47 protein-coding genes and 4 pseudogenes (2 of these 51 only partly in view) are annotated in these 57,671 nt (G+C 70.5%); 16 read left to right on the top strand and 35 right to left on the bottom strand.

Annotated features, from left to right (window positions below):
- The 5 genes from ACFY6U_RS05905 to ACFY6U_RS05885 all read left to right on the top strand — a co-directional run.
- A protein-coding gene (locus tag ACFY6U_RS05905; protein ID WP_390035299.1) for a hypothetical protein crosses the window boundary here: on the top strand, window positions 1-719 show its 3' portion. The gene continues 349 nt to the left of window position 1, outside the view; the window shows 719 of its 1,068 coding nt (coding positions 350-1,068); its start codon lies beyond the left edge, outside the window; the stop codon is at window positions 717-719.
- An 897-nt stretch (window positions 720-1,616) separates the two neighbouring features.
- Window positions 1,617-1,856: a hypothetical protein gene (locus ACFY6U_RS05900; protein ID WP_390035298.1), complete on the top strand. Its 240-nt coding sequence runs from the start codon at window positions 1,617-1,619 to the stop codon at window positions 1,854-1,856.
- A complete protein-coding gene (locus tag ACFY6U_RS05895) occupies window positions 1,856-2,233 on the top strand; it encodes a fic family toxin-antitoxin system, toxin component (protein ID WP_390035297.1) in 378 nt (125 codons plus the stop codon). Before ACFY6U_RS05900 ends, ACFY6U_RS05895 begins: the two co-directional genes overlap by 1 nt.
- Before the next feature lie 525 nt (window positions 2,234-2,758).
- Complete coding sequence (locus tag ACFY6U_RS05890) at window positions 2,759-3,769, top strand: cytochrome P450 (protein ID WP_390035296.1); 1,011 nt, start codon at window positions 2,759-2,761, stop codon at window positions 3,767-3,769.
- Window positions 3,770-3,963: 194 nt separating this feature from the next.
- Window positions 3,964-4,815, top strand: coding sequence for a MarR family transcriptional regulator (locus ACFY6U_RS05885; protein ID WP_390035295.1), 852 nt, complete (start codon window positions 3,964-3,966; stop codon window positions 4,813-4,815).
- Window positions 4,816-5,280: 465 nt separating this feature from the next.
- On the opposite strand, the gene ACFY6U_RS05880 is transcribed toward ACFY6U_RS05885, so the two are convergent.
- Window positions 5,281-5,889 carry a hypothetical protein gene (locus ACFY6U_RS05880; RefSeq protein WP_390035294.1) on the bottom strand — a complete coding sequence of 203 codons (609 nt, stop codon included), beginning with the start codon at window positions 5,887-5,889 and terminating at the stop codon, window positions 5,281-5,283.
- 482 nt (window positions 5,890-6,371) lie between these two features.
- On the opposite strand from ACFY6U_RS05880, the gene ACFY6U_RS05875 reads away from it, so the two are divergent.
- Complete coding sequence (locus tag ACFY6U_RS05875) at window positions 6,372-9,479, top strand: hypothetical protein (RefSeq protein ID WP_390035293.1); 3,108 nt, start codon at window positions 6,372-6,374, stop codon at window positions 9,477-9,479.
- A 704-nt stretch (window positions 9,480-10,183) separates the two neighbouring features.
- Here ACFY6U_RS05875 and ACFY6U_RS05870 read toward each other — a convergent pair.
- The 7 genes and pseudogenes from ACFY6U_RS05870 to ACFY6U_RS05840 all read right to left on the bottom strand — a co-directional run bounded on the left by ACFY6U_RS05870 (window position 10,184) and on the right by ACFY6U_RS05840 (window position 14,714).
- On the bottom strand, window positions 10,184-11,017 hold the full coding sequence (locus ACFY6U_RS05870) for a caspase family protein (RefSeq protein WP_390035292.1): 834 nt from the start codon (window positions 11,015-11,017) through the stop codon (window positions 10,184-10,186).
- Window positions 11,014-11,343 (bottom strand): annotated as a pseudogene (locus tag ACFY6U_RS05865) (hypothetical protein). The gene ACFY6U_RS05870 and the pseudogene ACFY6U_RS05865 overlap by 4 nt, the downstream one beginning before the upstream one ends.
- A gap of 158 nt (window positions 11,344-11,501) precedes the next feature.
- A complete protein-coding gene (locus ACFY6U_RS05860) occupies window positions 11,502-12,062 on the bottom strand; it encodes a SigE family RNA polymerase sigma factor (RefSeq protein WP_390035291.1) in 561 nt (186 codons plus the stop codon).
- Complete coding sequence (locus tag ACFY6U_RS05855; RefSeq protein ID WP_390035290.1) at window positions 12,037-13,023, bottom strand: hypothetical protein; 987 nt, start codon at window positions 13,021-13,023, stop codon at window positions 12,037-12,039. Before ACFY6U_RS05855 ends, ACFY6U_RS05860 begins: the two co-directional genes overlap by 26 nt.
- Before the next feature lie 86 nt (window positions 13,024-13,109).
- Window positions 13,110-13,514 carry a hypothetical protein gene (locus ACFY6U_RS05850; protein ID WP_390035289.1) on the bottom strand — a complete coding sequence of 135 codons (405 nt, stop codon included), beginning with the start codon at window positions 13,512-13,514 and terminating at the stop codon, window positions 13,110-13,112.
- Between the two features lie 43 nt (window positions 13,515-13,557).
- Window positions 13,558-14,559 carry a peptidoglycan-binding protein gene (locus ACFY6U_RS05845; RefSeq protein WP_390035288.1) on the bottom strand — a complete coding sequence of 334 codons (1,002 nt, stop codon included), beginning with the start codon at window positions 14,557-14,559 and terminating at the stop codon, window positions 13,558-13,560.
- 8 nt (window positions 14,560-14,567) lie between these two features.
- Complete coding sequence (locus tag ACFY6U_RS05840) at window positions 14,568-14,714, bottom strand: hypothetical protein (RefSeq protein ID WP_390035287.1); 147 nt, start codon at window positions 14,712-14,714, stop codon at window positions 14,568-14,570.
- Between the two features lie 320 nt (window positions 14,715-15,034).
- On the opposite strand from ACFY6U_RS05840, the gene ACFY6U_RS05835 reads away from it, so the two are divergent.
- A complete protein-coding gene (locus ACFY6U_RS05835; RefSeq protein WP_390035286.1) occupies window positions 15,035-18,832 on the top strand; it encodes a DNA-binding protein in 3,798 nt (1,265 codons plus the stop codon).
- A 409-nt stretch (window positions 18,833-19,241) separates the two neighbouring features.
- Here the strand turns inward: ACFY6U_RS05835 and ACFY6U_RS05830 are convergent, their stop codons facing one another.
- The 5 genes and pseudogenes from ACFY6U_RS05830 to ACFY6U_RS05810 all read right to left on the bottom strand — a co-directional run.
- A complete protein-coding gene (locus ACFY6U_RS05830; RefSeq protein ID WP_390035285.1) occupies window positions 19,242-20,471 on the bottom strand; it encodes an IS701 family transposase in 1,230 nt (409 codons plus the stop codon).
- Between the two features lie 360 nt (window positions 20,472-20,831).
- Window positions 20,832-21,851, bottom strand: a complete 1,020-nt coding sequence (locus ACFY6U_RS05825) for an NADPH:quinone reductase (RefSeq protein WP_390035284.1) — start codon at window positions 21,849-21,851, stop codon at window positions 20,832-20,834.
- 105 nt (window positions 21,852-21,956) lie between these two features.
- The gene (locus tag ACFY6U_RS05820; RefSeq protein WP_390035283.1) at window positions 21,957-22,850 is read right to left on the bottom strand and encodes an aldo/keto reductase; all 894 of its coding nucleotides are present in this window, start codon (window positions 22,848-22,850) and stop codon (window positions 21,957-21,959) included.
- Window positions 22,847-23,404, bottom strand: coding sequence for a TetR/AcrR family transcriptional regulator (locus ACFY6U_RS05815; RefSeq protein WP_390035282.1), 558 nt, complete (start codon window positions 23,402-23,404; stop codon window positions 22,847-22,849). Before ACFY6U_RS05815 ends, ACFY6U_RS05820 begins: the two co-directional genes overlap by 4 nt.
- A 343-nt stretch (window positions 23,405-23,747) precedes the next feature.
- Window positions 23,748-23,904: pseudogene (locus tag ACFY6U_RS05810) on the bottom strand (IS110 family transposase); the annotation flags it as partial.
- Between the two features lie 193 nt (window positions 23,905-24,097).
- On the opposite strand from ACFY6U_RS05810, the gene ACFY6U_RS05805 reads away from it, so the two are divergent.
- The 5 genes from ACFY6U_RS05805 (at window position 24,098) to ACFY6U_RS05785 (ending at window position 30,705) form a co-directional block, all read left to right on the top strand.
- Window positions 24,098-25,177 (top strand): PEP/pyruvate-binding domain-containing protein, encoded by a 1,080-nt coding sequence (locus tag ACFY6U_RS05805; RefSeq protein ID WP_390035281.1) that lies wholly within the window; start codon window positions 24,098-24,100, stop codon window positions 25,175-25,177.
- Window positions 25,178-25,270: 93 nt separating this feature from the next.
- Window positions 25,271-27,085, top strand: a complete 1,815-nt coding sequence (locus ACFY6U_RS05800; protein WP_390035280.1) for a PEP-utilizing enzyme — start codon at window positions 25,271-25,273, stop codon at window positions 27,083-27,085.
- Between the two features lie 25 nt (window positions 27,086-27,110).
- Window positions 27,111-27,824, top strand: coding sequence for an HD domain-containing protein (locus ACFY6U_RS05795; protein WP_390035279.1), 714 nt, complete (start codon window positions 27,111-27,113; stop codon window positions 27,822-27,824).
- 46 nt (window positions 27,825-27,870) lie between these two features.
- Window positions 27,871-30,336, top strand: coding sequence for a SpoIIE family protein phosphatase (locus tag ACFY6U_RS05790; RefSeq protein WP_390035278.1), 2,466 nt, complete (start codon window positions 27,871-27,873; stop codon window positions 30,334-30,336).
- Between the two features lie 126 nt (window positions 30,337-30,462).
- A complete protein-coding gene (locus ACFY6U_RS05785) occupies window positions 30,463-30,705 on the top strand; it encodes a hypothetical protein (protein ID WP_390036569.1) in 243 nt (80 codons plus the stop codon).
- 298 nt (window positions 30,706-31,003) lie between these two features.
- Here the strand turns inward: ACFY6U_RS05785 and ACFY6U_RS05780 are convergent.
- From ACFY6U_RS05780 to ACFY6U_RS05735, 10 genes and pseudogenes are all read right to left on the bottom strand, one after another.
- A pseudogene (locus tag ACFY6U_RS05780) lies at window positions 31,004-31,240 on the bottom strand (heterodisulfide reductase-related iron-sulfur binding cluster); the annotation flags it as partial.
- 35 nt (window positions 31,241-31,275) lie between these two features.
- Window positions 31,276-32,132: pseudogene (locus ACFY6U_RS05775) on the bottom strand (amidohydrolase family protein); the annotation flags it as partial.
- An 11-nt stretch (window positions 32,133-32,143) separates the two neighbouring features.
- The gene (locus tag ACFY6U_RS05770) at window positions 32,144-33,145 is read right to left on the bottom strand and encodes an aldo/keto reductase (protein ID WP_390035277.1); all 1,002 of its coding nucleotides are present in this window, start codon (window positions 33,143-33,145) and stop codon (window positions 32,144-32,146) included.
- On the bottom strand, window positions 33,142-33,900 hold the full coding sequence (locus ACFY6U_RS05765; protein WP_390035276.1) for an SDR family NAD(P)-dependent oxidoreductase: 759 nt from the start codon (window positions 33,898-33,900) through the stop codon (window positions 33,142-33,144). Before ACFY6U_RS05765 ends, ACFY6U_RS05770 begins: the two co-directional genes overlap by 4 nt.
- Window positions 33,901-33,929: 29 nt before the next feature.
- Window positions 33,930-34,781 (bottom strand): fumarylacetoacetate hydrolase family protein, encoded by an 852-nt coding sequence (locus ACFY6U_RS05760; protein ID WP_390035275.1) that lies wholly within the window; start codon window positions 34,779-34,781, stop codon window positions 33,930-33,932.
- Window positions 34,778-35,122: an L-rhamnose mutarotase gene (locus ACFY6U_RS05755; protein WP_367323270.1), complete on the bottom strand. Its 345-nt coding sequence runs from the start codon at window positions 35,120-35,122 to the stop codon at window positions 34,778-34,780. The genes ACFY6U_RS05760 and ACFY6U_RS05755 overlap by 4 nt, the downstream gene beginning before the upstream one ends.
- Window positions 35,123-35,129: 7 nt before the next feature.
- A complete protein-coding gene (locus ACFY6U_RS05750; RefSeq protein ID WP_390036510.1) occupies window positions 35,130-36,014 on the bottom strand; it encodes a carbohydrate ABC transporter permease in 885 nt (294 codons plus the stop codon).
- Between the two features lie 77 nt (window positions 36,015-36,091).
- Entirely contained in the window at window positions 36,092-37,012 is a 921-nt protein-coding gene (locus ACFY6U_RS05745; RefSeq protein WP_390035274.1) for a carbohydrate ABC transporter permease, read from the bottom strand.
- A 12-nt stretch (window positions 37,013-37,024) separates the two neighbouring features.
- Entirely contained in the window at window positions 37,025-38,392 is a 1,368-nt protein-coding gene (locus tag ACFY6U_RS05740; protein WP_390035273.1) for an ABC transporter substrate-binding protein, read from the bottom strand.
- Window positions 38,393-38,534: 142 nt separating this feature from the next.
- Window positions 38,535-39,650: an enolase C-terminal domain-like protein gene (locus ACFY6U_RS05735; RefSeq protein WP_390035272.1), complete on the bottom strand. Its 1,116-nt coding sequence runs from the start codon at window positions 39,648-39,650 to the stop codon at window positions 38,535-38,537.
- Between the two features lie 126 nt (window positions 39,651-39,776).
- Between ACFY6U_RS05735 and ACFY6U_RS05730 the strand changes: the two genes are divergently transcribed.
- The 3 genes from ACFY6U_RS05730 (at window position 39,777) to ACFY6U_RS05720 (ending at window position 44,996) form a co-directional block, all read left to right on the top strand.
- Window positions 39,777-40,544, top strand: a complete 768-nt coding sequence (locus ACFY6U_RS05730; protein WP_390035271.1) for a FadR/GntR family transcriptional regulator — start codon at window positions 39,777-39,779, stop codon at window positions 40,542-40,544.
- 228 nt (window positions 40,545-40,772) lie between these two features.
- Entirely contained in the window at window positions 40,773-43,931 is a 3,159-nt protein-coding gene (locus tag ACFY6U_RS05725) for a DUF1349 domain-containing protein (RefSeq protein WP_390035270.1), read from the top strand.
- Between the two features lie 624 nt (window positions 43,932-44,555).
- Window positions 44,556-44,996 carry a ricin-type beta-trefoil lectin domain protein gene (locus ACFY6U_RS05720; protein ID WP_390036508.1) on the top strand — a complete coding sequence of 147 codons (441 nt, stop codon included), beginning with the start codon at window positions 44,556-44,558 and terminating at the stop codon, window positions 44,994-44,996.
- A gap of 53 nt (window positions 44,997-45,049) precedes the next feature.
- On the opposite strand, the gene ACFY6U_RS05715 is transcribed toward ACFY6U_RS05720, so the two are convergent.
- Window positions 45,050-45,751 carry a FadR/GntR family transcriptional regulator gene (locus ACFY6U_RS05715; protein WP_093507491.1) on the bottom strand — a complete coding sequence of 234 codons (702 nt, stop codon included), beginning with the start codon at window positions 45,749-45,751 and terminating at the stop codon, window positions 45,050-45,052.
- Window positions 45,752-46,131: 380 nt separating this feature from the next.
- Between ACFY6U_RS05715 and ACFY6U_RS05710 the strand changes: the two genes are divergently transcribed.
- Window positions 46,132-48,363 carry an alpha-L-fucosidase gene (locus tag ACFY6U_RS05710; RefSeq protein ID WP_390035269.1) on the top strand — a complete coding sequence of 744 codons (2,232 nt, stop codon included), beginning with the start codon at window positions 46,132-46,134 and terminating at the stop codon, window positions 48,361-48,363.
- 96 nt (window positions 48,364-48,459) lie between these two features.
- Here the strand turns inward: ACFY6U_RS05710 and ACFY6U_RS05705 are convergent, their stop codons facing one another.
- The 11 genes from ACFY6U_RS05705 to ACFY6U_RS05655 all read right to left on the bottom strand — a co-directional run.
- Window positions 48,460-49,179 carry a FadR/GntR family transcriptional regulator gene (locus ACFY6U_RS05705; RefSeq protein ID WP_390035268.1) on the bottom strand — a complete coding sequence of 240 codons (720 nt, stop codon included), beginning with the start codon at window positions 49,177-49,179 and terminating at the stop codon, window positions 48,460-48,462.
- The gene (locus ACFY6U_RS05700) at window positions 49,170-50,180 is read right to left on the bottom strand and encodes an aldo/keto reductase (RefSeq protein ID WP_390035267.1); all 1,011 of its coding nucleotides are present in this window, start codon (window positions 50,178-50,180) and stop codon (window positions 49,170-49,172) included. The genes ACFY6U_RS05705 and ACFY6U_RS05700 overlap by 10 nt, the downstream gene beginning before the upstream one ends.
- Before the next feature lie 22 nt (window positions 50,181-50,202).
- Window positions 50,203-51,240, bottom strand: coding sequence for a PfkB family carbohydrate kinase (locus tag ACFY6U_RS05695; protein ID WP_390035266.1), 1,038 nt, complete (start codon window positions 51,238-51,240; stop codon window positions 50,203-50,205).
- Window positions 51,237-51,866, bottom strand: a complete 630-nt coding sequence (locus tag ACFY6U_RS05690) for a bifunctional 4-hydroxy-2-oxoglutarate aldolase/2-dehydro-3-deoxy-phosphogluconate aldolase (protein ID WP_390035265.1) — start codon at window positions 51,864-51,866, stop codon at window positions 51,237-51,239. Before ACFY6U_RS05690 ends, ACFY6U_RS05695 begins: the two co-directional genes overlap by 4 nt.
- Complete coding sequence (locus ACFY6U_RS05685; RefSeq protein WP_390035264.1) at window positions 51,863-52,624, bottom strand: SDR family oxidoreductase; 762 nt, start codon at window positions 52,622-52,624, stop codon at window positions 51,863-51,865. Before ACFY6U_RS05685 ends, ACFY6U_RS05690 begins: the two co-directional genes overlap by 4 nt.
- Entirely contained in the window at window positions 52,621-53,664 is a 1,044-nt protein-coding gene (locus ACFY6U_RS05680) for a zinc-binding dehydrogenase (RefSeq protein ID WP_390035263.1), read from the bottom strand. Before ACFY6U_RS05680 ends, ACFY6U_RS05685 begins: the two co-directional genes overlap by 4 nt.
- Complete coding sequence (locus ACFY6U_RS05675; RefSeq protein ID WP_390035262.1) at window positions 53,661-54,098, bottom strand: RbsD/FucU family protein; 438 nt, start codon at window positions 54,096-54,098, stop codon at window positions 53,661-53,663. The genes ACFY6U_RS05680 and ACFY6U_RS05675 overlap by 4 nt, the downstream gene beginning before the upstream one ends.
- Before the next feature lie 12 nt (window positions 54,099-54,110).
- Window positions 54,111-54,998, bottom strand: a complete 888-nt coding sequence (locus tag ACFY6U_RS05670; protein WP_390035261.1) for an amidohydrolase family protein — start codon at window positions 54,996-54,998, stop codon at window positions 54,111-54,113.
- Window positions 54,991-56,316 (bottom strand): L-fuconate dehydratase, encoded by a 1,326-nt coding sequence (locus ACFY6U_RS05665; RefSeq protein WP_390035260.1) that lies wholly within the window; start codon window positions 56,314-56,316, stop codon window positions 54,991-54,993. Before ACFY6U_RS05665 ends, ACFY6U_RS05670 begins: the two co-directional genes overlap by 8 nt.
- Window positions 56,317-56,408: 92 nt before the next feature.
- Complete coding sequence (locus tag ACFY6U_RS05660) at window positions 56,409-57,449, bottom strand: ABC transporter permease (protein ID WP_390035259.1); 1,041 nt, start codon at window positions 57,447-57,449, stop codon at window positions 56,409-56,411.
- On the bottom strand, window positions 57,442-57,671 hold the 3' end of the coding sequence (locus tag ACFY6U_RS05655) for a sugar ABC transporter ATP-binding protein (protein ID WP_390035258.1). Its footprint extends 1,336 nt past the window's final position; the window shows 230 of its 1,566 coding nt (coding positions 1,337-1,566); its start codon lies off the right edge, out of view; the stop codon is at window positions 57,442-57,444. The genes ACFY6U_RS05660 and ACFY6U_RS05655 overlap by 8 nt, the downstream gene beginning before the upstream one ends.

Here is a 57,671-nt window from a genome sequence, read left to right as displayed (position 1 = left end):
ACCTGGCGTGCGCGGGGTGCGGGCGGGCCGTGGCGACCCGCATGGACGACTGCGGGATGTGGCAGACGGTGTGGCTCGAGCCCGACGCGGTCGTACGCCGCCCCCTGGGAACCCCGGCCGGTCCGGCTCCCGGCTGGGACGATCTGGAACGCACCGAGTTCCGCGTACCACCCGTCGAACCCGACGGATCATGGAGCCGTCGCTGGGAGGCGGCGGTCGGGGTCGCACTGGCCCACCTCGTGGCGGTCACCGAGGACCGCCCGGTGAACCTCCCCGCCGGTCCCCTCACCGAGCTGCTCGGCCACGCCGTCGGCCGGTACCTCCCCGCCGGGCCCGGGGCGCGGTCCGTGGGGCTGGCCGGGCCGGGGGTCGGCCTGCCCCACCCCCGGCCCGACGTCCTCCTCGTTCCCCGCCACCCCCGCACCGGGGCGCCGTGGCACCGGCCGGGGTACGAGGAGGCCGTGGTGCCGCTGGACAGCGGGGTCTGGGCGTACCTCGCCCACCCGAGCGAGACCTCACCGATGCCCGCGACCGGCGTCCTCCCGGAGGGGGTCCTGCGCGACGACTACCCGCTGCCGCCGCGCCCCCGGGTCCCGCTGACGCCCCACCACCGTGCCTTCGAGGACACCTTGGTCAGACTGCCCGTCGTACGTGCCCCCCGGCTCCGCAGGTTCCGCGACGCGTGCCGGCAGGCCGTCGAGCCCGCGTCAGCGGGCTGACCGGCTGCCGCGGTCCGCGGCCGCCTCGGGACGGTGCCGTGGGTGTGGGGAAGGCCGACTCCGGTACTCCGCGTCGCCCGGTGGCCTCCGCCCGTTGGCGCGGGGTGATGTCCAGCATGCGCAGGAGAGCCGCCGTCTGCCGTCCGTCACCGGTCCATCTGTCTCTTTCCTCGGCTCTTTCGTACTGTGCTGTGTCCATTCCGATCGAGCGGGCCAGCCTGGCCGCACTGAACTGTCGTGCCAGACGGTGCTCCGTCAGCGTACGCGGGGCCTCGATCCCCATCAGGTCCTTGGTCCGGCACCAGAGCACGTCCGCGAGGACGAACAACTCGTGCTCCGTCGGGCGTTGCTCACCGGACTCCCACGCCTGGACCAGTGAGAGGGCTACGGGCACCCCGCATGCGTTCATCTGCCCGGTCACCTGCCGAGGCGACAGTCCCAGGCTCTGCCTGGCCGACACTGCGATGCGAGGAGAGAACGGCGGTCGATTCACTGGAGGGCCTTTCTTGTTGCGAGACGGACGGACGGACGGGCCCGGGACCGGCGCCTCGCACGATCGTGATCTTGGAAAGAGTTTCCCCGCCGGGCACCTCGGGCCGCGACACGTGCACCGCACTCCTGCGCGCTCGTTCCGCACACTTGCCCTGTCGGCCGGTTTGAACACCCGCCTGGACGGCCTCACGGGGCATGGGCGTCGTGTTCGGCGGGGCACCGGCACGGGATCGCATGTGTCTCGGACACCCCTGCTCGGCGGAAGGCTGCACACGGTGCCTCCCGGCACGCGACCGGGGACGCCCCTGGCACTGCGTGCCCATGATCGCGGCGTCGGCTCGGAGTCCGCGGCAGGTGCTCGCCGGGGCGTCCACATATCCGGTAACAGCTGTTACCATCAGGGTTATGGTGAAGACACAGCTGGGCGCACGCGTCGAGAGCAGGATCAAGGAACTGGCGGAAGCCCGGGCCAGGGACCGTGGTCTGAGCCTCGGCGACTACATCGCCGTCCTCGTGCAGGAAGACACCGAAGGACTGCGGCAGCGGGGCGTGGACGCCGCAGGGCGGTTCCTGGCCGAACACCAGGACGTGTTCGACGAAGCCGAAGAAGCCGACCGCCGTACCCCCGGGGCGCACGCCGCGTGATGGACCTGTACATCGACGTCCCGTGGATCCTTAAGGTCGCGGAAATCGCGGGAGCGGGGGATCCCGCTCCCGACGACTACGGAGTGCCGGTGGCCGCAGTCGCCGCACACCGGGCCGAGCTGCTGGACCAGCCCGTCTACGACGGCCCCTACGCCCGGGCCGCTGCCCTCGTGCACATCCTCGGCCGCTGCCGGTGGCTGGAACGCTCCAACATGGCTGTGGCCGCGGCCACGGGCGTCATGTATCTGGAGGCCTCGGGGATTTCGGTCAAGCCCGCCCGGGAGGATGCCGTCGCCCTCCGTGAACTGCTGAGGGATCCCGCCTGCACCACTGCGAGGATCGCCGCACAGCTGCGGGGCTGGCCGAAGACCACCTGAACCCCGGGCCGGGCACACCGGACCAAGGGCTCGCGCGGCAAACCGGCCGCCCATGGCCGACACCACAGCACGGCCCCGGACATCTGCGGCCCAACGCGGCAGACCTCTGCGAGGCGACCCGTGTACCGGGTCGCGCCCCCTCCTGAGGCCCGCGCGGCCGTAGCGCTCCACCCCTCGTACCTGGATGCTCAGGCCGAGGTCCGAGCCCGTGCCCGAAGCCCAGGTCGACTGACGAACTCGTTCTGTGCGATGGGCCGTTGAGGCGATCACTCACACGTGGCAGCCTCCTGTGGTGCTACCGTGCAACGTGCCCACTTCAGCAACACATGTGTCACTACTGTCCGCTCTGAGGCCCGAGAACCAGGATCGTCTCTACGACTTCTACCGGGACCTCAGAAGCGCCGACGACCTCTACTGGGACCGCCACCTGGATGCCTGGGGCGCCACCAGCCATGCCGTGGTCAGCAGCACGGCGAGTGATCCACGTTTCCCATCGGTTCGGATCTCGAGGAGGTCTCCGAGGAATTGCTGCCGCTGGCCCGGGTCCTGAGCCGGCAGATGCTCTACCGCGACGCTCCGGACCACGCCCGGCTGCGCTCCCTGCTCAGCAGGGCCTTCACCCCCCGGACGGTGATGACGCTTCGCGACCGCATCTCCGACGCGGTGGACCAGATCATCACTCGCGCAGCGCCGGCCGGCCGGATGGACATCGTCGCGGATCTCGCCCGTCCGCTGCCCCTGGCTGTCATCTGCGACCTCCTGGGCGTGCCGGAGGAGGACCGGTCCGCCCTGTCCGCGTGGTCCGATCCGGTCGCCGAGGCCATCGGCGATTCCAGGCTCGGCGCCGATGACAGCCGCGCCGCCTCCCAGAGCATGGGACGGATGCTCGCCTATCTCCGGGAACTGCTCACCCGTGAGGAAGGGCCGCCCGCGCCCCACACCCTGCGCGCGCTGCTGGCCACCGGGACCGAGAACCCCGACCAGGATTTCGACGAACTCCTCGCCAACTGCGCCCTGCTCCTGATCGCCGGCCATGAGACCACCACCCACTTCATCGGTAACGCCGCCCTCGCTCTGCTGAGCCATCCGCAGGCCGCCGAGGAACTTCGCAACCGGCCGGAGCTGATCCCGGCTGCCGTCGAGGAACTCCTGCGCTACGACAGCCCGGTGCAGTTGATGCTGCGTCGGGCCCGGCACGATCTGGACCTGGCGGGGCGCTCCGTCACCGCAGGGCGGGCGGTGCTCCTCGTGTGGGGCGCCGCCAACCGGGACCCGGCCGTCTTCCCGGAGCCCGACGCACTGGATTTCCAGCGACCCGGTGGGCGGCACGTCGCCTTCGGGTACGGGCCGCACTTCTGTCCCGGCGCAGCGCTGGCCCGGCTGGAGGGCGCCGTCGTGCTCGAGGCGCTGCTGACCCGGCTCCCCGACTGGAAGCCCGACGGCCCAACGCCGCGTCGGCAGCGCAGTCTCAACTTCCGCGGACTGATCGGTCTGGAGGTCACCTTCACCACTGCGACTCCCGGCGACCACGACTGACACCTCTGTGACCGGGTCCGTGTACTCCACAGACGTGCGAGCCCCGCGACAGAGCCCGGAAGTCGGGCCAGAACTCGCTCGGGCACGCACGGCCACACAGGCGTCGGCCCGTCTGCACCGCCTCCCGCCGGTCGCCGATGAGTTCCGGTGTGCGAGACGGTCCAAGTCGGCACACCTGACAAAGGGAGAACCCGATGGGCAAGACGCACTCGCATCCGATGACTCGCATCGCCCGTCGCATGTTCGAGCTCCTGGAGCCGATCTGCCTGGTCACGTTCTGCGCCGACGAGTGCAACGAGGAACTGGCCGCGCTCGGCCACCGGACCTACTGGGACGGCTACTTCGCCAGCCGCGCCGCGCCGCTGGGGCGGGTGCCGGCGCAGGTCGTGCACGCGGCGTTCTACAACTTCGCCGACGGGGAAGCCGCACGGCACATCCCGAGCGCCTGGGAGACCATCGCGCCCGAGGCCTCCGTCGCCGCGCGGGAAAGGGGCAGTGCGGCCTCCCTGCGGCGGATCCTCGGCGCCGGACTGGCCGGCTCCCCGGGCCTGGTGCGCGCCGCCGACCTGACCACCAAGGCCGCGACGAGCGCCCCCATGGAAGGCCGGATGATGTACGCGGGGATGCGCAGCCTTGCGGTGCCGAGCGACCCGGTCGCCCGGCTGTGGCATTCCGCCACCATGCTGCGCGAGCACCGCGGCGACGGGCACATCGCCGCCCTCGTCGGCGCGCGGATCGGCGGCACCGAGGCCCACGTGCTTGCCGCGCTGCAGCAGGGCATCCACCCGCCGGAGTCGTTCGGACGCATCCATCACCTGCCGAAAGAACGCCTGGCCGCGGTCATGGACGGCCTGCGCGAACGCGGACTCGTCGACACCGACGGCCACTTCACCGACGCCGGCCGCGAGACCAGACAACGCATCGAAACCCTCACCGACGAACTCGCCACCCCGCCCTACGACGCGCTGTCCCCTGCCGAGATCGACGATCTGATCACCGAGCTCGAACCCGTCACCGCGACCCTGGTGGCCACAGGCTCGAAGTGACCCGCAGAACTGGCTACAGATCTTCCTGGTCAGAGAAGGACCAGGACACCGACGTCCCCGCGGAGGACGCATGTGTCATCGCCTGGGACCGGGTCGTACGACGGATGGCGCGGCTCGAGCCACACCCGCCCGTCCTGCTGACCCACCTCTGCCGTGGCTTCGCGCTCCAGGGGCGCAGCGCCGATGTCGCCATGCGCACATCGCCGCATCGACCATGAAGTCGCCGACCACAACGGGAGCCGATCGCCGAGGCGACGGCCACGGGTTCGCCAGGGCACGAGGTCGCGATGCAGCCGCCCGAACTCGCGCGTACCGCCTGCTCGCGCCGGCCGCAGCGGCGCCGGGCACCCGAACACCGCGGTGAAGCACCGGGGCCGCCTGCAGGCGCGGGAAGCGGGCTACTGCAGCTGACCTTGCGTGCAGTGAACGGGCAGAAGGCGCGCCAGATCGGCGCCGGGACGGTGGTCAGGATGCCGCAAGGGCAGTACGTGCGGCGTCGAGGAAGCCGGTATGCGCGCTCTGGTAGTGGCCTGGCGAGGCGTTCGCGTCGAGGGAACGTTCCACGGCCTCGGCAGCGGCGCTGACCGGATCGGGGCCTTCGAGCTGGACACGTGTGAGCGTTTCGGTGACGGCGCTCAGGGCCGCACGGTAGCGGTCGCGGCAGCCGGCCGCCTCGGCGCTGCCCAGAGCCCGCTGCCATTCGAGGCGACGCTGATGGCCGGCGTCGGTGGCGGCGAGGAAGGCGGCGTAGGCGGCCCGGCGCACCTCACGCTGCGCGGCGAGAGACTGCGCGGTCAGCGTCTGCCGGGCCACGTCGAGTTGAGCATCGGCCTGCAACCGACCGGCCTCCCACGCGGCATCCGCCTGCCGGCGCCCCGCCTCCCAGGCCGCCTCCGCCTGACGCTGGCCGGCCGCCCAGGCGGCATCCGCCTGCCGGGCCGCCGCGTCGACCGTGCTCTGCGCCTGTCTCCGAGCGGCCGCCAGCGTGAACCACCCTGTGACCGCACCGCCCGCGAGCGCACCGGCCACCGCCGAACCTGCAGCGATCCACGCCGTCATCACCGCATCCGACACAGCCCCCCCTGCCGTCCAACCCTGCTCCACCAGTGCAGTGTGCCAGCCACCGAGGACGCCCGCAGCCCAAGCAGTAGCGCCGTCCGCAACGCCCGCGTCGGCGCCGCGGGTGCGCCCCCCGTCCTGTGGCAGGCACGCACGTCGTCGGCCAACCACCGGCAGACAGAGCCCTGTTGCCAGCTGCCGCTCTACTTCGTCGGGCAGCGGCATGATGGGTCGATGGCGCGCGCCGGGATGCTGGGCGGGCGGGGCCGTTGCGTGGGCGGGCGCCCTCGCAACGGGGCACGGCGGCACGCGCTGGACCGTCACCCACCTCGCGCACCGGCAACGGGCGCCGTGACCGGGGATGAAGGGGACTCCTCATGCCCGCTGCCGTGTCGGCACGGTACGTCAGCCGATAGTGGCGGTTGCCGATTCACCGGTAGGAGTATGGGCACCGGTGGAGGCTGGACGGCTCGGGGGGACGGGTGCCTGAAGAACACATGACGCGTGCTGCGGCCGGACGTGAGCTGCGCAGCAGGCTGAACGATCGTCTGGCTCTGAGCCGGTTGACCAAGTCACAGCTTGCCAGCCGGTCAGGGCTGGGGCGCGCCACCGTCTCGGAGGCCTTACGGCCCGATGGTCGGCTGCCGTCGGCCAAGACGGTGGCAGCGCTGGCACAGGCCTTGGGGATTTCGGCACACGCGCTTCTGGAGCTGCGGCGCACTGCAGCCGGCGAGGCAGGCGCAGCCGTGGACCATGGGCCGGTGCTGGGCAAGCGCGTCGAGGACTGGGAACCGCATTCCCTGGAGGTGCACCCGGCCGGGAGCACCGCGAACGGGCACGAGGCGGACGCGCTCGAAGATCGGATACTGCCCGGCTACGTACACCGTGAGCACGACCGCGTGCTGTCCGCAGCGGTGCAGGAGGCCGTGGAGGGCCACAGCCGCATGGTGGTGCTGGTCGGGAGCTCCTCCACGGGTAAGACCAGGGCGTGCTGGGAGGCGGTTCAGCCGCTCGCAGGCACAGGATGGCGGCTCTGGCATCCCTTCGATCCGACCCGGGCGCAGGCCGCACTTGAGGACTTGAGTCGGGTTCAGCCGAGGACCGTGGTGTGGCTGAACGAAGCTCAGCACTACCTCGACAGTCAGAGTTCGGGCGAGCGTATCGCTGCTGCCCTGCACCACCTGCTCACCCATCCGGCACGAGGGCCGGTGCTCATCCTCGGGACGCTGTGGCCCGAGTACGCCAGGCAGTACACCGCTCTGCCGGCCTCGCACAACTCGGACTCCCACAGCAGAGTGCGTGAATTGCTCGCGGGCCGTACCGTGTCCGTGCCCGAAGTCTTCGATGCCGCGGCTCTGGATCGCGCTGCAGTCCTGGCGGACAGCGGTGACCGGCTGTTGGCCGACGCACTCAACCGGGCCCGGGCGGATGGTCGCGTGACACAGGACCTCGCCGGCGCACCGCAGCTTCTGCACCGGTACGAGCAGGGCACACCGGCTGCCCGTGCTCTGCTCGAAGCGGCGATGGATGCCCGCCGGCTGGGTCTCGGGCTGCACCTTCCCCAGCCGTTTCTCACCGAGGCAGCCGCCGACTACCTCACCGCCGTCGACTACGACCAACTCACCGATGACTGGGCGGAAGCCGCCTTCGCCGAGCTTGCCCGCCTCGTCCACGGAAAACAGGCACCCTTGCGTCGGGTCAGTCCCCGCCCCGAACGCCGCCGGCCGCAAGCACCCTCGGCACCGTCGCCCACTCCTGCTGGGCCTGTCTTCCGTCTTGCCGACTATCTGGAGCAGCACGGCCGGACCGTCCGCCGGCTGCTGTGCCCGCCCGCAAGTTTCTGGCACGCCGGCTACACGCACCTCACCCGGGTCGACGACCTCAAGGCCCTGGCAACGGCGGCACAAGGGCGGCACCGACTGCAATGGGCGCACCACCTCACCTGCCGCGCGGCTGATGCCGGTGACGCTGACGCCCTGGTCTACCTTTCCCGCTTCCGGGAGCGATCCGGGCAACACGCAAAGGCCGAGGCCCTGGCTGGGCAGGCGGCGAGGGCCGGCGACACCCGGGCGCTGGCGCAGCTGGCCCGGGCCCGGGAGAAGGCGGGCGATGAAGAGCATGCCGAGGCGCTCGCCCGGCAGGCGGCCGGTGCCGGGGACGGTCGGGCTCTGCTCCGGCTCGCCCATGTCCGGGAACAGTCCGGGAACCGCGATGGTGCCGAGCGCCTCTACCGGGAGTCGGCTGCGGCGGGCAGCACCGACGCGATGATGCAGCTGATGCGGATCCGTCGAGAAGCCGGAGACGCTCGGGGGGCCGAAGAGGCTGGCCGGCAAGCCGTCAGGGCAGGCAGCGAGCAGGCGTTGGTCCAACTGGTCCGGTACTGGCAGGAGGACGGTCACGAGGAGAAGGCTGAGGCCCTGGCCCGACGTGCGGCCGAGGCCGGCCAACTGCGTGCACTGAAGGACTTGGCACTGAGGCGGGAGAAGTCGGGCGACCGGCAGGGAGCCGAAGCCCTGGCCCGGTACGCGCTCGAACTCGGCAGTACGGCCGCGCTGCTCGAGCTGGTGTGGGTCCGAGAGAAGGCCGGAGACCACGAGGCTGCGGAAGAGTTCGCCCGGCACGTGGCTGCGGCCGACAGTACACGTGCCTTGGTGTATCTCGTTCTGGAGCGGGAGAAGTCGGGCGACAAGAGGAGTGCTGAGGCCCTGGCCCGGCATCCGTTCGACCTGTCAGTCCGCCGCTCGTCAGGCGATCTGCCCGAGGGAGTGAGACAGACCAGGGACATGCGGGGTGTCGGTGCACCCGACCGGAGTTCTTCCCCGTCTGACGAGACGTACGCCCTGCTGGAGCTGGCCCGGTTCCGGGAGCGGGCCGGGGACGGTGACGGCGCCGAGGCCGTCTTCCAACAGGCTGCCGATGCGGGCGACATCGAAGCCCTTGCGTCGCTGGCCCGGCTGCGGGACAAGGCAGGGGACCATGCAAGGGCGGAAGCCCTGGCCCAGCGGGCGGCGGCCGCAGGCAATGCTCGTGCCCTGCTCCCTCTGGCACGATCCCGAGAACGTCAAGGCAAGTTGGCGGCGGCTGCGGCCCTGCTTCGACAGGCCGTCGACGCCGGTGACCGCACGGCGCTCGCGGACCTTGCCCGTGTGCTCGACAAGGCAGGCGACCGTACAGGCGCCGAGACTCTCGTGCTGGACGCGGCCCACAGGGGCGACGTCCGCCCGCTGTGGGAACTGGTCCGCATCTGGGAGAAAGCAGGGGACAACGCCGCGGCCGAGGCCCTCTCCGTCCGCGCAGGCGACGCAGGCAGCATCCACGCACTGCTCCATCTGGCCGTGGCCAGGGAACGGGCCGGGGACCACGCGGGAGCTCAGAACCTCCTGCGGCGCGCGGCCGACGCGGGCAGCGCCCAGGCCATGTTCGAACTCGCCCAGCAAAGAGTACGAGCCGGAGAGCATGCAGAGGCAGAAACCCTCGCCCGCCAGGCAGCCGATACGGGCAGTCTGGGAAGCGCGTCGAATTCCAATGCCTTCAGGACCTACGTGCGACGGCAATGGCCCTACGGACTGGACCCTGACGGTACGCCCACGCCGCCCTGGACATAGCCCTGCCTCCGGCGTCAACCGGGTCGCCGCACCGGCGAGACCCTGCCCAAGCACGATCGCCGTAAAGTGCGGATCGTGCCGTGGACCTGGTCGTCCGGCATCCTGCGACCGGGGCACGGCCGACGCCGCACGAGCTGTGACCAGCGCCCCGCCCCTCTCCCGCACCGGGCGGGTGCATGGCCGAAGGGGTGTCACGCGGCGCCGGGCCCTCGAGGGCAGACGTACTCAAGGGAGGTGGTCCCGCCTGCATGCACCGCCCGTCGACGGCAGGGCGTTTGAGCAACGGCACCTGGAAACCGGCGACCGTGGAAGGTCCCTGATCGCATAGCCTCTCCTGGCATGCGCACGACAAAAGGGGAGGATCATGCGAGGCAGAACGGTGCCGGGCGCTCGGTCGGGTGGCCCCGGCCGGCCGGTCGCCGTCTCGGGCACGCACCCGGAACTGCTGTCGCATCTCGCGGTCTGGTGCCGTCGGCAAGGCCGCACGGTCACAGCCGCACCCGCCGAGGAAGCACCTGTACGTGCCCATGTGCATCGGGGCGCCGCGGTGGGGGACCGCTGGGACGGTGCCGAAAGGTGGACATTTCTTCGAAGCAAGAGCAGGAGGAGGAGCAGACCGAGGAACACGGCTATAGCGGCAGCGACGATCAAGGTCACGCGCCACCCACCTAGGAGCTCTATCACCGCAAAGGGGACAGCCATCATCAGGACGGCCTGGACGATGTCACGGCGGCTCCTGGCCGGCGGGTCGGGCGGCGGCTTGCGGAAACGGATCTCCCCCTCGCTGGCGTCCCTGCGTGCGGCTGGACGGGGCCACGGACGAGGGCGAGGTCTCCGGCGGCGTTGACGGAGCGCCGCTGAGGCCGCGGCAGCCCCATTCCCTGCAGCACGGTGTCGATGTGCTGGTGGATGTCGTCCAGGGCGAGCGGCTGCGGCTGCTCCAGCGCATCCAGCAGGGCGGCGGTGAACGCGGTGTGCCGCTGCCCGGGCCGCGCGTGGGACGGGGCGGTGGCCGTGGTGGAGGTGAGGGTGTAGGTGCCGCTCAGGTCGGGTTGCGCCGTCAGCAGGCTGCCTGATTCGGTCATGGCGGCCACTGCGCGGCCGGAGAAGCAGCAGTCGGGCACCAGGACCCGCAGGCGTGCCCGGGCCCGGCCGAGGTGGCGTTTGACCAGGTCGGCTGGGACACCGGTGAAGCCCACGTGACCGGGATCCGTGGAGGACAGGGCGAGGTGGAGCAGCCCGTCCTCGTCCAGCAGGCCGTGTCCGGTGTAGTAGACGAGCAGCAGGTCCTCGGCCTCGCGTGCCGCTTGGGCGAGTGCCATGCCGACGCTGCGGTGATCGGCCGGATCGGCGAGCACCCGGCAGTGTTCCGGCGGCAGAATGCCGTGCGTCCGATGCGTGAGCGCGGAGTGAAGGTCGGTGAGGTTGGGCTTCACGGCGGGAATCGCGGGCAGATCGATGTCGTCGAAATCGCCGCACCCGATGAGGACCGCCCGGGAAGCGGCACCGTCGGGGAAGCGCGGGGCGCTCTGCCTCACTCCTGCTCGCCGTCCAACAACTGCCCGACCGCCCCGATCACCGCTTGCGGATCGCTGGTCCGGCGGACCTCCACGGTGACCTCCCGCCCGTCGTCGCGGCCCACGCGTACGGTGACGTCTGCGCGGCGTTGCACCAGCCAGGTCGACAGGGATCAGGCCGGCACGGCTCCCGCTCCGCCGGAGCCCAGTGCCACCGCCAGCACGTCCGGCGCGGCCCCCATCTGCCCCGGCTGCGGCGACCGGCCCAGCAGCTCCACCCGGCCGCGCAGCGCCTCTTCCGCGGCCAGCCAATCCCGCAGCGACACCAGATGCGTCTCTGCTTCCACGCTCGGCTCGGCCGACACCTGCACCCTTACAGTGCAGCCTGCAGACGGCGTTTGGCCGTCCTCGCATTTCTCCACGAGGCCATCGTGCCAACAGCGGCGGCTGAACACCCCAGATGCCTCACATCCGTGGGCGGCGGGGACGCGGTGCGTCCCGCGGATCATCGCGGCCCGCGGCCGGCTGCTGGGCGTCCGTGGCCGGCGGCTGCCGCCGAAGCGGGGTCGCGGCGCTGCAACTCCTCGCGGAGCCGGGCGAGGGAACGGTACAGAGTGCTCTTGACCGTTCCGGGCGCCATGCCGAGGGCGGAGGCCGTCTCTTCGGTGGACATCCGCTCCCAGTACCGCAGCACCACGACACTGCGCTGGTGCGGCGCCAGCACGCGCATGACGTCCAACAGCAGCGCGCGGTCGGCGTGCTGGGCGGCGGAGTCCTCCACGCATGCGTCCGGCAGTTGCGGGAAGGGGAGCTCCTGGAGTTTCCGGGCCCGCCACCACTCCGTGCGGGTGTTGATCATGACGCGGCGCAGATAGGCGTCCGCGAGCTGCTTGTCCGCTATGCGATCCCACCGGCGGTAGGTGCGTAACAGTGCGGTCTGCAGCAGATCCTGGGCCTCGAGCGGGTCGCCGACCAGGCGCCGGGCGCTGCGCAGCAGAGCGTCCTGCCGCGTACGGACGTACTCCTCGAAGTCGAGTACCTCACCTCGGTTTTTGTACGTGTTCATCGTGCTTCGCTCCGTCGTGAGTGGAAGGGCGAGCCGGGTCTCGGAAGAGCGCGGCTGTGTCAGCTGCCGACGTACTGGTGAGGACCTGCCGGGCCCGCGTCAGGTACTGGTTGCGGGCGGCGGCGATGGCGCGGAACTGGCGGGCGTGCCGGGCAATGGCTTCGTTCTGCAGCGCGGTCTCGGTCCGCCACCAGGTCCGGACCAGGCCGGTGAGCTGCTTGCACGCGACGTCGGCCCGGGCGGTGGCGATTTCGGCACGGCGCGCAAGTCTGGTGTTCCAGCGGGGATCGTCGGCTGCGGTTGCCGGGTCGGCGTAGTGGAAACCACGCCGGCGCATGCAGGTGCTCCAGCGACGGCCGGCGGTGGTGACTGCGGGCGACTGGCGTGCGAGGTCGTAGCTGGTGGTGGTGATCTGGTTGAGCAGGTCCCAGGGGACGTCCGGTACCCGTGCCAGCAGACGCGTGTGGGCCTGGGAGCGGCAACCCGGCCGGTGCGGGGTGCCGTAAGCGGCGGCTCGTTGGCGGGGGCTGAGCCCGGCGTCGCGTGCGGCGCTCTGTTGCTCGCGCCGGGACAGGTCGGGGTCGGGAAGCTCGTGATACCCGTATCGCGCGGCGACTTGGGGCTCGATGGGGCCGTACCGCAGTCTGTTCGGGGTGAACGGCGACGGGTGGCGTGTCAGCTGGGGCCACTTCAGGTGCAGGCGCGCCATGCACGCGGCGGTGAGCTGGTCCTCCGCGGACAGGATCAATGTCGTCTGCGGTGTGTCGAGGGTGTAGTCGTCGACGGGGAGGAGCAGGGATTTCGCCTCCTGGTCGGCTGCGGGCACGGCCGGGGAGAGCGGGCGGCGGCTGCCGGACACGGTGGGGAGCTGATGCAGGCAGGCCAGCGCGAGGACGGCGGCGGCAAGTATCGCGGCGAGAGCGGCGAGAGCGGCGAGAGCGGCGATGCGGCGGTGACGCACGGCTGGCCTCCTGGGGCGTCGAGGAGAGCGGCGCCCCGCCGCACGGTGACGGCGGGGCAACCGCGGGTCGCACAGGTGCGGAGGGCTCAGCACTCCTGCCTGAGCGAGCGGGCCGCGTCGTTTCCGACCGCGTCGTTGCTCAGGTTCGGGTCCTTGGTGTGCGGGTAGGAGCGCGTGCTCACGCCGTGGAAGTTCTTCTTGCGGAAGAGGCTCCAGTAGCAGCCGCCGGTGTTCTTCACCGAGGTGATCTGCTCGTCCACCTTCGACCCGTTGTCGAACTTGTTGTTGGACAGGTCCTTGTCGGAGGAGCAGAACCTCTTCCAGCCGCCCCGGTAGCCGGCGTCGCGGTAGGTGTGCAGCGGCCCGTTGCAGGAGGACGCGGAGAGGCTGCTGACCCGGCCGTGGACGGCGGGCGCGGGAGCTGCGGCGATGACGCCCCAACTGAGCGTGACTGTGGTGACCGCGATGGCGGCGTGCCTGGCAAGGCGCATGTGATCTCCCTGGACTGATGGATGTGGTGCCGTCTGGGCTCGGTCAGAAGGCGTTGGCGTTGAGGGCCTTCTGGAGCTGGGTGGTGGTGCTGGTGTCCCAGGTGTCCTGGGGGGTGAGGCCGAGGTGCTTGTTGAGGGCGGTGACGGTGTTGGGTCCGGTGACGCCGTCGGCGGTGACCTGCAGGTAGGTCTGCAGGGCCGTGACGGTCAGCGGACCGAAGGCGCCGTCGACGTCCAGCCCGGCCGCCGTCCTGCTGTTGAGGGCGCGTTGCAGGGCGGCGCAGGTGGCGGGCCCGAACTGGCCGTCCACGGCGAGCGGTGCGGGGGCGGCGACGAGGGCCTTGGGCTTGATGACGCCGCTGTGGCCGGCGAGGGCGGCCTTCATCATGGCGGCGGTGTGGGGCCCGTACTCACCGTCCACGGTCAGCTTGTGCTTCGACTGGAAGGTGCGCAGCGCCTGGTCGGTGGCGGGACCGAACTGGCCGTCGACGGTGAGGCCGGCCCTCTGCACGGTGTTCAGGTTCTTCTGCAGGGTCTTGACCGCCTGACCGGTGGAGCCCTTGCGGAGGATGCCGTCGTGGCTGGGCATGGGGGCGGCGCCGTCGTAGGCGGGGCGGCCGTAGCCGACCACGCAGGCGCGGCCGCGGACCCGGCGGCGGAAGGCGTCGGAGGTGTTGCCCTCCAGGGTGGTGATGGTGCCGTTGGAGTGGACGGCCTCCACCAGGCCGACGTGGTCGATGCCGCTGATGGAGCGGCCGCCGGAGAAGTCGAAGAAGACGACGTCGCCGGGGCGGATGCCGCCGAGGCCGTAGTGCCAGCGGCCGTGGCTCTGGAAGGCGCGGGCGTGGGCGGTGGTCAGGGCGAACTTGCCCATGACGGCCGTGAGGTTGTCGGAGTGGGCGGCCTCGTAGCTGATGGACATGTCGCACCACGGGCCGGAGAAGCCGTACCACGAGGTGATGAGGTTGTGGTTCGAGCCGGGCGGGTGCTCGGTGGTGCCCAGCAGCTTGCGGGCGGCGGCGATCATTGCGTTCGCGGTTCCCATGGCAGGTGTCAGAGCTCCATGTCGTCGGGGAGTGCGTCGAGGTCGGAGGTGACCTCGTGGGAGGGGTCCTGGCTGACGCCGGTCTGGTCGGGGTCGATGTCGAAGACACCCGCCCCGCCCTGCGGGTAAGGCGGCGTCTGCTCGTGCTCGCTCATGAACACTGGCTCCTTCATTGCTTCACTCGGTGGTGGGTCGCCTTGCCCCGTGCTTGTGCCGGAGTTCCGTCGAGCCGTCCGACAACTGATGCCGGGCCTTTGCGACCGCCGTGCAGCACCGAGTCCAGCGGGCCGGCCATTGAATGGGCAGCCGGTTCTGCCGCCCTGAACAATGGCCGCGCCGCAGGCCACGGCCAGGCGCTGCGGCAGTGGCCAAAGCAGACGCCCTCGGATTGCACTCCTGCCACGAGGTTGCGTACCTTGTCCGGCCTCGCGCCGCGTCCACGGGGGAAGCGGGCGGCTGGAGGGGGGAGCTGGCGATGGCGGGACGTCCTGAGAGCCCACTCGATCCCACCACTGGGCCGGTGGCGCGGTTCGCGGCCGAGTTACGCAAACTCCGGGCCGAGGCCGGGAGCCCGACCTACCGGGTGATGGCGCAGCGCGCGGGCCAAGGGACAAGCACCCTGTCGCAGGCCGCCGGCGGCGAGCGGCTGCCGACCCTGCCCGTCGTGCTGGCCTATGTCAGGGCGTGCAGCGGTGATCCGGAGGAGTGGGAGGAGCGTTGGCGGCAGGCGGCCGCTGAAGCAGCGGCGCAGCCCCGCGCCGAAGATGAGGACGTCGAGCCTCCGTACCGGGGTCTGGCCCGGTTCGAGCCGGGCGACACCAATCTGTTCTTCGGCCGCGACGAGCTCACCGACCGCCTGGCCGAGCTGACCCGCTCCCGTCGGTTCACCGCCGTGTTCGGCCCCTCAGGCAGCGGCAAGTCCTCCCTACTGCGTGCCGGCCTCATTCCCCGCCTCCGCAACCCTGACCCGGCCGCCCCACAGCCGGCCGCGCTGCGCGTCCTCACTCCTGGCGAGCACCCCCTGCGCACCCATGAGCCTCGGCTGGCCCCGAAGGACGGCACCGGGGACACGTGGCTGATCGTGGACCAGTTCGAAGAGCTCTACACCCTCTGCACCGACCCGGCCGAACGCGACCAGTTCATCGACCGCCTCCTGACCGCCACCGATCCCGGGAGCAGACTGCGCGTCGTCATCGCCGTACGCGCCGACTTCCTCGGCCGCTGCGCCGAACACCCTCGGTTGACCGCCGCCCTGCAGGACGGCACCGTGCTCGCCGGGCCGATGAGCAGCGACGAACTACGCCAGGCCATCGTCAAACCCGCACAGGCCACAGGGCTGATCGTGGAACGCGGACTGACGACGCACATTCTCAACGAGGTCGAAGGGGAACCCGGGGCCCTGCCGCTCATGTCGCATGCACTGCTGGAAACCTGGCGGCGCCGCAAGGGCCGAGCCCTCACTCTCGAGGCCTACGAGTCCCTCGGCGGCCTGCACGGTGCCATCACCCGCACCGCCGAAGACATCTACGACCGGCTCACGCCAGACCAGGCCGACCTCGCGCGTCGGATCCTGCTGCGCCTGGTCACCCCGGGAGACGGCGCACCCGACACCCGCAGACCCGTCCGCCGCGAGGAGTTCGGCTTCGGCGAGGCCACCGACACCACGACGGTCATCGAGCAGCTGGCCCGTGCCCGACTGCTCACTCTCGACGGCGAGCAGGTCGACCTGGCTCACGAGGCACTCATCAGTGCCTGGCCTCGTCTTCGGAGTTGGATCGATACCGATCGTGAGCGGCTGCGTGCCCATCGACGGCTGACGGAGGCCGCCGCTGCCTGGGACGCGCTGGACCGCGATCCCGGTGCTCTGTACCGGGGCACGCTCCTGGCCGCCACGGAAGAGGCGATCCCCGCCCAGGATCGGGAAGCGGTCCTGACGGCCCCGGAGGGCGCGTTCCTCTCCGCAAGCCTGCAGGCCCGGCGCCGCGAGCGCGCTCGCCCGCGCATCCTGGCCACCGTGGTGTCCGTCCTGGTCGCGCTGGCCCTGACGGCAGGAGTGATCGCCTGGCAGCAGAACCAGACCAGCACCGTGCAGCGCACCCAGGCAACCGCCCGCAGGGTCGCCGCCCTCGCGGACAGCCTGCGTTACACCGACCCGGTCACGGCCATGCGGCTCAGCGTCGCCGCCTGGCGGATCGCCGACACGCTCGAGACGCGCTCGGGCCTCATCGGTGCCCTGGCCCAGAAGGAACAGGACACTTTCGCGCCCTCCGGCGACGACGTCAGCCAGTACTTCATGACCCCCGACACCCGCACCCTGGTCGCCACCAGTGGCGACCGCGTGGTGCGCTGGGACGTCAGGACGCACCGCAGGACCGGCACTTTCCGCGGCCTGGGGGAGGACGACATGTACGACGTTCAGGACGTGAGCCCCGACGGGCGCTACCTCCTGATGCTGGGCACGGACGCTCGCGTATGGGACATCGTCGCGGGCCGGTACGCCGGGGCCGCCATCCCCCTGCACACCGTCAGCTCCGGGGGGTTCGACCCCGGCGGGCACACGTTCGACGTCACCGACAGCTCCGGCGACATCAACCGCGTCCAGGTATGGGACTGGCGACGGCACCGGCTGCTGTTCGAGCGGCAGGGCCGGCAAGTCCAGGGCGTGACCATCAGCCCCGACCACCGCTTGGCCACTGTATGTGAGACGGGTCGGCCGATGCAGGTGTGGGATCTGGTTCGGCACCGTACCCTGCCCACGCCCGGCGGACCCAAGGGCACCGACATGGGGTGCTCCGCCCTCTTCAGCCCCGACAGCCACCAGATCGTCGCGGCCATGCCCGAGGGAGGACTACGTCTGTGGAACCTCCGGCCTGACGCCTCCGGCCCGCACAAGGGCTACGACATCCCCACCAGCTTCGGTGACGACGCCGGCGCCGGCTACACCGACATCGCGGACATGTCCTTCAGCCGGGACGGCCGTTTCCTTGCGACCGCCAATGACCAGGAGATCCGGCTGTGGCGGCTGTCGGCAGACGCATCCGGCCCCGTCTTCCGCTACTCGCTGCCGTCCGGCGGCGACAAACGTCTGGGTCTCCTGGGGCCTCTCGGCGTGGATCCGGACGGCCACACGATCCGCTACATGACACAGTCCGGAGAGGACTCCGTCACGGGAACCACGGTGCGCACTCTGTCGGTGCGTGACGCCACCGCCCCTGTGTGGCGTGACGAACAACGGCAACGGGCCCAGTTCAGCCCGGACGGCCGGACGCTGGCCACCACGTGGCGCAGCGGACACATGAGCCGCTTCCGCCTGACGGACGCCCGCACCGGCCGCACCCAGGTGGACCTGCCGGGCATACCGTGCCCCGTAAACCCGGACGAGCCGGGAGACGGTCCTCAGGACTGCGGAGAGCTGATGGCCTTCAGCTCCGACGGCAGCACCTTCGCCTACACGGCCAGCACCGGCGAGGACTCCGGCACCACACAGCGCGCCGGCGTGTGGGACGTACGCGCCCGCCGCGCCCGCGCGACCGTCGACCTGGGCCGCCCCACCAACGCCCGGGGCGTCGTCAGCGCCATCGCTCTCGGCCCGGATGGCCGAACCCTGCTGATCTCCCGGCTGACGGACGACTACCACATCGAGTCCTGGGACATCGGACACGGTGTCAGAACCGGAAGGCCGCTCACCGGCGGAGGAGAGGTACTCGCCGTCCGCCCCGACGGCACGTCCGTCGCCACCTCGGACGGACACATCGGCGATCTGGCATCGCGGCGCCTCACCAGCCGACGCCTCGCACCGGACACGACCGCGGCGCTCGCCTTCAGCCCGGACAGCCGCTACCTGGCCGCCGGCGACCAGTCCGGCCGGGTGACCCTCTGGGACGGCGAAGCCACGCATCGGCTCGCGGTACTGGCGGGCAGTTTCACCGACGCCCGGCAGGACTCCGGCGCAACCGTTCGGTCCCTGGCCTTCTCTTCCGACAGCCGCACCCTCGCCGTAGGAGGCGACGACGGCACCCTCCAGCTGTGGGACGTCCCTTCCGGCCAACGGCTGGGCTCAGCGCTGCCCACGGCCGACGAACCGATCCTCTCCGTGGGATTCGACGAGGACGGCAGAACGTTGCGTACGTCAGGCTTGTACGTGCCGCTGTACGCCTATCCCACCGACCTGCCCTCCCTCGCGGCGCGAATCTGCCGCCGTGCCGGGCACGGATTCACTCACACCGAGTGGAATGGCTACGTCCCGGAACTGCCCTACCGCAACATCTGCTGACGGGGCGCCAGAAGTCAGTCACGTCCGGTGCGAGCGGACCGCTGCGACACCATGGACGGCCAACGCCATGTGACCTGCAGGAAGCGCATCCAACGGTAGGCACCCAGCCCTGATCGGGCCCGAGCTCATCAGTTGACGGCGCATGGGCTTGGGCTTGTGCAGCCGGCTGCCGTGACAAATCATTACGCAGCTCCTCACTTGCCGGAGGGAAGAGGGGCGAGCCCGTGGCATGGGCGGGAACCGCTCCGGACGATGACTGACCTGCCGGACGGCGGACGCGATGTAGGGCGCCTGGTAGTGCTTCGTCAGGTTCTGGTTCTGCTGGTCTGCAGGGGTCGGCCGCAGGTGGTGCAGGTGCCGGTCCAGCACCTCAGCAGGTCCTGAGGGACGTCGAGGACCTGGTGGAGGCTCAGGCCGGCATCCGGGCTTTTGGGTCGAGCCGCCGCAGGGTGAGGAAGGCCTGGGCGGCGGTGACGAGGGTGACGTCGTGGTGCCGGCCGCGCCAGGTGCTGCCCTCGAAGTGGTCCAGGCCCAGGCCGTGTTTGAGTTCGCGGTAGTCGTGCTCGATCCGCCGGCGCATCTTCGCCCACCGCACCAGGTCAGCGACCGGGGTGGTGGCAGGCAGGTCGGTCATCCAGTAGCCGGTCGGCTCCTCGGCATCTTCGGGCTGCTCGACCAGCAGCGTCTTCAACGGCAGCACCCCGTCCCACCGGCTGCGTCCGCCGGCCTGTTCCTGGGCGGTGCGGCAGGCTTCCTTGCCCGACGGCCTCACCTGAAGCACGGCAAAGCGCGAGGTCACCACACCCTTGCTGCCCTGCCGCCAGGTGACTTCCTCGAACGCGGCGGCCTCTCCAACGAGGTCTGGCAGCGGGCGAGGCGCCTGGCGGTATCGGGGCAGTGTCGGAGGGCCGAGCCCGCCGTAAGAGGGTTGATACGGCTCTGCGTCGGCGGGCCGCGCGATCTCTTTGGGCTCGCCGGCCATGACGTAGGACCAGCCGCGTTCCTCCAGAGCAAGCCGGAAGCAGACACTGCGGCCGTAGCCTGCATCGGCCACGACCAGCGGCACGGCCAGGCCTTGTTCGGCGAGCCGGTCCAGCAGTCCCAGCGCCAGACGGGTCCTGGAGGCATGCCCGACCTCCTCAGGTATCCCGGCACGCCGGCGCCTGTGATGGTCGCCGGCCCGTTCGTCAGGCAGGAACAGTTCCCACTCCAGCGGGCAGGAGGCCGTGTCGGTGGCCGCGTGCACGCTTACCGCGACCTGGCAGCTCGCCCGCTTGCCCAACGCCCCGCTGTACTGGCGGGCCACCCCGACCGAGGCGGTGCCGCACTTGGGAGACGACACATCGTCGACCACCCACACCTCAGGACGAATTGCCTCGCACAACCGCTCGGCGATCCGCCGCCGCACCGGCAGCGGATCCCACGGCGACTGGTTCACGAACTGCTGCAGGGCCTGCATGTTCCCGTCCGGCAGCCGCTCGGCCATCGGCTGGATCGACTTCCGCCGGCCGTTCAGCGTCAGACCCCGCGGATAACACTCACCCCACCGCCGCTGATGCCGCCGCGGCAACGACCCGAACACATCCGCAACGAACTCCGCCAACTCGCCCCGGAGCTGTTCCACATCCCCCAACCTCACACCACGAAGATGCCCACCACCAGCCGAGATCACTCGAAGTAACGAAGCACTACCAGTCGCCGGAGGATGCCCCCGAGGGGGGCGCGCTGTCCGCGCCGAGGCGCTCCAGCTCGACCTGGAGGCCCTCGACGATTGTCATCAGCTATCGGGTGTCAGGTTCGTGCCAGAACGCTTTTCGGGCTTCGTCCGTGGTGCAAGCGTCCCGAGTGGCTCGAGCCCTCCGGGCCGTGGCGTCCAACCCGGCGGCGACCGCCTCCGCCGCTCGTCGTCGGAGTGCTGATGCCGGGTCCACGGGACGGACGCGGCTTGTCGACGGCGGGGCGACTATGGCGCCGTGTTCCCACGGCGGTCGGCTGGGTGTCATGACGTGACGTCCACCAGGACCTTGCCGACGGCTCCGTTCTCCACCGCCCGGTGCGCGTCGGCGGTGCGGTCGAGCGGGAAGCGGAGCAGCGGCAGGCCGTACTCCTCGCCGACCGGCAGCGCGCCGTCGCGGGCTGCGGCGGCTACGTCGTCGACTGCCGCGGCGTGTGCTTCCGGACCGGCTGTGTAGAGCACCAGGAACTGCAGGCGTGCGTTCAGCACCATGCTCTGCCGCACGTCCAATTCGACCGGCTTGCCGCCGTCGTTGGCGTAGGCCGAGATCGTGCCGCGTGTCCGCAGCACGGCCAGGTCCAGAGCGAGGTTGGTGCCGAGCGCCACCTCGGCGACGATGTCGACGCCGTCCGGGGCGATCTTGCGGATCTCTGCGGCCGGGTCACCCTCGCGATAGTTGAGCACGTGGTGGGCCCTCGCGGCGGTGGCCAGCCGGGCCTTCTCCGGGCTGCTGACCGTGCTGATCACGGTGGCGCCGGCCCACCGGGCGAGCTGGATCACCGCATGCCCGACCGCTCCGGCACCGCCTGCGGCGAGCACCACCCTGCCGTCGAGCGCCCCGGGCCGCAGACGGCGCGGCCCGTCCTCGGCGACGGTGAGCGCGCGGTGCGCGGTCAGCGCGGGGACGCCGAGTGAGGCGCCGACGTCGAAGCCGACCTCGTCGGGCAGCGGCACGGCCCGCTCGGCGGGCACGACGGTGAACTCGGCGGCGGTGCCGGTGGGCCGCCCCGCGGCGGCCAAGAACAGCCAGACCCGCTGACCGACCCGGCTCCGGTCGATCCCCTCACCGACGGCGTCGATCGTGCCGGCGCCGTCGAGGTGCGGGGTGACCTCGGAGAAGGGCCGGGGGTGGGCAGCGCGGGAGCGGGTCTGCCAGTCGGTCGGGTTGACCCCGGACACGGCGACCCGGACGCGTACCTCGCCGGGGCCGGGCGCGGGCAGGTCGCGGTCGACGAGCCGAAGAACGTCGGGGCCGCCGGCGTCGCGGTACATGATGGCCTTCATGATTCGTCCTCAGAACCTGGTGAAGAAGGGGTTCCCGGTGCGGCCGGGAGTTTCGTCGGGGTGTCCGGTGGCGTGTGGTCGCGCCCAGAGCCCCGTGGGCTCCGGTCAGCCGATGGGGACCTCGTTGGAACGGGACTCGACGGCATCGAGTGCGGCGCGGGCCGCGGCGTCGAGGGTGACCTCACCGGCGCCCATGTTGGCTTCCAGGTGGGCGGGGTCGGCGGTGCCGGGGATGAGCAGCACGTTCGGGGCGTGGTGCAGCAACCAGGCGAGGCCGACCTGAGTGGTTGTGACGCCCAGGGACTCGGCCACCGCGTGCACCGCCGGCTCGGCGGTCGCCTTGGGCAGGCCCGGGAAGGCCCCTCCGAGCGGGAAGTACGGCACCCAGGCGATGCCCTCGGCCACGCTCAGTTCCAGCATGTCCTCGTCGTCGCGGGAGACGAGACTGTAGGCGTTCTGCACGCAGACGATGCCCGCCGGCAGGGCGCGGCGCAGGACGTCGAGAGTGACGCTGCTCAGGCCGATCGCACCGATCTTGCCCTCGTCGCGCAGAGCGGTCATCACCGCGAGCTGGTCGTCGAGGTCGACCACCTGGTCGCCCTCGGGACGCAGCCCGGGGCCGGAGTCGAGGCGGCGGAGGTTGACCACCTGGAGTCGGTCGACGCCGAGGCTGCGCAGGTTGTCCTCGACGCTGGCGCGGAGCTGCTCGGGCCGCTGCGCGAGACGCAGCGGCGGGTGACCGCCGGGGTTGGGGTCGGCGCCGACCTTTGTGACGACCAGGACGTCGTCCTCGGGGCGCAGTGCCTCGCGGATCACGTCGTTGGCGAAACCGAAGCCGTAGAACTCGGCGGTGTCCATATGGTCGACGCCCAGCTCGACCGCCTGTCGCAGCAGCGCGACGGCTTCGCCGCGGCGGTCGCGCAGGCGCTCCAGCTGCAGCGCACCGTAGCCGATCCGGGAAACGGTGCGGCCGGCGAACGAAGCGGTGGGAGTGGTCATGGCGCTGTCTCCTCGGGCAGTGACCGCAAGGCGGTGTACAGCAGTTCGGCCTGATAGAGCGCCATCACCCGGTGGGCGATCGGGGTGGCGCTCTCCCGGGCCTCGGCCGGCTCGTGGTGCTCGACCTTGACCAGCCACGCAGTGACGCAGTCGTGCAGCATCGCGCGCATCCGGTCGGTCATGTCGACGACGATGTCGCGGATGGCCGGGTTGGTGGTCGCCTCGCCCCAGGTCTGTACGGCGAGCCGGGCCCTGACGGGGTCGATCGCCGCGACGAGGCGGGCGAGCAGTTCGTCGGGGTCCGGCGGGGCGTCGCTCGCGGCGTGCTCGCCGAGGACCTTGGCGCGATCGGCGAGATCTCCGCGGGCGACTGCCTGGACCAGGTCGGCCTTGTTGCGGTAGTGCGCGTAGATCGAGCCGGCCGAGAGGCCGGACTCGGCGATGATGTCGGCGATCGACGTCCGCTCCAGGCCGTTGCGACCGAAGCAGCGGACAGCGGCCTCGGCGATCTGGGCGCGCCGGAGTTCCTTGCGCGCGTCGGTGAGTCGCGGCACCACACCCTCCTCACAAAAAGAATCTCTGTTCTGCTTGTGGGGAGACACTAGCAGAATGGCTGTTTCTTTTGTGATGGAGCGGGTCGCGCACGAACAGTCCGGTCCTGACGACGGAGCCGGTTCGCGACGGTTTGCCAGGCGGACCGTGGCGGGTCAGTGCGCTGTTTCGGAGTGGCCACTGATCAGGTGACGCGGGCGGTGTGCGCACCGCACGAGACTCCCGTGCCGTTGGGGGTGGTGTTCGAAGTCTCAGCCCACAAGCACAGGAGCCGCGGTGGTTCCGTATGCAGCCGCCCTCGACCTGCCCCACGGCCTGGTCGAGTGAGTCTCCATGATGGTGCCAAGCCGATTGGGTGGCTGGCGGGGTGGGCGTGAAGTGCCTCTTGTCACGGGAGCATGGCCCAGAGGACGTCGACTCGGCGGCGTGCTAGGGCGAGCAGTGCCTGGGTGTGGGTCAGTCCGTCGGCGCGCTTTTCGAGGTAGTAGTCCCGGGACGCAGGATGTCGCAGCGCCGCCCGCAGTTCCGACGCCGTCCGCACCGCGGCACCCGCCGGGCGCCATGACCCGCTGCGGGAGGGCACTGGGCGTCATAGGCTGACGTTCAGGGGGCTGGCTGTGCCTTCGTGGAACGGGGCACGGCCGGAATGGCCTGGCGGCCCTGCGGTGACGTCCGTGGCAGGGAGTGAGAGGCCCGTGAACTCTCCGTACACCCTCGCGTTCGACAACTCTGCCGAGGCCGGGACGAGCAGGCTCGGCGGCAAGTGCGCCGCGCTCATCGTGATGACCCGGGCCGGTGCTCCGGTGCCGCCCGGGTTCGTGGTGACCATGGATGCCTTCGAGGCGCTGCTCGACCGCGGCGGGTTGCGCCGGGCCGTCGACGCAGCCCTTGCCGGGCTCGTCGCCGATCCGGGTGCTGTGGCGGCGCGCGCCGCCGAGATCCGCTGCATGGTGATTGACCAGCCCGTGCCCTCACCGGTCGCGTCGGCGGTGACGGCGGCGTACGAGGAGCTCTGCCGGGCCGTCGGCTGCCCGGATGTCGCGGTGGCCGTCCGGTCGAGCGCCGAACTGGAGGACCTGACCGAGGCGAGCTGCGCCGGGCAGTACGACACGTTCCTGTGGATCCGGGGTGCCGATGCCGTGCTCGGGGCCGTTCGGCGTTGCTGGGCGAGCCTGTGGACCGACCGCGCAATCATCTACCGCGTGGCTTGGGGGCTGCCGCAGCGGGGGCTGCGCATGGCGGTCGCAGTGCAGCAGATGGTCGATGCCCGTACCTCCGGCGTCGCCGTGACCGTCAACCCGGCTGACGGCGACCCTTCGAAGATACGGGTGGAGGCGATCTGGGGACTGGGGCAGCTCATGGTGTCCGGCGAGGTGACCCCGGACGCCTACCTGGTGGACAAGGTACTGCTCAGCACGGTGCGGACGACGGTGTCGCCGAAGCACCAGGAACTGGTTCCCGCCCCCGACGGGCAGGGGCTCGCACGGCGGGTGGTCGAGGAGGGCCGTCAGCAGGTCCCCTGCCTGGCCCAGGGGGAGGTCGTGGAGATCGCCCGCCTGGCCAAGACCGCCGAGCGGCAATACGGCTGCCCGCAGGACATCGAGTGGGCCGTCGACAAGCACCCGAAGGGCTCCACGGATACGGGCGCCACCGTGAGACTGCTCCAGACACGGCCCGAGACGGTCTGGAGCAGTCGGCCGAGGACACCTGCCCGGGCCGGCCACGGAGCCGGCGTCTCCAGCATCCTCGACACCCTCCTTCGCCGTGGGAGGTAGCCGACATGCCCCCTCGGCTCGGCCGCCGTCGAAAGACTCGTCCACGCCGAGTCGGCATCGCCCTCCTGCGAGCCCTGTAAGGAGCACGTCAAGATGACGGTCTCGCGCACAGCCTTCCCGAGCCCCTACGAGATGACCTCCCCCGCGGCCGCGGAGGGGTGGGAACGGCTGTACCCGTACTACACGCTCTTCCAGCCCTGGCGGCGCTCGGCCGAGGAGGAACGCTTCTGGTTCCGCGACAGCCAGCACTGGCCCACCGTGGTCAAGCCGTTCGAGGCGGTCATCCCCGAGCTCGCGTTCAAGAGCCTGGGTCAGTTCAACACCCGGCACTTCGTCGTACCGCCGGCGTACGGCGTCATGTTCCGCATCCACCAGGGCTACCTCTACCTGAGCCCGGTGGCCGCGCCGGAAAGCCGGATCCCTGCCCGAGCACAGCAGTTCCTGGACCGCGCCGGGTACTACTACGCGAACTGGGACAGGCTGCTGGAGAACTGGAAGGGCAAGGTCCTCGGCACCATCCGTGAACTGGAGTCGATCAGCTTCAGCGAACTGCCGGAGGTCCAGCCGTACGAGGACGTCGAAGCGGGTTCCGGCCTGGGCGCCGCCGACGACCTGCTCGGCGGGTACGACAGGCTCCTCGCCCTTTGCCACCGCGCCTGGCAGTACCACTTCGAGTTCCTGAACCTCGGCTACGCGGCCTACCTGGACTTCTTCCACTTCTGCAAGCAACGGTTCCCAAACATCCCGGACCAGGGCATCGCGGCGATGGTCACGGGCGTGGACATGGAGCTGTTCCGTCCGGATGACGAGCTCAGGAAACTGGCAAGGCTCGCTGTCGAACTGGGCGTCGACAGGGCACTGACCGTGCCCGACCCCGGCGAGCACGCCCTGACCGCCCTCAGCCGCGAGCCGCGGGGCCGCGACTGGCTCGACGCCTGGAACGCCGCCCGCGATCCCTGGTTCAACTTCACCTCGGGCAACGGCCTCTACAGCGACGACCGGTACTGGAGGGACACTCCCTCGCTTCCCCTGGGGTATGTCCGCGACTACATCCTGCGCCTGCGGCGGGGTGAGGCCATCGACCGGCGCCTCGCCGAACTCGCCGCCGAGCGCGAGCGGATCACCTGCGAGTACGCCGCGCTGCTCGACGCCCTGGCACGTGCCGACTTCGAGGCGAAGCTGGGCCTCGCGCGCCAGGTCTACCCGTATGTGGAGAACCACAACTTCTACATCGAGCACTGGACGATGGGTGTCTTCTGGCGCAAGGCCAGGGAGCTGTCCGCCCTGCTGCACCGGGCGGGGTTCTGGCCCGGCACGAACGACATGTTCTACCTCACGCGCGACGAAGTCCGGGCCGCGCTGTTCGACCACGTGTCCGGCTGGGCGATCGGCGTCGAGCCGGCCGGCCCCGGTCACTGGCCGGCGGAGGTGGCACGGCGACGCCGGATCGTGGCCGCGCTCGCACGGCAGCGTCCGGAACCGGCGCTGAACGAACCGCCGCGAGCCATCACCGAGCCGTTCAGCGTCATGCTGTGGGGCATCACCAGCGAGCGCATCCGGTCGTGGCTGGCAGCCCCGGGCGACCTGGGCGACCTCACCGGCATGGCCGCCTCGCCGGGCGTCGCCGAAGGCACGGCCCGGGTGATCCGCAGCCCCGACGAGCTGGACCTCCTCCAGGAGGGCGACATCCTGGTCGCCCCGGTCACCGCACCCAGCTGGACGCCGGCCTTCGGAAAGGTCCGCGCGACCGTCACCGACATCGGGGGAGTCATGTCCCACGCCGCCATCGTCTGCCGTGAGTACTACCTGCCCGCCGTCACCGGGACGGGTTCGGCGTCCACCCGCATCACGTCCGGCCGTCGGATCCGTGTGGACGGCACGGCCGGCACGGTCACCCTTCTCGACTGACCGGCCCCGTACGACAGGAGACGCCATGACGTCCGACCGGGCGGCCCGCGAGCCGCTGCCGACGCTTCCCCTCGTGGCCTCGGAGATACCCCTGAGCGACCCCCTTCCCCGGCCCGTTCCGTTGACCGGCGTCCGGCGGGAGATATGGGACCGCGCCCTTCCCTACCTGGACGTGCGTGACAACGACGCCCATTCGCTGTACGCCTTCGCGCTGGCGGCCGCGCTGCTGCACGCCCTGCCAGGGGCACGGGCGGACGTCGTGCTGCCCGCCGTCCTCCTGCACGACACCGGCTGGAAGACGATCGACCCTGCGGACATCCTGCCTGCCATCGCCGGGCGGTCCGGACCTGCCGGGCAGGAGACGATACGCAGGCATGAGACCGAGGGCGCCGCCATCGCTGCCCGCATCCTCGCCGAAGTCGGCTACCCCGCGCGGGACACCGAGCGGATCGTCACCATCATCGACGGGCACGACACCCGCAGGGATGCCCTGGACCTGGACGACGCCGTGGTGAAAGACGCCGACAAGCTGTGGCGGCTGACCCCGCACGGCCTGCGGACCGTCGGTGCGTGGTTCGCCCTGGACCCTGACCGGACACTGCGGTACCTGGTGGCACGTACCTACGACCGGCTGCTCACCGAACCCGCCCGTGCCGTCGGTGCCGCATTCACCGTGCTGACCCGCACCGATCTCAGCGTGCGGCGAAGCGGCCTGAACGCACCCTCACATCAAGAATGACTTTTTTCGGTTGATTATGGATATTTACGGCGCAAGTCTTGACTGCATGGACGCCTATCCGACACTCGGAGTGGTCGTGACCGACCGGCAGGGCCTGGTCGTCGGTTGGACGCCCGGAGTGGAACGCCTGCTCGGTTACACCAGCGCCGAGGCCCGCGGCCGGTCCGTGGCGGAGCTGCTGGATGCCCCCGTACTCCCGAGCGGGGAGCCTGCTCGAGGTGAAGGGGCTGCCGAGCACGGTGAGCGGCATCCGGACGTGAGCGTACGCCACAAGGACGGGCACCGGCTGGCCGTGGCCGTCTCCCGCTACCGCATCGCCCCGGGGGCGGACAGCGCCGGAGGAGGACCCGGCACCGTCCTGCTCATCGCCCCGCCGTCCGGGCCGGCGGCGGAACGACTGCGGCAGTCGCTGTCCGGCTGGGTTCTGCAGGACTCGCCCCTGGCCCTGGCGGTGTACGACACCGACCTGCGCAGCGTGTGGCAGAGCGCCGCGATGCACCGCCTCAGCGGCCTGCCGGACGGGGAGCGATGCGGACGCCGGCTGCCGGAGATCTTCGCCGGCCCCGACGCGGTGGAGTGGGAGGAGGCGATGCGGCTGGCCATGGCCACGGGCGAAGAGCAGGTCAGCGAGCTCAAGGGCACCGGCCTGGCCGGCCTCGGATCCCGTGTCTTCAGTGTCTCGGCGACGCCGCTGCGGGACGCGGAGGCCCGTACGCTCGGAGTCTGTGCTCTCGTGGGTGATGTGACCGAGAGGCGCCGTGCCCGCGAGCGGCTCTCTCTGCTGAACGACGCGAGCCTGCACATCGGCAGCACCCTCGACATGGTGCAGACCGCACGGGAGCTCACCGAGGTGGCCGTACCCAGGTTCACCGACTTCGCCCGCGTGGACCTGCTGGACGTCATCCTCCAGGGCGACGAACCCGCTCCTGGGCCGCCGGCCGGTCCCGTGCGGCTGCGGCGCATCGCGGAACTGTTCCTGTGCGAGGGGGTCACCACGGCACAGCGGACCGCCGGCGAGGCGGACGTCTACCTCGCGAACTCGCCGGCCGCCCTGTGCCTGGCCACCGGCCGGCCGACGCTGTACCGGGACAACACCGCCCCGCCGATCCGCACCTACTACGAGACCGACGCGACCCCCGAGCGGCGGGCGAGGGTCCGGCGGATGGGCCCGCACTCATGGATCATCGTGCCGGTGACAGCCAGGGGCACGACCCTCGGCGTGGTGTGGTTCACCCGCATGCGGGAGACTCCGGAGAGCTTCGACGAGGACGACCTTCCCCTCGCCGAGGACCTGGTGGCAAGGGCGGCGGTCTGCCTGGACAACGCCCGGCGCTTCACCCGCGAACGCGCCGCGGCTCTCACTCTGCAGCGCAGCCTGCTGCCGCAGCGGATGCCGGAGCAGTCGGCGGTGGAAGCCGCCTTCCGCTACCTCCCCGCCGAACAGCGTTCCGGGGTGGGCGGCGACTGGTTCGACGTGATCCCGCTCTCCGGAGCCAGGGTCGCGCTGGTGGTCGGCGACGTGGTCGGGCACGGCATCCACGCGGCCGCCACGATGGGCCGGCTGCGCGCCGCCGTACAGACCCTCGCCGATGTCGACCTCGCTCCCGACGAACTGCTCACCCACCTCGACGACCTGGTCCTCCGGCTGTCGCCGGAGTCCGGGGCCGACACGGAGCCGCCGGGGGCGGAGGCCGCCGGGGACATCGGGGCCACCTGCCTGTACGCGGTGTACGACCCGGTCTCCAGGCGCTGCTCCATGGCGCTTGCCGGCCACCCGCCGCCCGCCGTCGTCGGTCCGGACGGTACCGCCGAGTTCCTGGACGTCCCCGTGGGACCGCCACTCGGACTGGGCGGACTGCCGTTCGAATCGATGGAGGTCACCCTCCAGGAAGGCAGCCTGCTCGCCCTTTACACCGACGGCTTGATCCATTCCGGCCACCGCGACTTCGGGGAGGGGCTTGAGGCCCTGCGCGAGGCGCTGGCCGTGCCGACGGGCACGCTGGACTCCCTGTGCGACCACGTCGTACACAAGCTGCTACCCGAGGGCCCCGCCGATGACGCGGCCCTGCTCCTGGTGCGGCCCCGGGCCCTGGACGCGCGCAGGGTCGCCGTGTGGGACGTGGAGGCCGACTTCGCCGCGGTGGCGCGGATACGGTCGGACGCCGTCCGTGCCCTTGACGAGTGGGGACTGGAAGAGGCCGCGTTCGTCACCGAACTGGTGGTCAGTGAACTGGTCACGAACGCCATCCGGTACGGCGACCCGCCGATCCAGTTGCGGCTCATCCACGACCGCGGGCTGATCTGCGAGGTCTCCGACTCCAGCAACACCGCACCGCATCTACGGCGGGCCCGGGTGTTCGACGAGGGCGGTCGGGGGCTGTTGCTGGTCGCGCAGCTCACGGAGCGCTGGGGCACCCGGCAGACGCCGGCCGGCAAGACGATCTGGTGTGAGCAAACCCTGGCCGCGGCCGGCGGCCCGGTCCTCTCCCTGGAGGGAACTGCCGCCATATGACCGCGCCGTACGCGGCGCGCGACGACGACACAGAGGGCCTCGCCCAGATCGCCGAGTTGCTGGAAAAGGTGGCCGACGACGGCGAGTGGCTGGACGTGTGGCTGGCGGGCAAGAAGGGGCGGCAGAGTGCGGATCGGTCACCTGCGGCTCGACCGCCTCCGGGTCGCCCACCTGCCGGAGATGTTCGAGGCCATCGCCGAGGCCAACGTCGAGATCGCCGAGGGCAACGCGGCTCGCCACAAGGCGTTCAAGGGTCTCGCTCGGATCCCTCGGAAGAGTCGGGAGCATCGTGCCCGTCGCAAGGTGATGAAGGCGGCCGTCGCGGAGTCGTGGGTCCGGCCACGCGCCAGCGCGTCCGCTCCACGCTGAGGGCCGCGCTGAACGCTGCGATCGCCCAGCACAGGAGCGCATCTTCCACTGGAAGCGCACCGGCGAGAAGCCGTCGTCGGTGATGGTCACGACGCCGGAGCACACTGGCCTCTTCCTCGACCATGTCGCGGAGGACCGCCTGTACGCGCTGTTCCACATGATCGCGTTCCGCGGACTGCGACGGGGCGAGGCATGCGGGCAGAAGTGGACCGACACCAACCTGGGCGCCGGTCTCATCACCGTCGCGCTGGACTCCGACACGGTCCAGGCTCTCAAGCGGCACCGCGCTCCTGCCCGCGCAGGAGCCGGAAGGGGTGACCACGGCGTCGTAACCCGCGAAGACCTCCGCGAAACGGCGCACCATGGGCAGGGTCTGTGGGCGGTAGCCGGTGTTGAAGTGCATCTGGCCACAGCAGGTCTGGCCCTGCGGGAACTCCACGGTGTGGCCGAGCCGTTCCAGCAGTTCGGTCACGGCGCGGCCGGTGCGGGGGAACATCGTGTCGTTGAAGCAGATGATGAGGAGAGCTGGGCGCATGGTGCTTCCTGAGCGGCCGGGGAGCCGATGACGGGCAGGCCGTAGGTCCGCAGTGCGGTTCCGGTGAAGACCTCACGGCGTTCGGTGAGGTGGAGTGTGGCCGTCAACTCCTTTGCTGTGGTGACTACTTCGGCGTAAGTGGCGGCCAGTCGACAGACGGGCCAGTCGGAGCCGAACATCAGCCGCCGCGGGCCGAAGGCGTCCAGCACCGTGTCCGCGTACGGCCGGAGGTCCTCGACGCTCCACCGGTCCCAGTCGGCCTCGGTCACCATGCCGGAGAGCTTGCAGACGGTGTGGGGCAGTGCGGCCAGCGGCGCACCGCGTCCGCCCACGGCCGCAGCTCGCCCGAGGCGATGGGGGGCTTGCCCGCGTGATCGAGTACGAACGTGAGGCCGGGAAGCAGGCGGGCGGTCTCATACGCGGCCGCGAGCTGGCGGGGCCTGACGACCAGGTCGTACGCGAGCCCCGCCTCGGCCACCGCGGCGAGCCCACGCAGCACGTCCGGCCGCATCAGCCAGCGAGGACCGGATTCGCCCTGTACCTGGTGGCGGATGCCCACCAGGTACTCACCTCCCGGCCCCTCCCGCAGCGCCGCGAGCGCGCGGGCGACATCCGGGGAGGTCAGGTCGGTCCAGCCCACGACGCCGGCCACCAGGTCGCTGCCCTGGGCCAACGCCAGGAACTCGGGTGTCTCTTCCGGCACGTCGATCGTCTGGACCAGGACGGTCGCCGTGACGCCGGCGGCCCGGGCCTCGGACTCCAGATCGGCGAGCAGGAAGTCGCGGCGCAGCAGGGCGAGTTCCTGTCCGGTGATCCAGTCCTGGTCGCGGACAGAGAGGTCCCACACGTGGTGGTGTGCGTCGATGACGCCCTCAGCGGTGCTCGTCTCCATGGCGGTCACCCTCACGACTGAGGTGCGGCGGCGGGGACGGGGACGTGCGGGGGCAGCAGCTCCTCGGCACGTAGTTCGTCCCAGAGCGCGGCCGGTACCGTTCGCCGCATCTGGTCCACCGTGTCCCGGACCTCCTCGGCGGAACGCGCGCCGGACAGCACGCTCGCGACCGCCGGATGGCCGAGCGGGAAGCGCAGAGCGGCTGCACGCAGCGGTACGCCGTGGTGGTCGGCGACCGCTTTCATGCGCAGCGCCCGGTCCAGTACCTGTGGCGGGGTGGGCGCGTAGTCGTACATGGCCCCGGGTTTGGGGTCGGTGAGCAGACCCGAGTTGAACACCCCGCCGACGATGACACTCCTGCCACGGGAGGCGGCCTCCGGCAGTACCTCCGCTAGCCCCTCCTGCTCCAGCAGGGTGTAGCGGCCGGCGAGCAGCACGACGTCGATGTCGGTCTCGCGCAGGAAGCGGGCGGGGAGCGCGCACTGGTTCACCCCGATGCCGATCGCCTTGACGACGCCTTCACCGCGCAGCCGATCCAGCGCCGGGTACGCCTCCGTGAGGGCCTGCTCGGCGTAGTGGTCCGGGTCGTGCAGCAGGGCGATGTCCACACGGTCCAGGCCGAGGCGATCCAGGCTCGCTTCCAGGGAGCGCAGGACGCCGTCGGAGCTGAAGTCCCAGACGCGGCGGTGAGTGTCGGGCACGGCGAAGCCCTGGGCGAGATCGTCGCCACGGCCACCCTCCGGGTGGGGTTCGAGCAGCCGCCCGACCTTGGTGGAGACGGTGTACGCGTCGCGGTCCCGGCCGCGCAGCGCGGCACCCAGGCGGCGCTCGGACAACCCGAGTCCGTAGTGCGGGGCGGTGTCGAAGGTGCGTACGCCCGCTTCCCAGGCCGCCTCCACCGCGGCGGACGCGGCCTCGTCGGACACCGGGCGGAAGAGGTTGCCGATGCCGGCGGCCCCGAACGACAGCTCGGTGACCCTGACGTCGGTGGTGCCCAGCGTGGTCGTTCTCATGAGCCGGCCACCGGGCGCAGCCGGAGTCCCTGCACGCCACCGTCGACGGCGAGGGCGATGCCGGTGACGGAGGCCGCGGCGGGGCTCGCCAGGTAGACCACGGCCGCCGCCACCTCGTCCGCGGTGACCAGGCGGCCGAGGGGCTGGCGTGCGTCGAGGGCTGCGCGTTCCGCCTCCGGGTCGTCGGCGGCGTCCAGGAGCCGGGTCACCCAAGGGGTGTCGGCGGTGCCGGGGTTGACGCAGTTGACGCGGATGCCCTCAGGGACGTGGTCGGCGGCCATCGCCAGGGTCAGCGACAGCACCGCGCCCTTGCTGGCGGAGTACAGGGCGCGCTGGGGGAGGCCCGCGGTGGCCGCGATGGAGCAGATGTTGACGACCGCCGCGTGCGACGAGCGCCGCAGATACGGCAGGGCGGCCCGGGTGGTGCGCACCGTCCCGAGGACGTTGACGTCGAGGACGCGGTGCCACTCCTCGTCGGGGTTGTCCTCGACGCTGCCGATGGCGCCGATGCCCGCGTTGTTGACCAGGATGTCCAGGCCACCGAGCCGCTCGGCGGCCTCCGCCACGGCCGGGCGCACCGAGGCGTCGTTGCCGAGGTCGGCCCTGATGGCGATCAGCGGCTCGGGGGCGCCGGAGGGGTCGAGATCGAGGACGGCCACCCTGGCGCCGTGCTCGGCCAGGATCCGGGACGTGGCCAGCCCGATGCCGGACGCGCCGCCGGTGACGACGGCCTTCAGCCCTGACAGGCCGCTCAAGCTCCTCAAGCTGCTCAAAGGGGTGCCTTTCACGCTTGGCCGAAGGTCTGGCGCTGGGCGCCGAGGCCGTCGACGGAGAGCTCGACGCTGTCGCCGGGACGGAGACAGGGGGTGCCCGGGAGGCCGAGGGCCACGCCCGCCGGAGTACCGGTGTTGATCACGTCACCCGGCTCCAGGACCATGTACTGGCTCAGGTACGACACGATGTGGTCGACCGGGAAGATCATGTCGCTGGTGTGGCCCTCCTGCCGCTTCACGCCGTTGACGCTCAGGTGCAGACCGAGGTCCTGCGGATCGCTCACCTCGTCGACGGTCACCAGCCACGGTCCGAGCGGGTTGAACGTCTCGCAGGACTTGCCCAGGTCCCACTGCGACGAGTACTCCAGCTGGAACTCCCGCTCCGAGACGTCATGGCTGATCGCGTACCCCGCGATCACGGCCCGCGCGGCTTCCGGGCCGTCGAGGTAGCGGGCCCGTCGTCCGATGACGACCGCCAGTTCGACCTCCCAGTCGGTCTTCAAGGAGCCCCGGGGGATCAGCACTTCGTCGTACGGGCCGATCACCGTGCCGGGGTCCTTCATGAACACCACGGGCCGCGGGGGGATCGCCGCGCCGGTCTCGGCGGCGTGGTCGCGGTAGTTCAGGCCGACGCAGACGATCTTGCCAGGGCGGGCGAGAGGGGCACCGATCCGCAGACCGTCCGGGTCCAGCTCGGGCAGACTTCCCGCCGCGACCTCCGTCCGGGCCCGGTCGACGCCGTCCGAGGCGAGGAAGGCGCCGTCGATGCCGGAGGTCACGGGGGACAGGTCGAGCAGCCGGCCGTCCTCCGTGCGGACTGCGGGACGCTCCTCGCCGGGCGCGCCGACTCGTAGAAGTTTCACCGGGCGTCTCCCTGCGACGGGTGCAGATGCCAGATCTCGGTCAGGTCGGACCAGCTGCCCCCGGTGCCGGTATCGGCCCAGGCCTCCTGGCAGGGGTCGGTGAGCTTCCACCAGGCCTGGGTGGTCGCGTCGGTGCCGATCGCGGCCATGTCGGCCTCGAAGTCGTCGCCGTGGTACTCGAAGTAGGCGAACAGCGTGTCCTCGCGCAGGAAGATGCTGTAGTTGCGGATGTTCGCGGCCCGCAGCGCGGCCTCGACGCCCGGCCAGACCGCGGAGTGCAGCCGCAGATACAGCTCACGGTGTTCGGGCCGCAGGCGGATCGTCTGGGCAATCCGTTTCATCTGTGCCTCACTCCTTGGTCGCGCCGGCGAGCATGCCGGCCACGAGGGCGCGCTGGGAGAAGAGGAAGACGATCAGCACGGGGACGATGGTGACCAGGGTGGCCAGGGCCAGTTCGGGCCGCATGATCTGGTTGCCGGTGCCGCTGGAGGTGTTGAACAGCGGCGAGGCGGCGAGCAGGTTGTTCAGCCCCACCTGCGCCGGATACTGCGAGCTGTCGGGGAGCATCACGAACGGCAGGAAGAAGTTGTTCCAGTTGCCGACGAAGTTGAAGAACCCGACCAGGGCGATCACCGGCTTGGCCAGCGGCATCGCGACGAGACGGAAGACCTGCCACTCCGAGCAGCCGTCGATCCGCGCGGCGGACAGCAGGTCGGCGGGGACGTTGGAGGAGAAGTAGATGTAGGTGAGGTAGACCCCGAACGGGAAGAAGGAGAAGGGCAGGATCACCGACCAGATCGTGCCGTCCAGGTGCACTGCGTTCATCCCGAGGTACAGGGGAAGCACCATTGCGGCCGTCGGCATGAGCATCACGAGCATGGTGATGGTCAACAGCATCCGGCGCCCGATGAACTGGGTGAGAGCCAGCGCGTACCCGGCGGGGATCGAGGTCACGAGGGTGAGGACCAGCGCACCGAATGTGTAGACCGCCGAGTTCTGCAGCCAGGTCAGGATGGCACCGTCCTGGAAGGCGTAGAGGTGGTGCCAGGCGTCGGCGATCGAACCGGGAGAGCCGAAGGAGAACGGGTTGTCCCGCACGATCTGGCTGTCGGTCTTGGTCGGGGCCAGCAGGAGCCACACCACCGGCACGCAGAAGAACAGCAGGAACAGGCCCATGACGATGAGCCAGGCCAGCCGGGCGGCCAGCGAGCCGGGGCGGCGGATCCGGCGCATGGGCTTCCCCGGGTTGGTACGGGCGCCGGCGGTGTGGGGCGGCTGAGTGTGGCGGACGGTGTTCGTGGGAGCTGTGGTCATCGTTCGTCCCTGTCGAACAGACCGGTACGGAAGACGACGAGGGCCGCGCAGGCCAGGCCCAGGATGAGGAGGTCGACGGAGAGCGCCGCCGCGCCGTTGAAGTCGCCCGCCTGGAAGGCGTACTGGTAGGACAGCTGGTTCGGTGACCAGCTGTCGGGGATCATGCCCCAGCTGGCCACGGAGACCAGCTGCGGTTCGACGAAGAGCTGGGTGCCGGCCGCGAAGGCCAGGATCAGCATGTACGCGATCCACTTGGTGATCATGGGGATCTGGATGCGCAGGGCGATCTGGAGCGTGCTGGCGCCGTCGATGCGGGCGGCCTCCAGGATTTCGTCCGGGATGCTGTTGAGCGCGCCGTACATGACCACGATCCAGCCGCCCGCCCCGGTCCAGAAGGCGATGACGGTGAACAGAACCGGCAGGTGGCCGGGGGCGTTCACCTGGGCGAGCGTGTTCCAGCCGAAGCCCTTGAGCAGCCAGCCGACGGGGCTGGCGGCCGGGTCGAGGAGGATCAGGAAGAGCAGGACGCTCGCCACCCCGGCGAGGGCGCCCGGCAGGTAGAACAGGAACCTCAGGGTGGTGGAGGCCCTGCGCATGCGGCCGTGCAGCATCAGGGAGAGCAGCACCACCAGGATCATCAGGCTGGCCAGCCAGATCACCAGGTACAGGCCGATGTGGAGGAAGGCCGGTCCGAAGCGGTAGTCGGCGAACGTCCGGGTGAAGTTACCGATCCCGACGAGCTGGTGGCGGGAGTTGGACAGTGCCAGCCACACCGCGTAACCGGTGGGCAGGACGCCGAAGGCGAGCAGGAGGAGGACGTAGCCGGAGACGAAGACGTAACCGGCGCGTCCGACCGGGTTGCGGGCCGAGCGGCCGCCGCGGCGGCCGCTCCGCTCCGTTGCGAGGTGGGTGGTCATCGGTCCGCTTCGCTAGTTGACGGTGTATCCGAGGGACTTGGCCTTGTCGGTGATGGCCGTCTGCCAGGTGCCCAGGGTGTCGGTGAGGGTCTTGCCCGAGTTCAGGGCCGGGACCACGGTGGAGGAGTAGATCGCTTCCTGGCTGTACTGGGTGGCGGACCAGCCGGGCCAGATGAGTTCCGCCGCCTCCTGGAAGACCGGGCCGACGTCCTGGGCGAAGTAGCCGGTCTTCTTCTGGCCGGCGAGCCAGGCGACGGCTGCCTCCTTGTACGCGGGGTAGGTGCCCGCGGTGGCCTGGTACTCGTTGGAGGTCGTCATCCAGGTGACCAGGTCGGCGGACGCCTTGAGGTTCTTGCTGTGGGAGGAGACGAACCACAGCCCGCCGCCGACATTGCCGGTGTAGTTCTTGGCGTCGCCCTCGAACTTCAGCGGCGAGGCGGCGGCGATCTGCCCCTTGGGGATCTTGAAGGTGGAGTTGAAGAGCACCTGGCCGTACCAGGAAGGGCCGGGGAGCAGGAGGACCTTGCTCGCCTCCTTCTTGATGAAGCCGGCGCTGAAGACGGTGTCCTTGGACACCGAGCCCTTGGCGATCAGCCCGTCGAGCAACTTCGCCATCCGGGTACACTTGGCGTCCTGCAGGTCGACCTTGACCTTATTGGCGTCGGTCACTGAGCTGGCAGGGCACTGGCTCGCCCAGAAGTACACCTCGGGGCTCCAGGCGTCCCCGGCGGTTCCGACCAGGTAGCCGGGGTGTTCCTCGGCGACCTTCTTGCCGAGTGCCTCGTACTCCTCCCAGGTGGTCGGGACGGAGTAGCCGAACTTGTCCAGGAGCTTCTTGTTGTACCAGAGCACGTTCTGGGCCAGGTCGTTGCGCAGGCAGTAGGTGGTGCCGTTGACCTTGCAGGGGTTCAGCGCGCCGTCCGCGAAGCCGTTCAGGGCGGACTGGGGGATCAGGCCCTTGTCGACCGGGGCGGCAAAGGGGGTTTTGCCCTGAGTGGTCCAACTGCCGTCGTTGACGTTGGCGCTGAAGGCGACGTCCGGCCAGCCGCTGCCGCTCCGGTCGAACAGCCGGACCTTTGTCTGCAGGTCATTGGCGCCGTTGGCGTCCCCGCTGTACGTGACGATCTTGATCTTCACGTCCGGGTGAGCCTTCTGATAGGCCTGCACGCCGGGGACTCGGGCGGCGTCCGCCCAGACCGTGATCTGGCTGCCCTCCTCCTGCTTCACAGGCTTGAAGGTCGCGGGGGAGGAGGACGCCCCGGAGGCTGCGGGATCCGCGCTGCCGCAGGCAGCGAGTGCGAGAAGGGAGACGGCGCCCAGGGCCGCGCCGGCAACGCGTCTGACCTGGCGGCGGGAGGTGACGGGAACGTCGCTGTTCATGACTGACCTCATGTCTGCGTTCTGCGGAGATCCGCGGGATGTCGGCGCAAGCACCGGAGAGGGGAGGTGTGGAGGGACCAGGTACCGAAGGCGTGGCGGGTCGGGTACGGGGCGATCGTGAGAGTGCAATGGACTGGGCGGATCAGGCCTTCGGCGGCGTCAAAGTCCCCTTGTCGACAAACCGCTGAAGGGCGGGAGGGTAGTCCAGGCCGGCGGGCAGTGCCACGCCGGGCCCGGTGGGGGCGTGGACGAGTCCCTGGGCGTCGATGCCGCTCTCGCGGCTGATGGGATTGCCCATGACCAGGGACTCGTAGTAGGTGGTGTTCGAGATGGCCATGCACAGGTGCCGGTTGGGGATCTCCGGCCCGTGCACCTCGGCGCGCAGCCGGTAGGCGTCGGCGAGGTGGGCGGTGCGCATGGCGCCGGTGAAGCCGCCGCGCAGTTGGGTGGAGGCGCGGACGCCGAAGGTGGCGGCGCCGGCCTGGATGAAGTCGGCGGAGTTCATGTGGGCCCCGTCGGAGGTCTCGGCGACCAGGAGGGGCACTGCCACCGCGTCGGAGAGGCGCTTGTACGCGGTGATGCTGAACTCCCGGATCGGCTCCTCGTACCAGAGATAACCGGCGTCGGACAGGGCATGCCCGAGGTAGATCGCGTCGGGGAGGTCGAATCCGGCGGACCCGTCGAACATCAGGGGGATCGCGCCCCCCACGTGTTCCCGCAGGGCCACCGACAGCCGGGCGTCGCGGCGTGCGTCGCCCCAGGCGTGGAGCTTGATGGCGGGATACCCGAGTTCCAGGGCCTGGTCGGCGATGTCCAGGTACTCCTCGACCGAGGAGTAGGTGACGGTGGAGGCATAGGCGGGTATCGCGGTGCGGAAACCGCCCAGCATCTGCCAGGTCGGCCGGTCGGCAAGCCTGCCCGCCAGGTCCCACAGTGCGATGTCGACGAGGCCGAGAAGGTAGAGGGGCAGTTCCTCGGTACGGTCCAGCTCCCACATGCGGTGCCACAGCCACTCCCGCTGCAGCGGGTCCTGGCCCACGAGCTCCTGGCGCAGGAAGCGGTCCAGCAGGTTCGCCAGGATGACTGCACTGCCCCGGCGGGGTGCCATCGCCACCCCCTCGGCCCCTTCGTCGGTGACTATGCGCAGCACCGCGGCCTCGCCGTCCGGCGGGCTGCCCAGCAGGCCGTCACGCCAGACGAACGGCGGACTGACTCCTGGGACCTGGACGGAATAGCTCTCCACATCGGCAATGCGCACGGTGTTGCCCCTTGCGACGGCAGCTGCTGCTGCGAAATTTTCGTGTAACGTAAGTCGTCATACGAATGCTGTCAAGGTGTTCGGAGCAGTAGAATCGGCGATCGTCCACAGCGGAGAGGGGGCCATATGGCGAAGAGCGGTCGAAGCGGCGTCGAGGACCCGTCGGCCCTGAAACCCTGGCCCAGGCGCCCGGCGCGGCTGGCCCATGCGGTGGTGGAGTCCCTCACCGACAGCATTGTCTCGGGTGCCATCCCATCGGGCTCCACCTTGCCGGTCGAACCCGAACTGTGCGAGACGTTCGGCGTCAGCCGCATCACGGTCCGTGAGGCGGTCAAGTCGCTGGAGGCCAAGGGGCTGGTTCGGGCCCGGCAGGGTTCCGGCACCACGGTCACCCAGCCCGAGGAGTGGAATCTCCTGGATCCTGTCGTGCTGGCGGCCACCGTCCAGCACGACGACGAACTCGTCGTGCTGGACCAGCTTGTCGGTGTGCGTTCGGCCCTTGAAGCACAGATGGCGGCCCAGGCCGCAGAGCTCGCCACCGATGACGATCTCCGGGAGGTGGAGAGGCTGCTCGGCCGCCTCGACGAGGAGATCGCCACTCCCGCCCGGTTCATCGAGACCGATGTGCTCTTCCATGACCGGATCATGCAGGCGTCCCGGAACAGGCTGGGGCGTTCCATCATCCGGACCGTCCACACCCAGGCCCGCAGTACGTTCCTGTACAACGGCACTCCTGACGGCCACGCCTGCGAGCAGGCGAACGCCGAGCACCGCCGGGTCGCCGAGCGGCTTCTGGCCCGCGACCCCCAGGGTGCAGCGCAGGCCATGACGGCCCATATCGAAGCGGCCTGGAGCCGCCGCCGTATTCCGCGCCCCGGTCTCACCACCGGTTGAGCGCACCCCGCGCCCTTGCGCGCGCCGGAACCCGCCCCCGAGCCGTCAGGCCGGGGGCGGGTTTCCTTTGAGGTGCAGATCTATGTCCGCGGCACGTCTTGACGGCATACGTATGACGACTTACGTTACGTCGCCGTATCACCTCCGCCATCACCGCAGGGCCCGCCCTGTTCCCATGAGTGGGAGGACGGCCCGCGCGTGCCCTCTCGCACCATCGGAAGGTGTCAGATGCACCCAACCCGCTTCCGCCCCGCAGTGCGTGACCGGCTCAGACCATGTCTGGCCGCACTCGCGCTCCTCACCGCCTCTGCCGGGCCCGTCGTCGCCCAGGCCGTGCCCGCGTTCGCCGCCACTTCCGCGACGCTCTATGTGTCCCCCAGCGGCACCGGTACCGCCTGCTCGACCAGCCAGCCGTGCTCCCTCGCCCAGGCCAAGATCAACGTCCGGGCCATGAACAACTCCATGACGGGCGACATCGTCGTGGAGGTCGCCGACGGCACGTACCGGCTGACGGACCCCCTCACCTTCACCGCGGCGGACTCCGGCACCGGCGGCCACTCGGTGATCTGGAAGGCCGCGCTGGGCGCCCGCCCGGTCATCACCGGCGCGCGGCGGGCCACGGGCTGGACGCTGCACGACTCGGCGAAGAACATCTGGCAGGCCAACGTCGGGACCGGGTTCGACACCCGGCAGCTGTACGTCGACGGCGTCCTGGCGACCAGGGCCCGCTCCTTGATCAACCGCGCCGACCTGAGCGCGACCACCAGCGGCTACACCTTCACCAACACCTCGCTGAACTACCTCAACAGCCTGGCCGCCTCGAGCCGCACGGAGATCCACGGCATCGGATCCTTCACCGACCGCTACGCCCCGGTGTCCGGCATCAGCAACGGCACCATCACCATGGATCAGCCGTCCTGGGACGACAACACCTTCGGCTACGACACCTTGACCAAGCCCTTCCGGTCGGCACCGCTCTACATCGAGAACGCCTACGAACTCCTCGACACGGCCGGCGAGTGGTACCTCGACACGAGCTCCGGCACCCTGTACTACAAGCCGCTCGCCGGGCAGAACATGAGCACCGCGGACGTGGAGGTGCCGAAGCTTGAGTCGCTCGTCGACGTCGGGGGAAGCTATGCCTCTCCCGCCACCCACATCACGTTCTCGGGTCTGCAGTTCTCGGGCACCAGCTGGCTGGGCCCCAGCACTCACGGCTACGCCAGCCAGCAGACCGGCGCGTACCTCACCGGTACCTGGGACCGTCCGTCCGACGCGCTGACCTCCTGCCAGGGCGGCTGCCCGCTCTTCGAGGCGACCCGTCCGCACTGGGCCCAGATGCCGGCCGCCGTCCAGGTGTCGGCCGCCGACCACATCACCTTCACCGGCGACCGGTTCACCCAGCTCGGGCAGGTGGGCCTCGGCATCGGCCAGGACGCCAACGCCCATGCCACCGGGGTCGGCCTCGGTGCCGACACCGTCACCGCCACCGGGAACGTCTTCACCCAGGACGCGGGCGGCGGCATCGTCGTCGGCGGGGTCCAGGCGGACGCGCATCACCCCAGTGACAGCCGGATGACCAACCAGAACATCACCCTGAGCAACAACGTCATTCACGACGTGGCGCTCGACTACCGGGACATGTCGGCCATCCTGGCCACCTACGTCAACGGCGCCACGGTGTCGCACAACGAGGTGTACAACCTGCCCTACTCGGGGCTGACCATCGGTTACGGCTGGGGCGTCAACGACCCGGGCGGCAGCCAGGACTACGTGAACCGCGGTCTGTACGACTACCAGCCCATCTACTCGCCCCCCACCACCGCCGCGAACAACCACATCACCGACAACTACATCCACGACGTCATGCAGCAGATGAACGACGGCGGCTGTCTGTACACCCTGTCGGCGTCGCCCGGCAGCACCTTCGAACGCAACTACTGCCACACCAACAACAACTATTACGGCTTCTACCACGATGAGGGATCCAGGAACTTCACGGACACCAACAACGTCTTCCGTAACGTGGGCCGGTGGTCCCACCAGAACGGCACCTCCACCAACAACACCGGTGCCCTCACCCTCCAGGACAACTGGTCGACCACGCCCTCGACCGACATCTTCAACGGTGGCCGCGGTGATGTGGTGAGCGGCACGGTGGTCGTCACCGACGGCAACTGGCCCTCCGGCGCCCGCACGGTCATGGACAACGCGGGCATCCAGCCCCAGTACCGGCCCTTGACCACGGACCCCGTCACGGCCCCGTACAGCGGCTATTCCTCCACTCCCGCCCTGACCGGCCAGAGCGGCGGCCGCTTCACCGTCACCGACGCGGGAGCCGACATCTGGGGTGCGGGCGGACAGCACGACGACGCCTACGGCACCGCCTACCTGGCGAACTCCGCTGTCGCCGGCACCTCGGTGACCGCGCGGGTCGACAACGTCGACAACACCAACGGCTGGGCCAAGGCGGGCGTCGTCCTGCGCAACAGCCTCTCCGGCAACGGCTCTTCCCCGGGATACGCGGTCGCCACGGCGACCTCGAGCCACGGCGTGTGCTTCCAGTGGGACTCCACCGCGGACGGCTACCTCGACCAGATGTCGTGTACGTCCTCGACGGTCAAGGCGCCGGTCTGGGTGCGGCTCACCCGCACCGCCACCCAGGTCTCCGCCTACTACTCCACCGACGGATCCGCCTTCACCCAGGTCGGCTCGGCGGTCACCCTGCCGTCCATGGCCGCCACCCAGGACGCCGGTGTCATCCACAGCGCCCACAGCACCACCGTCGGCAGCGCGGCCTTCAGCAACCTGCGGATCGTCACCTCGCCCTTCAAGGCCTACGGCTCCATCCCGGCCGCGGTGGGCCAGAGCCGGGGAGTGACCTCCCTGACCAACGCGGGCATCGACACATGGGCCACGAGCGCGCTACACGACGACGACTACTCCGCGGCCTACCAGCCGGGAGCGGCGGGCACGTCGTCGACCGTCACCGTCCATGTCGACAGCCAGGACGACACCAATGCCTGGGGCAAGGCCGGCCTGATGCTGCGCAACGACATCACCGGCACCGGCTCCTCCACCGGATACCTGGTCCTCGTCGCCACGCCGGGCCAGGGCGTCACCTTGTCGTCGGACTCCGACAGTGACGGCTACCTCGACTCCAACACCACCAAGACCGGCAGCACCGCCATCGCCCCGGTCTGGCTCCGCCTCGTCAGGAACGGCGACTCGGTCACCGGCTCCTACTCCGCCAACGGCACCACCTGGACCACGGTGGGCACCGCGACGCTGACCGGTGCCAACAGCACCGAGGACGCGGGGGTGTTCTTCACCGCTCACGGCGCAGCGCCCGGCACCGCGAAGTTCAGCCAGTTCTCCGTGAGCTGACGAAGCAGTTCGGGTCACGGTCTCCGGGTGGGGGTGCGGTTTCCTCACCCCCACCCGGAGATCCGTCATGTCCGCGCCGAACTCCGCGCGGCAGCGCAACCGCCACGCCCGCGGCAACGGTGGCACCCCACCCATCCCCGGAGCGCGCAGACCGTTGACGGCCACATCGCCGGCGAAGCACATGGCTGGAAAGACTCCGCAGATGCCGCTCGCCTCATCGAGGGCGTCCCCGCCGCCGTACCGGCGTGCGACCACCGGCTGCCGAAACGCCGGGGCGGCGACGCCCACACGGACACTCCCGTGACCGCCCCCTCCCCGGCCGCCTTTCGACCACAAGCCCGGCCGGCCGCGGCAGCCGTCGCCCTCACGACCGGGACGATCGGCCTCGATCCCGACCTCCCCACGGGCCGCATCCACTTCCGAAAAACGGCTCGAACCCCGCAGAATCCGCCGGAACTCGCCGGAACCCGCCTACGGAAGCCTGACACACATCATCACCACCTACTCCGGATGCAGGTCCGGATATCCCGTCGTCCGGGCCGCCTTCGAAGGAGCAGGCCACGACCCCGCCCCCGTCGGCGGTACCACCGGTGATGGTTGGCGCACCTGGACCTCTGCCGCGGTGTGGCAGTTCTTCACCCGGTTCGGCTCGAACCAGCCGCCGCCTCCGCCACCCACCGTCGACCAGGAGATCACCGGTCAGCAGTCGGGACGCTGCCTCGACATCGACAACTCCACGACCGCCAACGGCACACAGGCACAGCTGGGGACTGCAACGGCGGCTCCAACCATCGGTGGACCTACTCCGGCGGAAATCAACTGGTCGTATACGGCAACAAGTGCCTGGGTGTCGGCCGGTCCACCGGCAGCGGCAGCCCGGCGGCGATCTGGAACTGCAGCGGGCAGGCGGATCAGCAAGGGAACGCCAATCCGGATGGCACGATCACAGCAGTGCGGTCGGGACTGTGCCTGGACGCCAACGGCCAGGCAACCGGCAACGGGACGAAGGTCCGGCTGTGGGCCTGCACGGGCGGCGCGAACCAGCACTGGAGCCTGATGAACTGACGGGCGCAGCCAGGCACGGCGCCGAGCCCGGCCGGGAACCGGCCCCCCGTTCGCTATGCCTGTGCGGTGTTCGATCGCAGGTGCTCGCGAAGCCAGTGCTCCGTGTTGCTGACGTGCAGCAGGGCCGCGGCCTGGCTCACTGCGGCGTCGCGGGTGCGGAGGGCGTTGTAGATCGCCTCGTGCTCGGCGAGAGTCCGCCCGGCGGACTGGTCGTCCAACTGGCCCCGCCAGATCCGGGCGCCCAGGGTACGGCCCGAGATGCCCTCGAGCAGGGTGAGCAGGCTCTCGTTGCCGGTGGCCGCCACGACCGAGCGGTGGAAGGCCGCGTCATGGACGTTGAGCCGCTCCACGTCGTCGCTCGCCTCCCGCATCGCATCCAAGTGGCCCTTGACCTCGGCCAGTTGGTCATCGGTGATCCTGGCGGCGGCCAGTCCGGTGGCGAGCGGTTCGAGCAGCCGCCGGACCTCCATGAGATCCAGCAGGGCGCCCGTGTCGCTCTGGAGGAGCTCCACGGCGCCACCGAGTCCCTCCAGCAGCAGGCTGGGCTGGAGACTGGTCACGTAGGTGCCGTCGCCTCGCCGTACCTCGAGCACCCGGGCCACGGCCAGTGCCTTGACCGCCTCGCGGGCGAGGTTGCGGGAGAGGCCCAACTGCGCGGCGAGCTCCGGCTCAGGGGGCAGCTTCGCGCCCGGCGGCAGTGCGCCGGAGCGGATGAGCTCACGGATCTGCCCGATGGCCCTGTCTGTGAGGGACAACGTGAGCTCCTTCCGTGAGCACGCGGTGTGGTCCGGTGCGCGAGTGACCGGGGCGGCGCGTCGAGTGTGCCGCCGATCATACCGGGGAGGCCACCGAGGGTCCGCCGTCGGTATGTGCCGCCGCCACATGGTGCGTGGCGGGATGTCGGTGAAGCCCTTTCCGGCCCCGAAACATTGTATGTTTGCCGTTGGATAAATGGCAGCAGGTAGCTTATATCGGTACAAAATACCAAGTGAAAGCCTGTTTTCATCCCTGCACACCCGTTGACATGGCGAGGACACATGACGGACCTTCTTCCGTAACGGCCGGCGCAACGGGTGGTGGCCGTCGCGCCGGTCCCACCTCTCCCGTCTGCCTTCGTCCGTCACAGGGATGGCCCATGCCCAGTTCGATCAACAGACGTCAGTTCCTGGCCGGTGCCACCTGCGTGGCCGCCGCAGCCGTCGCGGGGGGAGTGTTCGGCGCCGGCACCGCGCAGGCCGCCCCCAGCACCTACACGCCCGCATGGAGTTCGGTGAACCAGCACCCGCCCGCCCCGGAGTGGTTCCAGGACGCCAAGTTCGGCATCTACTTCCACTGGGGCGTCTTCAGCGTTCCCGCGTACGACAGCGAGTGGTACCCCCGCAACATGTACATCGCCGGGAGCAACGCCAACACGCACCACATCGCGACCTACGGCGACCCCTCGGTGTGGCCCTACCACAGCTTCATCAACGGAGCGAACGACAAGTCGGGCCACTTCACCCAGTTCGCACCCAAACTCAAGTCCGCCGGCGGGAACTTCGACCCCGACGAGTGGGCCCAGCTGTTCGTCGACGCCGGGGCGAAGTTCGCGGGACCCGTCGCGGAGCACCACGACGGATTCTCCATGTGGGACTCGCAGGTCAACGAGTGGAACTCGGTCGCCAAGGGCCCCAAGCTCGACCTGCTGAAGCTGTTCACCACGGCGATCCGGGCCAAGAACCTGAAGCTGCTGGTGGCGATGCACCACGCGTACAACTTCAACGGGTACTACGACCACGTGCCCGCCCAGACCGACCCCAGCCTGAAGAAGCTCTACGGACAGCTGGGCTCCACCGCCGAGAACCAGCTCTGGTACGACAAGCTCAAGGAAGTCATCGACCGCGCCCAACCGGACATCCTCTGGGAGGACTTCGACCTGAACAAGGTCGATGAGACCCAGCGACTGAACTTCCTGTCGTACTACTACAACCAGGCCAACTCCTGGGGCAAAGAGGTCGTCGCCACCTACAAGGACGGCTTCAACGGCCACGGCGAGGTCTTCGACTACGAGCGCGGCGGCCCGGCCGACCTGACCGCGCCCTACTGGCTCACCGACGACAGCATCTCCAGCTCCAGCTGGTGCTACACGCAGGGCATCGGCTACTACAGCACCCAGCAGATGCTGCATTCCCTGATCGACCGGGTCAGCAAGAACGGCAACATGCTGCTGAACATCGCGCCGATGGCCGACGGCACGATCCCCCAGGGTCAGAAGGACGTGCTGCTCGGCATCGGCGACTACCTGAAGCGCTTCGGGGAGTCGATGTACGAGACCCGTGCCTGGACGCAGTACGGCGAGGGCCCCACCCGCATGGGCGGCGGCGCGTTCACCGCCCCGCTCGTCGGCACCGCGCAGGACATCCGCTTCACCCGCAGCAAGGGCAACACGGTGCTGTACGCCACCGTGCTCGGCTGGCCAGGCAGTTCACTGAAGATCAAGACGCTCGGCTCGGACCGCATCAACCTCTCCTCGCTCACGTCGGTGAAGCTGCTCGACTCGACCGCCGGCACCTACATCAACCTCGCCGCGCCGACGCAGGACTCCTCCGGGCTGACCGTGACCCTGCCCTCCTCGGCGCCGTACACCGCGGGCGCCTACGTCCTCAAGCTCAGCTTCTCCGGCCAGATCCCCCCGCTGCGGCCGGCGGTCGGTGCCGTGGTCTACCAGGACGTCAACTACTCCGCGAACTACGCGGTGCTCGATCCCGGCACCTACACGGCCGAGCAGTTGCAGCTGGCCGGGCTCGACGCCCAGAGCATCTCCTCCCTGAGGCCGGCGGCCGGGAACCAGATCGTCGCCTACAGCGGTGACAACTTCACCGGCACCTCCTGGACCTTCACCGCCGACAACCCCGACCTCAGGGTCACCGGCCAGAACGACCAGATCACGTCCCTGAAGGTGCAGTTCAATCCGGCCGCCTACTTCCGCATCACCAACGTCACCGACGGTCTGGCCCTGGACAGCGGGGGAAACGTCGCGTCGGGATCCAACCTCAAGCAGTACACCTGGGACGGCAGCCGCAACCTCCAGTGGCAGCTCGTGGAGGTCGGCGGCGGCTACTACAAGCTGGTCAACCGCACCAACGGCATGGTCGCCGACGGCTGGGGCGCCACGTCCAACGGCTCCCCGGCCCAGCAAGCGGCGTGGAACGGCAGCAACAACCAGCAGTGGACGGTCACCCACCGCGGCGAGGGCATGTGCACCATCGCCAACCGGGCCACCGGCCTCGTCCTGGACGGCGGCGGGAACGTGGCCTCCGGCTCCGTCACCAAGCAGTGGGGCTACGGCAGCAGCACCAATCTGCTGTGGACTTTCACCGCCCAGTGACACGGGCGTGAAGGCGGCGAACAGAGGGACTGCCCGGACGGAGAACCGTCCGGGCAGTCCCTCTCCCACCGTTGCGGCGGCGTGGACGCCGCGGCCTCATTCGAGGGATCCCGTCACCGGCAAGGCCTCCGTGGACTTCAGGTGCTCCCGCAGCCACTGCTCGGTGTTGTTGACGTGCACCAGGGCCGCGGCATGGCACAGCACGGCGTCACGGGCGGCCAGTGCAGCGTAGATCGCCTCGTGTTCCGCCAGCGTACGGACCGCCACCCGGGTGTCCACCAGACCACGCCAGATCCGGGCCCGCAGGGTGCGGCCCGAGATGCCCTCCAGCAGGGTGATCAGCGTTTCGTTGCCGGTGACGTCCACGATGGCGCGATGGAACGCCACATCGTGCGCGTTGAGACGCTCGACGTCGTCGCGCGCCTCGCGCATGGCGTCCAGATGCCGCTTCACCTCGCCCAGCGCGTCGTCCGACAGCCGGGCGACGGCCAGGGCGGTGGCGGCGGGCTCGAGCAGCCGCCGCACCTCCATGAGGTCCAGTACTGCACCGGGATCGCCCTGGAGCAGTTCCACCGCGCCACCGAGGCCCTCGAGCAGCAGGCTCGGCTGCAGGCTGGTGACATACGTGCCGTCGCCCCGTCTGATCTCCAGCACGCGCGCCACGGACAGCGCCTTCACCGCCTCGCGTGCGAGGTTGCGGGAGAGCCCGAGCTGGGCGGCCAGCTCGGGCTCGGGGGGAAGCTTCGCGCCCGGAGGCAGAACCCCGGAGGCGATGAGTTGGCGGATCTGGGTGATCGCCTTGTCGGTCAGGGACACGGCTGACTCCGCTCGTCGGGCGCGAAGGGGGTCTCGGCGCGGAGGAGCCCTTGGTCGCGCAGGTCGTGCCAGAGCTCCTTGGGGGTGAACTGTTGGTGCAGCCGCGCGTTGCGTCGCACCTGTCCGGGGTCGCGCATGCCGAGCGTGACGTTGATGACGCTGGGATGAGTGAGGGGGAAGGCGATGGCGGCGGCGGGCAGGGTGGTGCCGTGGGCCTGGCAGACGTCGGCGATGGCACGGGCGCGGTCGACGAGTGCGGGCGGGGCGGCCCGGTAGTCGTACTTCATGCCTTCGGCGGGCCGGTCCTTGGCGAGCAGGCCGGAGTTGAAGGCGCCCACGGCGACGACGGCCTTGCCGTGTTCCTGTGCGGCGGGCAGGACGTCGTCCAGGGCCGACTGGTCGAGGAGGGTGTAGCGGCCGGCGAGCATCACCACGTCGGCGGCGGTCTCGCGCAGGAAGCGGGCGAGCAGGGCGGACTGGTTCATGCCGGCGCCGATGGCTCCGATGACGCCTTGGTCGCGCAGTTCGGCGAGGGTGGGCATGGCCTGGTCGGCGGCTTGTCGCCAGTGGTCGTCGGGGTCGTGGAGGTAGACGATGTCGAGGCGGTCCAGGCCGGTGCGCTCCAGCGTCTCCTCGATGGAGCGAAGCACGCCGTCGGGGCTGAAGTCCCAGTGGCGGCGCAGGTCGTCGCGGACGACGAAACCTTCGGTGTCGACGCCCGTCGGGTGGTCGTTGGGGACGAGGAGGCGGCCGACCTTGGAGGAGATGACGTACTGCTCGCGTGGCCGGTCGCGCAGGGCGGCGCCCAGGCGGTGCTCGGAGAGGCCGAGGCCGTAGTGGGGAGCGGTGTCGTAATAGCGGATGCCCGCGTCCCAGGCGGTGTCGACGGCGGCCGCCGCGTCCTCGGCGCTGGTGGTGCGGTAGAGGTTGCCGATGACGGAGGCGCCGAAGCCGAGCTCGGTGACCCGGACGGCGGTGGTGGGGATCGTACGGCGGTGCAAGAGTGCTCCCGGGAGGGGTGGTTCAGCGTCGGACGTGTGCCGTGGCGCCCGCGAGGAGCGCCTCGACCTCGGCGAGGGTGGCCATGGAGACGTCACCGGGCGTGGTCATGGTGAGGGCGCCGTGCGCGGTGCCGTAGGCGAGGGCGCGCTCCAGGCCCGCACCGGTGAGCAGGCCGTAGACGAGTCCCGCGGCGAAGCCGTCGCCGGAGCCGATGCGGTCCAGGACGTGCAGACCGGGCAAGCGGGGGCCGCTGACCAGACCGGTCTCGGGTGACCAGGCGAGCGAGGACCAGTCGTTGACCCCGGCCGAGGGCACTGCGCGCAGAGTCGTCGCCAGCACTCTCGCCTGCGGCAGCAGGGATGCGACCGAGGCGAGCGCCTCGGGCACCTCGTCGTCGGTCAACCGCACGGAGCCCGGATGCGGGCCCGCGAGTCCCAGGGCACCCACGACGACATCCGCATGCCGGGCCAGGCGCAGGTCGGTCTCGCGGGCGCGTTCGGCGCCACCCCGGCCGTCCCAGAGGCTGGGCCGGTAATTGGGGTCGTAGGAGACCGTGACACCGTGGCGGCGGGCGGCCGCCATGGCCTCGTCGGCGACGTCGGCGGTGGTGTCGGACAGCCCGGCGAAGATGCCGCCGGTGTGGAACCAGCGCACTCCGGCCGAGAACACCGCGTCCCAGTCGACGTCCCCCTTGCGCAGCTGGGAGACGGCCGTGTTCGCGCGGTCGCTCACGCCCAGCGCGCCGCGGATGCCGAAGCCCCGCTCGACGAAGTTCAGGCCGTTGCGGGCCGTGCGCCCCGTGCCGTCCGCGGCGACCCAGCGGATGTGCGACGTGTCGACGCCGCCCTGGAGGATCAGGTCTTCCACGAGCCGGCCGACCGCGTTGTCGGCGAGGGCGGTGACGACGGCGGTGCGCAGGCCGAAGCAGCGGCGCAGTCCGCGTACGACGTTGTACTCGCCGCCTCCCTCCCACACCTGGAAGGTGCGGGCGGTGCGGATTCTGCCCTCGCCGGGGTCGAAGCGCAGCATGACCTCGCCCAGGGCGATCACGTCGGTCACGGTGCCGTCCTCTCCACCGCCTCGGCGGTCAGCCGGCGGATCTCGTCGTACTGCCCGCGCTCGAGGTGGCCAGAAGTGGCGATCCAGCTGCCGCCCACGGCGAGGACCGACGGATGGGCGAGATAGGCGGGCAGCCGGCCGGGGCCGATGCCGCCGGTCGGGACGAAGCGCGCCTGCGGGAACGGCGCCGCGAGTGCGCGGAGCAGGCCGGTGCCGCCGAGCGGTTCGGCGGGGAACAGCTTGACCGTGTCGAGGCCCGCCTTCAACGCGCGCATCAACTCGCTCGCCGTCGCCACGCCCGGCACGACCGGCACCCCCAACCTGCGTGCCCTGTCGACGACTTCGTCGTCGTATCCGGGCGAGACGAGGAAGCGGGCCCCGGCCGCCACGGCCCGTTCCGCCTGCTCCGCGGTGAGCACGGTCCCGGCACCGACGGTCAGAGCGCCGTGCGCCGCCATCGCCTTCACGACCCGCTCGGCGTCCGGCGTGCGGAAGGTGACCTCCGCACAGCGGGCGCCGCCCGCCGCGAGTGCGTCGGCCAGGGGGCCGGCACTCGCGACGGACGCCACGGTGAGCACGGGCAGGAGCCGCGACCCCGCCAGTACGGAGGCCAGGTCGGTCGTCATCGTCCGAGCCATCCGCCGTCGACGGGCAGGGTGGTGCCGTGGACGTAGTCGGAGGCGGGGGAGGCGAGGAAGACTGCGGCGCCGGCGAGGTCGTCGGCGGTGCCCCAGCGTCCGGCGGGGATGCGCTCCAGGATGGCCCTGCTGCGGGCCGGATCGTCCTGGAGGGCTTGGGTGTTGTCGGTGGCGATGTAGCCGGGGGCGATGGCGTTGACGTTGACGCCGTGCGGCGCCCACTCGTTGGCCAGCGCCTTGGTCAGTCCGGCGATGCCGTGCTTGGCGGCGGTGTAGCCGGGGACGGTGATGCCGCCCTGGTAGCTGAGCAGGGAGGCGGTGAAGACGACCTTGCCGTGTCCCCGGGCCACCATGGTGGCGCCCACGGCCCGGGTGAGCGCGAACTGCGCGGTGAGGTTGACCTGCAGCACCAACTCCCAGTCCGCGTCGCTGTGCTGGGCGGCCGGCATGCGGCGGATGGTGCCCGCGTTGTTGATGAGGATGTCCACCGGGCGTTCGCGTCCGGCGAGGTTCTCGCCCAGGGCGCGTACGGCGGCGGGGTCGGCGAAGTCGGTGCGGATCGCCTCGAACGAGCGCCCGGCGGCCAGCACCTCCTTCTCCACCTGGCTGCCGGACTCCTCCAGGTGGGCACTGACACCGATGATGTCGGCGCCGGCCTGAGCGAGGGCGCGGGCCATCGCCTGACCGATGCCACGGCGGGCGCCGGTGACGACGGCGAGCTTCCCGGTGAGGTCGAAGACGCTCATACGGCGGCTCCCTGGGCGTCGTCGGTGCAGTCCACGAGGATCTTCATCACGTCTCCGCCGCTCTCCAGCGCCTCGAAGGCGGCCGGCGCCTCGGTCAGCGGCACGATCTTGGTGATCAGGTGCTGGGCGGGGATGGTGCCGTCGGCGACCAGGGCGACGGCCCGCTCGAAGTCCCCGCGGTCGTACAACCGGGCCCCGACGAGGGTGAGTTCGCGCCAGAAGAAGCGGTGCAGGTTGATCTCGCGGGGTCGTGGGTGGATGGCGACCAGGCACAGCCGGCCGCGCACGCCGAGGACGTCGACGGCGGTGTCGACACCGGCCGCCGCGCCGGAGACCTCGAAGGCGACGTCCGCTCCCGCCTCGCCCGTCCATTGCTGGACGAGTGCGGTGATGTCGGCGGTGGCCGGGTTCCAGGTGCTCAGGCCCAACTCCTCGGCGAGCAACCTGCGGTGGGCGTTGAGTTCGACCACGCGCACCTCGGCGCCGGCGGCACGGGCGACCAGGGCGATGAGGATGCCGACGGGTCCGCCGCCGACCACGACGACCTTCTCGCCGTTCTTCACTGCTGCCCGCCCCACGTCGTGCACCGCGACCGCGGTCGGTTCGACGAGCGCGGCCTGGTCCAGGGGCAGGGTGTCGGGCAGCCGTATGAGGGTGGAGGCGGGCACCGTCCAGCGCTGCTGCATGGCGCCGGGGGAGTCGATGCCGATGAAGTCCAGGTGCTGGCAGACGTGTTGATGCCTGGCGCGGCAGGCGGGGCAGGTGCCGTCCCAGCGCAGGGGCATCACGGTCACCGCGTCCCCGGGCCGCCAGCCCTCGACGCCGGGTCCGACGCGGACGATCCTGCCTGCCATCTCGTGTCCCAGTACGGCGGGCGTGGCGACCCGGGCATCCATGTCGCCGTGGAAGATGTGCAGGTCGGTGCCGCAGATGCCGACGTAGGCGGGGGCGAGTTCCACTTCGCCGGGGCCGGGCTCGGAGGCGGTGGCCGGCGTGGTGTCCAGGGTGCGGGCCGAGGTGTATCGGACGGCGAGGGTCATCGTGGGGTCAGGGTCCCTTCCGCGCGGACACCGATGGTCAGCAGCAGGTTGGCGTAGGTACGGGTGTCGCCGGTGACGACGGCGAGGGCCAGGTCGGGGGAGCGGGCGGCGTCGTAGAACGCGAAGCGGCCGAGGGTGTCGACGGGAACCGGCGCCAGTCGGGAGCGGTACTCGGCGATGGCCGCCGGCTCCGGCTCGCCCTCGGGCGGCACCATCACCTGCGCCGACTCCACAGGCAGGGCGCGCAGCAGCACGTCCAGGACGGTGGTGACGTCGAGGGTGCCGGGGGCCAGGTTGAGGTGGACGGTTCTGGCTCGTTCGCCGACGGCGGTGCTGGCGGGGTAGTGGCCGTCGGCGAGCAGGACACGGGCACCGTGCCCGGCTCCGGCCAGTGCTTCGAGGATGCCGGGGTGCAGCAGTTCGGTCAGCAGCACGCAGTCCTCTCCTTACTTCTGGTTCTCGTGGTCGGACAGGCGGTAGAAGGCGGTCGCCGTCTCGCAGAGCACCGCGTGCCTCTCGTGCGGCGAGCAGTCGTCCAGCAGGCGCTCGACGGTGGCCGCCCAGCGGGACCAGCCTCCGGCGAGCACGCAGACGGGCCAGTCGGAGCCGAACATCAGCCGCTCGGGACCGAAGGCGGTCAGCAGGACCTCCCAGACGGGGCGGATGTCGTCGATCGTCCAGGTGCGGTGGTCCGCCTCAGTGATCAGTCCGGAGACCTTGCACCGCACCTGCGGGTGGCCCGCCAGCACGCGCACCTTGCGCACCCAGTCGGAGAACCCGGGCTGTCCGATGGGCGGTTTGCCCGCGTGGTCCAGCACGAGCGGGAGGTCCGGGAACCGCTGGGCGAGGCGGGCCGCCTGGTCGAACTGGTGGCTGCGGATGAGCACGTCGTAGCCGAGGCCCCGGTGCTGTACGGCGCGCAGGCCCCGCTCGACGGTCGGCTGTTGCAGCCACTCCGGGTCCAACTCGCCCTGCACCAGGTGGCGCAGGGCCCGCAGATACCCGCCCCCGGGCCCGGAGCGCAGTTCGTCGAGTACGTCGCCGACCGCGGGGGAGGTCAGGTCCGCCCAGCCGACCACCGCGCCGACCAGCGGGTCCTGGGCGGCGAGGTCGAGCAGCTCCGCCGTCTCCGCCACGGAGGTGACGCACTGCACGACCACCGTGCTCGTCAGCCGGCGTCCCGCCAGGGGCCGGTCGGCGGCCCGTCGCAGGTCCTCGATGCCGTGGCTGCGGCGGATCGGCTCGTGGCCCGGTTCGTCGAGCCAGGCCTGGGGCCGGCGGTCCAGGTCCCACACGTGGTGGTGGGCGTCGACCAGGGGCAGCGGTTCAGACACGGGCGGACCAGACCGGGCCGTCGGGGTAGCTGTACTCCTTGAGGGAGGCGGGGTGCATCTGTGCGCTCAGTCCGGGCAGCGTCGGCGCGAGGTAGTGGCCGCCGACGATGCGGACCGGGTCGACGAAGTGCTCGTGCAGGTGGTCGACGTACTCGATGACCCGGTCCTCGGTGGTGCCGGAGACGGCGACGTAGTCGAACATCGACAGGTGCTGCACCATCTCGCACAGGCCGACGCCGCCGGCGTGCGGGCAGACGGGCACGCCGAACTTCGCGGCCAGCAGCAGGATGGCGATGTTCTCGTTGACGCCGCCGACGCGTGCGGAGTCGATCTGGACGATGTCGACCGCGCCGGCCTGCAGCAACTGCTTGAACACGACACGGTTGGCGATGTGTTCGCCGGTGGCGACCTTGATGGGGCTCAGCGCCCTGCGGACGGCGGCGTGGCCGAGGATGTCGTCGGGGGAGGTTGGCTCCTCGATCCAGTACGGGTCGTAGGGGGCCAGAGCCCGCATCCAGTCGATGGCGGGCTGGACGTCCCATCGCTGGTTGGCGTCGACGGCGATGCGGATGTCCGGGCCGACGGTCTCGCGGGCGGTGCGCAGGCGCCGTATGTCGTCCTGCAGGTCGGCGCCCACCTTCAGCTTGATCTGGGTGAAGCCGTCCGCGACGGCCTCGCGGGCGAGGCGGGCCAGCTTCTCGTCGGAGTAGCCGAGCCAGCCGGGGGTGGTGGTGTAGGCGGGGTAGCCCTGGTCGAGGAGGCGGCCGATGCGCTGCTCACGGCCGGGTTCGGCCCGCCGCAGGATCTCCAGCGCCTCCTCGGGCGTGAGGGCGTCGGACAGCCAGCGGAAGTCCACCTGGGCGACGAGCTCCTCCGGTGACATCTCGCCCAGCAGACGCCACACGGGCTTGCCCGCCCGCTTGGCGGCCAGGTCCCAGGCGGCGTTGACGACCGCGCCGGTCGCCATGTGGATGGCGCCCTTCTCCGGCCCCAGCCAGCGCAGTTGGGGGTCGTGGACCAGGGAGCGGGAGAAGGCGCCGAGGTCGGAGCAGACCTGCTCCACGGAGAGGCCCACCACGTGCGGGGCGAGGGTGGCGATGGCGGCGGCCTGGGCGTCGTTGCCGCGTCCGGTGGTGAAGGCCAGGGCGTGGCCCTCCAGTCCGTCGCCCGCGTCGGTGCGCAGGACCACGTAGGCGGCGGAGTAGTCGGGCTCGGGGTTCATGGCGTCCGAGCCGTCGAGGTGTTCGGAGGTCGGGAACCGCACGTCCAGGACGTCCAGGGCGGTGATGCGGGCTGACGGGGGCACGGGGGAGGACATGGCGGCAACTCCTGTGAGGGGCAGGGGAGACGGTTTCCCCTGCGACGAGACGTGAACGCGACGGAGGCGGGGCGGCCGGTGGGCCGCCCGGGTCACTCCTGGACCTTGCCGCCGGTGATACGGGAGATGGCGAGGGCGACCAGGATGATCAGGCCGTTGAGGGCGCCGATCCACTGGGCGGGGACACCGGCCAGCGTCAGCACGTTCTGGATCATGAAGAGCAGCAGGATGCCGCAGAACGCGCCGAACATGGTGCCCCTGCCGCCGTTGAGGCTGATGCCCCCGATGACGGCGGCGGCGAAGACGGTGAAGATGTAGCCGTTGCCCTGCGCGGAGGCGACCGAGGCCAGGCGTCCGGAGAGCATCAGCCCGGCGAGGGCGGCGAGCACGCTGCCGGTGACGATGACGATCCACAGCACCCGGTCGGTGCGGATGCCGGCCGCCTTCGCCGCGTCGACGTTGCCGCCGATGGCGTACAGGGAGCGGCCGAAGCTGGTCCAGCCGAGTACCACGATCGCGACGGCGAACAGGGCCAGGCAGATCCAGATCGAGGCGGGCATGCCGAACCATTCGGCGGTGCCGGTGTAGAGCATCGACTGCGGCAGCTGGAAGAAGGTCTGACCGCCGGAGATGCCGGTGAGGATGCCGCGCAGCACGATCAGCATGCCGAGCGTGACGATGAAGCCGTTGAGGCCGAAGCGGATGATGAGCAGAGAGTTGATCACACCCACGAGCGCGCCCACGGCGAGGGTGATGGGGACCGCCCAGGCGCCCGGGAGCAGACCGAGTCCGTGTCCGGCCCCGGCCGGGACGACCAGCCAGGCCGCGACGCCCGGCGCCAGGCCCATCGTGGACTCCAGGGAGAGGTCCATCTTCTTGACGATCAGGATCATCGTCTGGGCGAGGACCAGCAGGGCCATCTCGGACATGGTCTGCAGGACGTTGATGAGGTTGTCGGCCTGCAGGAAGACCGGGTTGACGATCTGGCCCACGATCGCGATGACGACGATCGCGGGAACGAGCGCCAGATCGCGCAGCCGGGCCAGGGGGATCCGGCCGCCGAGCAGCGCGGTGCGCTTCTGCCCGGGGTCGACGGACTGGGCGGCGGCGTCCGCGAGGACGGTTTCAGGCATCGAGGTCCACTCCTTCCATCGCGGCCACGAGGTCGTGGTCGTGCCAGCCGCGGGGTATCTCGGTCGTGACCCGGCCCTGGAACATCACCAGGATCCGGTCGCACATGCGCAGGTCGTCCAGCTCGTCGGAGGCGATGAGCACGCCGGTGCCGGACTCGGCGGTCTCCTCGACCTTGCCGAGGAGGAACTCCTTGGAGCGCACGTCCACGCCGGCGGTCGGGT

The sequence above is a fragment of the Streptomyces sp. NPDC013157 genome (genome assembly GCF_042899865.1).
GTDB lineage: Bacteria > Actinomycetota > Actinomycetes > Streptomycetales > Streptomycetaceae > Streptomyces.
This window is presented reverse-complemented; position numbering and strand designations above follow the sequence as displayed.

What these genes read in the sequence shown, in the direction of transcription:
- ACFY6U_RS05660 (WP_390035259.1), bottom strand. Translation starts at nt 57,449, where the DNA reads ATGCCTGAAACCGTCCTCGCGGACGCCGCCGCCCAGTCCGTCGACCCC.
- ACFY6U_RS05740 (WP_390035273.1), bottom strand. Translation starts at nt 38,392, where the DNA reads ATGAACAGCGACGTTCCCGTCACCTCCCGCCGCCAGGTCAGACGCGTT.
- ACFY6U_RS05840 (WP_390035287.1), bottom strand. Translation starts at nt 14,714, where the DNA reads ATGAGCGAGCACGAGCAGACGCCGCCTTACCCGCAGGGCGGGGCGGGT.
- ACFY6U_RS05875 (WP_390035293.1), top strand. Translation starts at nt 6,372, where the DNA reads ATGACGCGTGCTGCGGCCGGACGTGAGCTGCGCAGCAGGCTGAACGAT.
- ACFY6U_RS05850 (WP_390035289.1), bottom strand. Translation starts at nt 13,514, where the DNA reads ATGCGCCTTGCCAGGCACGCCGCCATCGCGGTCACCACAGTCACGCTC.
- ACFY6U_RS05885 (WP_390035295.1), top strand. Translation starts at nt 3,964, where the DNA reads ATGGGCAAGACGCACTCGCATCCGATGACTCGCATCGCCCGTCGCATG.
- ACFY6U_RS05770 (WP_390035277.1), bottom strand. Translation starts at nt 33,145, where the DNA reads ATGAGAACGACCACGCTGGGCACCACCGACGTCAGGGTCACCGAGCTG.
- ACFY6U_RS05895 (WP_390035297.1), top strand. Translation starts at nt 1,856, where the DNA reads ATGGACCTGTACATCGACGTCCCGTGGATCCTTAAGGTCGCGGAAATC.
- ACFY6U_RS05710 (WP_390035269.1), top strand. Translation starts at nt 46,132, where the DNA reads ATGCCCAGTTCGATCAACAGACGTCAGTTCCTGGCCGGTGCCACCTGC.
- ACFY6U_RS05750 (WP_390036510.1), bottom strand. Translation starts at nt 36,014, where the DNA reads ATGCGCCGGATCCGCCGCCCCGGCTCGCTGGCCGCCCGGCTGGCCTGG.
- ACFY6U_RS05825 (WP_390035284.1), bottom strand. Translation starts at nt 21,851, where the DNA reads ATGAAGGCCATCATGTACCGCGACGCCGGCGGCCCCGACGTTCTTCGG.
- ACFY6U_RS05730 (WP_390035271.1), top strand. Translation starts at nt 39,777, where the DNA reads ATGGCGAAGAGCGGTCGAAGCGGCGTCGAGGACCCGTCGGCCCTGAAA.
- ACFY6U_RS05900 (WP_390035298.1), top strand. Translation starts at nt 1,617, where the DNA reads ATGGTGAAGACACAGCTGGGCGCACGCGTCGAGAGCAGGATCAAGGAA.
- ACFY6U_RS05835 (WP_390035286.1), top strand. Translation starts at nt 15,035, where the DNA reads ATGGCGGGACGTCCTGAGAGCCCACTCGATCCCACCACTGGGCCGGTG.
- ACFY6U_RS05690 (WP_390035265.1), bottom strand. Translation starts at nt 51,866, where the DNA reads ATGACGACCGACCTGGCCTCCGTACTGGCGGGGTCGCGGCTCCTGCCC.
- ACFY6U_RS05800 (WP_390035280.1), top strand. Translation starts at nt 25,271, where the DNA reads ATGACGGTCTCGCGCACAGCCTTCCCGAGCCCCTACGAGATGACCTCC.
- ACFY6U_RS05795 (WP_390035279.1), top strand. Translation starts at nt 27,111, where the DNA reads ATGACGTCCGACCGGGCGGCCCGCGAGCCGCTGCCGACGCTTCCCCTC.
- ACFY6U_RS05820 (WP_390035283.1), bottom strand. Translation starts at nt 22,850, where the DNA reads ATGACCACTCCCACCGCTTCGTTCGCCGGCCGCACCGTTTCCCGGATC.
- ACFY6U_RS05860 (WP_390035291.1), bottom strand. Translation starts at nt 12,062, where the DNA reads ATGAACACGTACAAAAACCGAGGTGAGGTACTCGACTTCGAGGAGTAC.
- ACFY6U_RS05665 (WP_390035260.1), bottom strand. Translation starts at nt 56,316, where the DNA reads ATGTCCTCCCCCGTGCCCCCGTCAGCCCGCATCACCGCCCTGGACGTC.
- ACFY6U_RS05725 (WP_390035270.1), top strand. Translation starts at nt 40,773, where the DNA reads ATGCACCCAACCCGCTTCCGCCCCGCAGTGCGTGACCGGCTCAGACCA.
- ACFY6U_RS05755 (WP_367323270.1), bottom strand. Translation starts at nt 35,122, where the DNA reads ATGAAACGGATTGCCCAGACGATCCGCCTGCGGCCCGAACACCGTGAG.
- ACFY6U_RS05685 (WP_390035264.1), bottom strand. Translation starts at nt 52,624, where the DNA reads ATGAGCGTCTTCGACCTCACCGGGAAGCTCGCCGTCGTCACCGGCGCC.
- ACFY6U_RS05680 (WP_390035263.1), bottom strand. Translation starts at nt 53,664, where the DNA reads ATGACCCTCGCCGTCCGATACACCTCGGCCCGCACCCTGGACACCACG.
- ACFY6U_RS05790 (WP_390035278.1), top strand. Translation starts at nt 27,871, where the DNA reads ATGGACGCCTATCCGACACTCGGAGTGGTCGTGACCGACCGGCAGGGC.
- ACFY6U_RS05745 (WP_390035274.1), bottom strand. Translation starts at nt 37,012, where the DNA reads ATGACCACCCACCTCGCAACGGAGCGGAGCGGCCGCCGCGGCGGCCGC.
- ACFY6U_RS05845 (WP_390035288.1), bottom strand. Translation starts at nt 14,559, where the DNA reads ATGGGAACCGCGAACGCAATGATCGCCGCCGCCCGCAAGCTGCTGGGC.